At 66.8% G+C, this 57,671-nt stretch carries 47 protein-coding genes and 1 pseudogene (1 of these 48 running past the window's edge); 40 read left to right on the top strand and 8 right to left on the bottom strand.

The features are described from left to right. A protein-coding gene (gene qcrB, locus EAW56_RS05275; RefSeq protein ID WP_122085501.1) for a cytochrome bc1 complex cytochrome b subunit crosses the window boundary here: on the top strand, positions 1-615 show its 3' end. Its footprint begins 1,017 nt before the window's first position; 615 of the gene's 1,632 nt are visible here — the last part of the coding sequence; its start codon lies off the left edge, out of view; the stop codon is at positions 613-615. 74 nt (positions 616-689) lie between these two features. On the opposite strand, the gene EAW56_RS05270 is transcribed toward qcrB, so the two are convergent. Next, positions 690-1,763, bottom strand: coding sequence for a zinc-dependent alcohol dehydrogenase family protein (locus EAW56_RS05270; protein WP_122085499.1), 1,074 nt, complete (start codon positions 1,761-1,763; stop codon positions 690-692). Positions 1,764-2,321: 558 nt separating this feature from the next. On the opposite strand from EAW56_RS05270, the gene EAW56_RS05265 reads away from it, so the two are divergent. From EAW56_RS05265 to EAW56_RS05230, 8 genes are all read left to right on the top strand, one after another. Beyond that, positions 2,322-3,077 (top strand): C40 family peptidase, encoded by a 756-nt coding sequence (locus EAW56_RS05265; protein WP_095278110.1) that lies wholly within the window; start codon positions 2,322-2,324, stop codon positions 3,075-3,077. Between the two features lie 198 nt (positions 3,078-3,275). Next, the gene (locus tag EAW56_RS05260) at positions 3,276-4,322 is read left to right on the top strand and encodes a C40 family peptidase (protein WP_244213361.1); all 1,047 of its coding nucleotides are present in this window, start codon (positions 3,276-3,278) and stop codon (positions 4,320-4,322) included. Positions 4,323-4,341: 19 nt separating this feature from the next. Continuing rightward, positions 4,342-5,445, top strand: a complete 1,104-nt coding sequence (locus EAW56_RS05255) for a glycosyltransferase family 4 protein (RefSeq protein ID WP_095538107.1) — start codon at positions 4,342-4,344, stop codon at positions 5,443-5,445. A 15-nt stretch (positions 5,446-5,460) separates the two neighbouring features. After that, the gene (locus EAW56_RS05250) at positions 5,461-6,426 is read left to right on the top strand and encodes an ROK family protein (RefSeq protein ID WP_095538108.1); all 966 of its coding nucleotides are present in this window, start codon (positions 5,461-5,463) and stop codon (positions 6,424-6,426) included. 25 nt (positions 6,427-6,451) lie between these two features. Then, positions 6,452-7,201, top strand: a complete 750-nt coding sequence (locus tag EAW56_RS05245) for a lysophospholipid acyltransferase family protein (protein WP_095555152.1) — start codon at positions 6,452-6,454, stop codon at positions 7,199-7,201. 6 nt (positions 7,202-7,207) lie between these two features. Continuing rightward, on the top strand, positions 7,208-7,420 hold the full coding sequence (locus tag EAW56_RS05240) for a hypothetical protein (protein WP_095534894.1): 213 nt from the start codon (positions 7,208-7,210) through the stop codon (positions 7,418-7,420). Between the two features lie 42 nt (positions 7,421-7,462). Beyond that, entirely contained in the window at positions 7,463-7,999 is a 537-nt protein-coding gene (locus EAW56_RS05235) for a polyadenylate-specific 3'-exoribonuclease AS (RefSeq protein WP_095538110.1), read from the top strand. Between the two features lie 51 nt (positions 8,000-8,050). Beyond that, on the top strand, positions 8,051-9,439 hold the full coding sequence (locus EAW56_RS05230; protein WP_095547260.1) for a class II 3-deoxy-7-phosphoheptulonate synthase: 1,389 nt from the start codon (positions 8,051-8,053) through the stop codon (positions 9,437-9,439). A 62-nt stretch (positions 9,440-9,501) separates the two neighbouring features. Here the strand turns inward: EAW56_RS05230 and EAW56_RS05225 are convergent. Further along, positions 9,502-10,803, bottom strand: a pseudogene (locus tag EAW56_RS05225) (protein kinase domain-containing protein); the annotation flags it as partial. Positions 10,804-10,813: 10 nt separating this feature from the next. Between EAW56_RS05225 and EAW56_RS05220 the strand changes: the two are divergent. Next, positions 10,814-11,206, top strand: a complete 393-nt coding sequence (locus EAW56_RS05220) for an Rv2175c family DNA-binding protein (RefSeq protein WP_095538123.1) — start codon at positions 10,814-10,816, stop codon at positions 11,204-11,206. Here EAW56_RS05220 and EAW56_RS05215 read toward each other — a convergent pair. The 3 genes from EAW56_RS05215 to EAW56_RS05205 are packed head-to-tail and all read right to left on the bottom strand — an operon-like array spanning position 11,178 to position 14,391. After that, positions 11,178-12,665: an alpha-(1->6)-mannopyranosyltransferase A gene (locus tag EAW56_RS05215; protein WP_122085496.1), complete on the bottom strand. Its 1,488-nt coding sequence runs from the start codon at positions 12,663-12,665 to the stop codon at positions 11,178-11,180. The two genes, EAW56_RS05220 and EAW56_RS05215, sit on opposite strands and share 29 nt — an antisense overlap. Continuing rightward, positions 12,665-13,768: a polyprenyl synthetase family protein gene (locus EAW56_RS05210; RefSeq protein WP_122085494.1), complete on the bottom strand. Its 1,104-nt coding sequence runs from the start codon at positions 13,766-13,768 to the stop codon at positions 12,665-12,667. The genes EAW56_RS05215 and EAW56_RS05210 overlap by 1 nt, the downstream gene beginning before the upstream one ends. A gap of 56 nt (positions 13,769-13,824) precedes the next feature. Further along, complete coding sequence (locus EAW56_RS05205) at positions 13,825-14,391, bottom strand: GNAT family N-acetyltransferase (RefSeq protein ID WP_122085493.1); 567 nt, start codon at positions 14,389-14,391, stop codon at positions 13,825-13,827. Between the two features lie 138 nt (positions 14,392-14,529). Here EAW56_RS05205 and EAW56_RS05200 point away from each other — a divergent pair, with 138 nt between their 5' ends. From EAW56_RS05200 to EAW56_RS05095, 22 genes are all read left to right on the top strand, one after another. Continuing rightward, positions 14,530-14,973: an SAV_6107 family HEPN domain-containing protein gene (locus EAW56_RS05200; protein ID WP_122085491.1), complete on the top strand. Its 444-nt coding sequence runs from the start codon at positions 14,530-14,532 to the stop codon at positions 14,971-14,973. Positions 14,974-15,159: 186 nt separating this feature from the next. Beyond that, a complete protein-coding gene (locus EAW56_RS05195) occupies positions 15,160-15,552 on the top strand; it encodes a DUF3040 domain-containing protein (RefSeq protein ID WP_095534976.1) in 393 nt (130 codons plus the stop codon). A gap of 705 nt (positions 15,553-16,257) precedes the next feature. Then, positions 16,258-16,692: a division/cell wall cluster transcriptional repressor MraZ gene (gene mraZ / locus EAW56_RS05190; protein ID WP_122085489.1), complete on the top strand. Its 435-nt coding sequence runs from the start codon at positions 16,258-16,260 to the stop codon at positions 16,690-16,692. A gap of 211 nt (positions 16,693-16,903) precedes the next feature. Continuing rightward, complete coding sequence (gene rsmH, locus EAW56_RS05185) at positions 16,904-17,998, top strand: 16S rRNA (cytosine(1402)-N(4))-methyltransferase RsmH (protein WP_122085590.1); 1,095 nt, start codon at positions 16,904-16,906, stop codon at positions 17,996-17,998. 37 nt (positions 17,999-18,035) lie between these two features. Next, complete coding sequence (ftsL, locus tag EAW56_RS05180) at positions 18,036-18,851, top strand: cell division protein FtsL (protein WP_208636489.1); 816 nt, start codon at positions 18,036-18,038, stop codon at positions 18,849-18,851. A 292-nt stretch (positions 18,852-19,143) separates the two neighbouring features. After that, positions 19,144-21,057, top strand: a complete 1,914-nt coding sequence (locus EAW56_RS05175; RefSeq protein ID WP_369825032.1) for a peptidoglycan D,D-transpeptidase FtsI family protein — start codon at positions 19,144-19,146, stop codon at positions 21,055-21,057. A 92-nt stretch (positions 21,058-21,149) separates the two neighbouring features. Then, positions 21,150-22,679 (top strand): UDP-N-acetylmuramoyl-L-alanyl-D-glutamate--2,6-diaminopimelate ligase, encoded by a 1,530-nt coding sequence (locus EAW56_RS05170; protein WP_122085487.1) that lies wholly within the window; start codon positions 21,150-21,152, stop codon positions 22,677-22,679. Then, a complete protein-coding gene (locus EAW56_RS05165; RefSeq protein WP_122085485.1) occupies positions 22,676-24,229 on the top strand; it encodes a UDP-N-acetylmuramoyl-tripeptide--D-alanyl-D-alanine ligase in 1,554 nt (517 codons plus the stop codon). Before EAW56_RS05170 ends, EAW56_RS05165 begins: the two co-directional genes overlap by 4 nt. A gap of 98 nt (positions 24,230-24,327) precedes the next feature. Then, positions 24,328-25,434 carry a phospho-N-acetylmuramoyl-pentapeptide-transferase gene (gene mraY, locus EAW56_RS05160; protein ID WP_122085484.1) on the top strand — a complete coding sequence of 369 codons (1,107 nt, stop codon included), beginning with the start codon at positions 24,328-24,330 and terminating at the stop codon, positions 25,432-25,434. Then, positions 25,435-26,844, top strand: coding sequence for a UDP-N-acetylmuramoyl-L-alanine--D-glutamate ligase (gene murD / locus EAW56_RS05155; protein ID WP_122085482.1), 1,410 nt, complete (start codon positions 25,435-25,437; stop codon positions 26,842-26,844). A 56-nt stretch (positions 26,845-26,900) separates the two neighbouring features. After that, on the top strand, positions 26,901-28,475 hold the full coding sequence (locus EAW56_RS05150) for an FtsW/RodA/SpoVE family cell cycle protein (RefSeq protein ID WP_208636488.1): 1,575 nt from the start codon (positions 26,901-26,903) through the stop codon (positions 28,473-28,475). A gap of 38 nt (positions 28,476-28,513) precedes the next feature. After that, positions 28,514-29,632, top strand: a complete 1,119-nt coding sequence (locus EAW56_RS05145) for a UDP-N-acetylglucosamine--N-acetylmuramyl-(pentapeptide) pyrophosphoryl-undecaprenol N-acetylglucosamine transferase (protein WP_122085480.1) — start codon at positions 28,514-28,516, stop codon at positions 29,630-29,632. A 34-nt stretch (positions 29,633-29,666) separates the two neighbouring features. After that, positions 29,667-31,184, top strand: a complete 1,518-nt coding sequence (murC, locus tag EAW56_RS05140) for a UDP-N-acetylmuramate--L-alanine ligase (protein ID WP_122085478.1) — start codon at positions 29,667-29,669, stop codon at positions 31,182-31,184. Beyond that, entirely contained in the window at positions 31,185-32,198 is a 1,014-nt protein-coding gene (locus EAW56_RS05135; protein ID WP_122085476.1) for a cell division protein FtsQ/DivIB, read from the top strand. Positions 32,199-32,340: 142 nt separating this feature from the next. Continuing rightward, positions 32,341-33,630, top strand: coding sequence for a cell division protein FtsZ (gene ftsZ, locus EAW56_RS05130; protein WP_122085474.1), 1,290 nt, complete (start codon positions 32,341-32,343; stop codon positions 33,628-33,630). Positions 33,631-33,675: 45 nt separating this feature from the next. Further along, on the top strand, positions 33,676-34,404 hold the full coding sequence (gene pgeF / locus EAW56_RS05125; RefSeq protein WP_244213359.1) for a peptidoglycan editing factor PgeF: 729 nt from the start codon (positions 33,676-33,678) through the stop codon (positions 34,402-34,404). Beyond that, a complete protein-coding gene (locus EAW56_RS05120; protein ID WP_122085471.1) occupies positions 34,405-35,208 on the top strand; it encodes a YggS family pyridoxal phosphate-dependent enzyme in 804 nt (267 codons plus the stop codon). Positions 35,209-35,331: 123 nt separating this feature from the next. Beyond that, positions 35,332-35,874, top strand: coding sequence for a cell division protein SepF (gene sepF / locus EAW56_RS05115; RefSeq protein WP_095278046.1), 543 nt, complete (start codon positions 35,332-35,334; stop codon positions 35,872-35,874). 70 nt (positions 35,875-35,944) lie between these two features. Beyond that, positions 35,945-36,250, top strand: a complete 306-nt coding sequence (locus EAW56_RS05110) for a YggT family protein (RefSeq protein ID WP_095278043.1) — start codon at positions 35,945-35,947, stop codon at positions 36,248-36,250. 263 nt (positions 36,251-36,513) lie between these two features. After that, positions 36,514-37,596 (top strand): DivIVA domain-containing protein, encoded by a 1,083-nt coding sequence (locus tag EAW56_RS05105; protein ID WP_122085470.1) that lies wholly within the window; start codon positions 36,514-36,516, stop codon positions 37,594-37,596. Positions 37,597-37,938: 342 nt separating this feature from the next. Continuing rightward, on the top strand, positions 37,939-41,142 hold the full coding sequence (gene ileS, locus EAW56_RS05100; protein ID WP_122085587.1) for an isoleucine--tRNA ligase: 3,204 nt from the start codon (positions 37,939-37,941) through the stop codon (positions 41,140-41,142). Positions 41,143-41,219: 77 nt separating this feature from the next. Beyond that, entirely contained in the window at positions 41,220-42,626 is a 1,407-nt protein-coding gene (locus tag EAW56_RS05095) for a DNA polymerase IV (RefSeq protein ID WP_122085468.1), read from the top strand. On the opposite strand, the gene EAW56_RS05090 is transcribed toward EAW56_RS05095, so the two are convergent. After that, entirely contained in the window at positions 42,627-43,547 is a 921-nt protein-coding gene (locus EAW56_RS05090; protein WP_095278035.1) for an asparaginase, read from the bottom strand. Between the two features lie 113 nt (positions 43,548-43,660). Here EAW56_RS05090 and EAW56_RS05085 point away from each other — a divergent pair, with 113 nt between their 5' ends. Continuing rightward, the gene (locus tag EAW56_RS05085; protein ID WP_095278033.1) at positions 43,661-44,290 is read left to right on the top strand and encodes a WKL family lipoprotein; all 630 of its coding nucleotides are present in this window, start codon (positions 43,661-43,663) and stop codon (positions 44,288-44,290) included. Positions 44,291-44,294: 4 nt separating this feature from the next. Here the strand turns inward: EAW56_RS05085 and EAW56_RS05080 are convergent, their stop codons facing one another. Next, positions 44,295-46,001 (bottom strand): ABC-F family ATP-binding cassette domain-containing protein, encoded by a 1,707-nt coding sequence (locus EAW56_RS05080; protein WP_122085467.1) that lies wholly within the window; start codon positions 45,999-46,001, stop codon positions 44,295-44,297. A 31-nt stretch (positions 46,002-46,032) separates the two neighbouring features. Beyond that, the gene (locus tag EAW56_RS05075; protein ID WP_122085465.1) at positions 46,033-47,001 is read right to left on the bottom strand and encodes a DUF6263 family protein; all 969 of its coding nucleotides are present in this window, start codon (positions 46,999-47,001) and stop codon (positions 46,033-46,035) included. 188 nt (positions 47,002-47,189) lie between these two features. On the opposite strand from EAW56_RS05075, the gene lspA reads away from it, so the two are divergent. The 7 genes from lspA to dnaE all read left to right on the top strand — a co-directional run bounded on the left by lspA (position 47,190) and on the right by dnaE (position 57,212). Continuing rightward, complete coding sequence (lspA, locus tag EAW56_RS05070; RefSeq protein WP_095534868.1) at positions 47,190-47,735, top strand: signal peptidase II; 546 nt, start codon at positions 47,190-47,192, stop codon at positions 47,733-47,735. Then, the gene (locus EAW56_RS05065) at positions 47,725-48,654 is read left to right on the top strand and encodes an RluA family pseudouridine synthase (RefSeq protein ID WP_095534867.1); all 930 of its coding nucleotides are present in this window, start codon (positions 47,725-47,727) and stop codon (positions 48,652-48,654) included. The genes lspA and EAW56_RS05065 overlap by 11 nt, the downstream gene beginning before the upstream one ends. 1 nt (position 48,655) lies before the next feature. Continuing rightward, positions 48,656-49,255 (top strand): hypothetical protein, encoded by a 600-nt coding sequence (locus EAW56_RS05060; RefSeq protein ID WP_122085463.1) that lies wholly within the window; start codon positions 48,656-48,658, stop codon positions 49,253-49,255. A gap of 163 nt (positions 49,256-49,418) precedes the next feature. Then, entirely contained in the window at positions 49,419-51,260 is a 1,842-nt protein-coding gene (locus EAW56_RS05055) for an efflux RND transporter periplasmic adaptor subunit (protein WP_122085462.1), read from the top strand. Between the two features lie 285 nt (positions 51,261-51,545). Further along, entirely contained in the window at positions 51,546-52,259 is a 714-nt protein-coding gene (locus EAW56_RS05050; protein WP_095534973.1) for an ABC transporter ATP-binding protein, read from the top strand. A gap of 18 nt (positions 52,260-52,277) precedes the next feature. Continuing rightward, positions 52,278-53,567, top strand: a complete 1,290-nt coding sequence (locus EAW56_RS05045) for an ABC transporter permease (RefSeq protein ID WP_095536809.1) — start codon at positions 52,278-52,280, stop codon at positions 53,565-53,567. Positions 53,568-53,645: 78 nt separating this feature from the next. Further along, positions 53,646-57,212 (top strand): DNA polymerase III subunit alpha, encoded by a 3,567-nt coding sequence (gene dnaE / locus EAW56_RS05040; RefSeq protein WP_122085585.1) that lies wholly within the window; start codon positions 53,646-53,648, stop codon positions 57,210-57,212. Positions 57,213-57,671: the final 459 nt, after the last annotated feature.

Genomic DNA, 57,671 nt, shown 5'->3' with positions numbered 1-57,671 from the left:
ATCACCTACCCCTTCATCGAGAAGAAGATCACCGGCGACGACGCGCACCACAACCTGCTGCAGCGTCCGCGCGACGTTCCAGTGCGCACCTCCATCGGTGTCATGGCGCTCGTGTTCTTCCTGCTGCTGACCATCTCCGGTGGTAACGACCACGTGGCCCACTTCTTCCAGATCTCGCTGAACGCGATGACCTGGTTCGGCCGCATCGGTCTGATCATCCTGCCGCCGCTGGCTTACTTCATCACCTACCGCCTGTGCATCGGCCTGCAGCGCTCCGACCGAGAGGTCCTGGAGCACGGCATCGAGACCGGCGTGATCAAGAAGCTGCCGAACGGCGCGTTCGTGGAGATCCACCAGCCGCTCGGTCCGGTGGACGAGCACGGCCACCCGGTCCCGCTCGAGTACGCCGGTGCCCCGGTTCCGAAGCAGCTCAACCAGCTTGGCTTCGCTGACTCCGAGACGGTTGGTACTTTCAAGTCCTCCGAGCTTGGTGTCACCGAGCGCGTTCGCGACGCGGAGGCGCAGAAGCACCACGAGGAGATCGAGACGTTGCGCAAGCTCGAAGAGACGAAGCACCTCTCCGACCGCAACGCCACCGACGAGCCGAGCCACTAGGCTGCGCCACAGTAATTCGCGGTCGCTGGAAGGCCCCTTTCCCAGAATGGGAAAGGGGCCTTCGTCGTGCGCTGCTACGCGTTGTCGATGATGACCTTCATCGCCTGGTGCTCCTCGGCGTGCGCGAACGTCTCCCACGCCTGATCCAGCTCTGTAAACGTGAAGTGGTGGGTGGCCAGCGAGCTGATCGGCAGGTCCGAATTCTGGACCGCCTTGAGCAGCATGCCCGTCGTGTTGGTGTTCACGAGTCCGGTGGTGACGGTGAGGTTTTTAATCCACATCTTCTGCAGCTCAAAGTCGACCGGCTTTCCGTGCACACCGACGACGGCGATGTGGCCGCCCTCTTTGACGTTTTCAGCGCACGTTGCCCACGTTGCCGGTAGTCCGACCGCCTCGATGGCAGTGTCCACGCCGTAGCCACCCGTGATGGAGGCGACGTGGGCCGCGACGTCCTCCTTTGCCGGGTTCACCGTGTACGTCGCACCCATCTCCTTGGCCTTGGCCAAACGGTTGTCGTCCATATCCACCACTGTGATTGATGCGGGGGAGTAGAACTGCGACGTGAGCAGCACGCCCATCCCTACCGGTCCCGCGCCGACGATGAGGACGTCCTTGCCAGGCGCGACGGCACCATTTTGCACGCCGATCTCGTGGCCCGTGGGCAGCGCATCAGACAGGAAGACCGCCACCTCCTTGTCCAGTGTCTCCGGCAGGTGGTAGAGCGAGTTGTCCGCGAACGGGGTGCGCACGTACTCCGCGAGCGTGCCGTCAATCATGTAGCCCAGGATCCAGGACCCGCCGTTGCGGCAGTGGCTGTACAGCTGCTTCTGACAGTTCTCGCACGTGCCGCATCGCGACACACAAGAGATGAGGACCTTGTCGCCTGGCTTAAAGTTCTTCACGGAGTCGCCGACGGCCTCAACCGTGCCGATGCCTTCGTGACCAAGGATGCGCCCGTTCCATTCGCCTGTGCGCTCGCGCTCGGTGGACTCAATCTCCGGGTTCTTCCCGTGGAAGATGCCGAGGTCTGTGCCACAGATCGTCGTGGTGTCCACGCGAATGATGGCGTCAGTCGGTTCCAGGATCGTGGGGGTGGGGCGGTCTTCGATGCGTACGTCGTTCGCACCGTAATAAGTCAGCGCTTTCATCGGGCGGTCCTTCCAGTAGGGGGTATCGGTATAGACCCAATTTTACGGCGGGGAGCATGCTTGCCGACGCCCTTCTGCCCCCGTTACACCTGCCAAAAATGCCCCTGTGTCTAACGTCACAATATCTCATGGGGTGGTGCAGTGTACAGCTGTAGTCAATCAGTGGAATTTCCGCGATTGTCGGTTTAGTGCAGGTCAATGGGTGCAAATCGGGGTAAGGGCGGCGCGAATTGAGGGGAGTGGTGGCGTCGATAAGCGGGCAAAGCCTTTGCAAAGATTCAATAACGGATTAGTAACACTCTCAGTATTGGACAAACTTGTTGCCGTTTCGTAATCTGATCGAGACATTGCGACAACAGCCGTTGCTTGCAAGGTACGAAAACAGAACATATGAGCCGATTTCCGCGGACCGAGTGAGATGCACGAGCGATGTGGAACCGGGAAACCGCACTTTTCCTACAAGGGCGGATGGCGTGCGGAGGTACGTCAGGGCGCATTCTCAGGGCCCAGCCCGACAGGCAACCCGGTAGGCGAAGAGAAGATATGGAGAAACTTACAATGGCTAAGCACCGTCGCCAGAACAATTCCGCAGTGCGCACCGTCGCAGCTGCCACGGCCGTCGTCGCAGGCGCGACTCTGATGGTCCCGACCCAGGCTTCCGCCGCTGAGGTCCGCGTCCCGAACACCCCGGTTGCTGCGCAGATCCCGGGCATTGAGAACATTCCGGGTGTTGCAAACATCCCGGGCATCGAGGCTTGGGTCCCGTCCCTGGCAGGCAAGGCCGATGGCGGCCAGTACCGTCAGGCCCTGTCTCAGGTGAAGGCGCTGCCGGGGATTGCCAACGTCCCGGGCTTCAACCAGTTCATCGCCAACGTCGAAGCACAGGTCCTGCCGGAGACCCCGGCACCGGCCGTCGCTCAGCAGTACTCCGCTCCGGTGACCGCGCCGGCGCCGGTGGTGCAGGAGAAGACCCAGGGCGAGCGCATCGTCGACATCGCCCGCACCAAGATCGGTTCGCCGTACGTCTACGGTGCAGCAGGCCCGAACGCGTTCGACTGCTCCGGCTTCACCTCCTGGGTCTACGCCCAGGCTGGTAAGTCCATCCCGCGTACCTCGCAAGCGCAGGCCTCCGCAGGCACCCCGGTCTCTCTGGATAACATCCAGCCGGGCGACATTGTCGTGTACTACAGCGGCGCCTCCCACGTTGCTATCTACGCTGGCAACGGCATGATCATCGACGCCCTGAACGACGGTGTTCCGGTCGGCGAGCGCCCGCTGAGCATGATGCCGGTCCACTCCGTGGTCCGCTTCTAACTTGCGGATTCGCGCACTCGCTGCGCACCAACTTTCACACCCGTGTCAATCGTTGCTGATTGGCCGGGTGTGCTTTTATTGGACGGCTGATCTGGCTATAGTAGTTACAGTTTTGTAAAGGCTTGCGGTCAGTTGGATCACGGGCGGTATTGGTTTTCCGAGTGGCGTACTCGGCTTGAAAGCTCAAGGGGATTTGTCGTGGGCAAACACTCTCTCCACGCGCGCGGCGCGCGCCGTTCAGCACGTCGAGGCGCGATGGTCATCGCGGTCGGTGCGCTCTCTTCGGCGGCGGTCGGCACGCTGCAGGTGCCGGCTGGTGCGGACGACGTTGATGAGTTGATCGACAGGCTCGAGGACGTCTCGCACCAGGCCACGGCAAAATCGGAGGAGATCAAGTCCCTCGAGGATCAGGTCGCTGCGTCCGAACGCAAGATCGCGGAGGCGGACGAGAAGGCTGCCGCGGCGCGCACTGCCGCTGCGGAGGCCAACGGCGCAAAGACGAGCTACCAGCGCAACGTCAACGACATTGCGCAGTCGAAGTACCGCAACTCGGATTCCGAGGTGCTGCTCACCACGCTCGAGTCGGGCAGTCCGCAGGCGGCGATCGATCGGGCCGCGTACCTCAACTCGCTGTCCCGCAACGCGCAGACGACCATTGACGGCTTGAACACCGCCAACGAAGAGGCAGCGTCCCGCGCCCGGAGCGCGAACATTGCGAAGGCGGAAGCGGAGTACAACCGCAACCAACTCGCCGCGCAGCTGGACGCGCTCCACCGCGAGCGCGACGAGCTGGACGGCCAGATCCGTGACATCGAAGACCAGGTTGACAGTCTGAACGAGGAAGATCGCCAGCGCTGGATTGCCAAGGACGGACCGATCGACCTCGGTGCCAACGTGCCGGCCGCGGATTCTGGCGTGGTCGCCGCAGCGCTCGCGCAGATTGGCAAGCCCTACGGGTGGGGCGCGACCGGCCCGGACGCATTCGACTGCTCCGGCCTCATGGTGTGGGCCTACGGCCAGAACGGTAAGGGCATCCCGCGTACGTCGCAGGCCCAGCTGGCCGGCGGTACGCCCGTCTCTATGGACCAGCTGCAGCCGGGCGACATCATCGGCTACTACCCGGGCGTGACCCACGTGGCCATGTACATCGGCGATGGCATGGTGGTCCACGCGTCCGACTACGGCATCCCGGTCCAGGTGGTGCCGGTCAACTCCATGCCGGCCCAGGGCGCAGTGCGCTACTAACCGCGTACGCTGGCAGGCCATGGCCCCGACGCTGCTTGTCACCAACGATTTCCCGCCGACCCTCGGCGGGATTCAGTCGTATCTGCGGGATTTCGTCTCCCACCTCGTTGCGCTGAACGGGCCCGACTCGGTGGTGGTGTTTGCCTCCACGCAGGACGCGGCGGCTGCGCGCGAGTGGGACGCCGCGCAGCCCTACACCATCGTGCGGTGGCCGCACCGGGTCATGCTGCCCACCCCGCGCGTCCGGGCGGCAATGGCGCAGCTGATCCGCCGCCACGGCGCGACCACGGTGTGGTTCGGCGCGGCCGCCCCACTGGCCGTCCTTGGCGGCGCCGCCAAGCGGGCTGGTGCGCACCGCGTCGTGGCCACGACCCACGGGCACGAGGTCGGCTGGTCGATGCTCCCGGGCGCGCGCCAGGTCCTGCGCAACATCGGCCGCAACGCCGACGTGCTCACCTACATTTCCGGCTACACGCGCCGCCGCATCGCTCCCGCATTCGGCACACACCCCGAGTACGTGGCGCTGCCGTCTGGGGTAGACACGGACTTTTTCCGGCCGGCCGAGCCCGCCCACGCCGAGCCCGCGCCCCGCATCGTGTGCGCGTCCCGGCTCGTCCCCAGAAAAGGGCAGGACCAGCTCATCCGCGCGCTGCCCGCGATCCGCGCAGCCGTGCCTGGCACGCAGCTTGTGATCGTCGGGTCCGGTCCAGACGAGCGCCGACTCCGCACCCTCGCCCGCGGCACCGCAGGCGTCACTTTCACCGGCGCAGTCGACCGAGCAACGCTGCGCGACACCATCGCCTCAGCCGACGTCTTTGCCATGCCCGCGCGCACCCGCGGCGGCGGCCTCGACGTGGAGGGCCTTGGCATCGTCTACCTCGAGGCGCAAGCCTGCGGCGTCCCCGTCATCGCCGGCGACTCCGGCGGCGCGCCCGAAACCGTCACGCCGGCAACCGGCGTCGTCGTTGACGGCACGAGCGTGAGCATGCTTGCCGACGCCACCATCACACTCCTCAGCGATCCCGCCGCGTCCAAGCGAATGGGTGAGGCGGGGCGGGTGCGCGTCGAGAAGCACTTTGCCTGGGACGTGCTGACCCGCAGGTTGGCTGCACAGCTGAAGTAACTACGATGATGGGCTATGGCAACGGACGAAACGCTCACGCTCGGTTTTGACATCGGCGGAACGAACTTGCGCGCCGCCGTCGTGGATTCGGCGGGGCGGATTCTTGACTCGGCGCAGACGCAGACGCCGCAAACCGGCCCGGAAATGACGCAGGGGATCGTGCAGCTGGTCAACCAGTTGCGCGAGACGTACGACATCGGTGCTGTCGGCCTGGCGATCGCCGGCTTCCTCGACCCTGACTGCGAGATCGTGCGGTTCGCCCCGCACCTGCCGTGGCGCGACGACCACCCGCTGCGCCGCGAGCTCAGTGACGCCCTTGGCCTGCCGGTGCGCTTGGAGCACGACGCGAACTCGGCGGCCTGGGGCGAGTACCGCTTCGGCGCCGCGAAGTCGGCCGACACGTGGGTGCTGTTCGCCGTGGGCACGGGAATCGGCGCGACACTGATGCACCACGGGGAGATCTACCGCGGGTCCTTTGGCACCGCCCCGGAGTTCGGCCACATTACCGTCGTCCCGGACGGGCGGGTCTGCTCCTGCGGCAAGCAAGGGTGCCTCGAGCGCTACGCGTCGGGGACCTCGCTGGTGGACTGCGCGATAGAGAGCGCGGCGAAGGGCTCCTACAAGCGCTGTGGCCTGTACCGCAAGGTGGTGGACAAACGCGCGACTGGGCGCGACGTGATGGCCGCGGCGCGCGCCGGCGACGAGCTGGGGCAGGCCGCCGTGGACAGCTTCGCCACCTGGCTGGGGCGCGGACTGTCAATCGTCGCTGACGTGCTCGACCCCGCCCTCATCGTGTTGGGCGGCGGGGTGTCGGAGGACGCCGACCTGTTCATTGACACTGCTCGGGAAACGATGGCGAACACGATGGTCGGGTCCGGGTACCGCCCGGTAGCAGACATCCAGTGCGCGGAACTCGGCCCCCAGGCCGGTATGATCGGAGTGGCTGACCTCGCGCGCGAGATGCTGCGCGGCGAGCACTGAAAATCTTGATGAGGGAGCAAACGCAATGACAAACCGGTGGTATTCACTGTTTAAGGCCGTGCTCGGCCCGTTCCTCATTGTGTGGAATCGCCCGACGATCAACGGCGCGGACAACATCCCGGAGCGCGGCCCGGCGATCATGGTGTCCAACCACCAGGCCGTCATGGACTCGTTTTACCTGCCGCTGATGGTGCGCCGGCAGCTCACGTTCCCGGCGAAGAGCGAGTACTTCACCACGCCCGGCGTGAAAGGCGCGGTGCAGAAGTGGTTCTTCTCCTCGGTGGGGCAGGTCCCGCTGGACCGCCAGAGCGCGGATGCAGGCGATGCCCTGCTCAACGCCGCGACGCGAGTGCTGGACAGCGGCGAGCTCTTTGGTATTTACCCGGAGGGCACCCGCTCGCCGGACGGCCGGGTGTACAAGGGGCGCACGGGCGTTGCGCGCATCGCGATGGAAACGGGAGCGCCCGTCGTGCTGACCGGCATGGTGGGCACCCGCAACGCCAACCCGATCGGCACCAACTTCCCGCGCCCGGCGAAGGTGCACATTGAGATCAGTGAGCAGATCGACCCGCACGCGTGGGCCGCGGAGCACGGGTTCGACCCCGCGTCGCGCGAGGTAGCCCGTCCGTTCACGGACTACCTCATGCGCCGGCTCGCCGAGCTGACGGGCTACGACTACGTTGACGTCTACGCCAGCGAGGTCAAGGAATCCCTCGCCGCGACGGGGTCGTACCCGCCGGGGGCCGAGCCGGAAGCAACGTCGGAGGGAAAGTAGGTGAGCATGAAGAGCATGGACAAGGATCTCCTCACCCGCATCGTGCTGGTGGTTGTCACGGTGGCGCTCTACATTGTTGCGTCGCAAACCGGCTTTCACACGACAATTGCCGCACCGATCGCCGTCGTCATCGTCGCGGTTGTGATGTTCTGGCCGCGCAGTCGCGCTCGGCGTGAGGAGCGCCTGCCGATCCGCTTGGATGATCGCCCGAGCGAGTAGCAAATGTTTACACCCTGGAACTAGGAAGGCCTGTGTGCGCAGGTGAAGTACTTCTACGATACGGAGTTCATTGAGGACGGCTCGACGATCGAGCTGGTGTCCATCGGCATCGTCGCCGAGGACGGCCGCGAGTACTACGCGGTTTCTCGCGACTTCGACGCCACCCGCGCCAGCGACTGGGTCGTCCGCAATGTGCTGCGTAAGCTGCCACCGGAGAGTGACCCTCGCTGGAAGCCGCTGCGCACGATCCGCGACGAGGTCTTCGCCTTCCTCACCGCCGACTCCTCCACGCCGCACCTCTGGGCGTGGGTTGGCGGCTATGACCACGTGCTGTTCGCGCAGATGTGGGGCGACATGAGCGCGTACCCGCGCGAGCTGCCGCACTTCACCCACGAGCTGAAGCAGTATTGGGAGATGGCCGGCCGGCCGAAGCTTCCGCGGGTTCCGAAGGGGAGCCACGATGCGCTTGTCGACGCCCGTCATAACGTCAAGAAGTACCGCGCCTGCGCGGAAGTGCTGCCGCTGGATGCAAAAGGCCGGGTCACCGCGTTCCGTGACCCCTCTCTTGGGCACGCATAAAAGTCCGCAAATTCATTTTGTGCCCCTCACCGGTGTGCTAAGAATGAGAACGTGAGTTGGACTATTGACATCCCTAAAGACGTTTTGCCCGATCTTCCGCCGCTGCCGGGGGACCTGAACGAGCAATTTCAGGACGCGGTTTCGCGCGACGCGAAGCAGCAGCCGAGCTGGGACCCGGATCAGGCCCGCGCCGTGCGCAAGATCCTCGAGTCCGTTCCGCCTGTGGTCCTCGCGCCGGAGGTGCACCAGCTGAAGTCGCACCTCAAGAACGTCGCGCTGGGCAAGGCGTTTCTGCTGCAGGGCGGCGATTGCGCCGAGACCTTTGAGTCCAACACGGAGCCGCACATCCGGGCGAACGTGCGCACGCTGCTGCAGATGGCGGCGGTGCTGACGTACGGCGCGTCGATGCCGGTGGTCAAGCTCGGCCGCATCGCGGGGCAGTACGCCAAGCCGCGCTCGTCCGATCTGGACGCGAACGGTCTGCCGAACTACCGTGGCGACATTGTCAACGGCGTGGAGCCGGCCGAGGAGTCCCGCCGCCACGACCCGGCCCGCATGGTCCGCGCGTACGCAAACTCGTCCGCAGCGATGAACCTGGTGCGCGCCCTGGTTGCTTCGGGCACCGCTGACCTGCACAACATCAATGACTGGAACCGCGAGTTCGTGACCAACTCGCCGGCGGGTGCGCGCTACGAGGCGCTCGGCCGCGAGATCTCTCGCTCGCTCGCGTTCATGGACGCCTGCGGTGTCAACGACTACAACCTGCGCACCTCCGAGATTTTCGCGTCCCACGAGGCGCTGCTGGTTGATTACGAGCGCGCGATGTTGCGCCTGGCTGATGGCGAGGACGGCAAGCAGCACCTCTACGATCTGTCCGCGCACCAGCTGTGGATCGGCGAGCGCACCCGCGGGATGGATGACTTCCACGTCAACTTCGCGGCGCTCATTGATAACCCGATCGGCATCAAGCTCGGCCCGAAGGTGACCCCGGAGGAGGCTGTTGCCTACGCGGACAAGCTCGACCCGAACCGCGAGCCGGGCCGCCTGACCATGGTGATCCGCATGGGCCACGACAACGTCCGCACGGTCCTGCCCGGCATTGTCAAGGCGGTCGAGGCGTCCGGCCACAAGGTCGTCTGGCAGTCGGACCCGATGCACGGCAACACGTTCACCTCGTCCAACGGCTACAAGACGCGCCACTTTGACAAGATTATTGATGAGGTCCAGGGCTTCTTCGAGGTCCACCGCGAGCTGGGCACGCACCCGGGCGGCGTGCACATCGAGCTCACCGGGGAGAACGTCACCGAGTGCCTCGGCGGCGCGCAGGACATCAGCGACGTGGACTTGCCGGGCCGCTACGAGTCGGCATGCGACCCTCGCCTGAACACCGAGCAGGCCCTCGAGCTGGCCTTCCTCGTCGCGGAGATGTTGCGCTACTAAGCGCCATTCGCTTCTCGACGCCCCCGCGATCCCTCCCTTCCTCAGCCACCCAGCGCGGAACTGAGCAGGGGAGGGATTTCGCCGTAGAGGCCCGACCCGAACCACCAACCGCCGACGGCGACGGCTGCGGTGACTGCAATCGCGAACAGCACGTACACCACAACCCCCAGGCCTGATCGGTTGGACACGCGCCGCACCTTGGGGCGCGGTCCGCGCGCGGCTGGCGGTGCCGCCGGTGTTGGCCGCCGCTGCGTCGGTGGCGGCGCGACGGGAGCCTGCCGCGTTGGCGCGGGCACCGGTTGCGGGGCAGGTTGCGGGACTGGTTGCGGGACCGCAGCCGCGGCCCCAGCGCCCGGGGCATCCGGGAACAGGCGCCGCTCGGCCTGCGGAACGGCGCGCGTGGATCCTGCTCCGTTGGGGTGCTGCGGGCGCTGAGGGTGCGGAGGGCGCGGAGGGCGCGGCTGGGAGCCGAAGCGCGTGGGGTGCGCGGCGGCGCGGTTTGCGGCCGAGTTTTTTGGGGCCGGCACGGTGTAGGCGGGAAGGCGCAGGTCGCGCGCGACGTCGTCGAGCGCATCGAGGAACTCCCCGGCGTCGCGGAACCGCTCGGAGGGGGTCCGGGCTGTCGCGGTGGTGACGAGTTCGTCGAAGAGCATGGGCACTCCGTCGATAAGCTGCGACGGCGGCGGCACATCATCCTGCAAGCGTGCGTAGGCGTGGGCGAGCGGCGTGTCGCCGGTGAACGGGGTGCGGCCGGTGAGGAGCTCGAACAGGACGATGCCGGCGGAGTAGACGTCTGAGGCGGGCGTGATCGCGGAGCCGTTGACCTGCTCCGGCGAGAGGTAGGACACGGTGCCCACGATCTGGTCGGTAGATTGCGGCGACTCGGCGGCGGCGCGCACGAGCCCGAAGTCGGCGAGTTTGACCTGGTGGTCGGCGCTGATGAGCACGTTGTCGGGCTTGATGTCGCGGTGGACAAGGCCCTTGGCGTGCGCGACCCCGAGCCCGGTGAGCAGGCCGCGGAGCACGCTGGTGGCCGCGTGCGGCGGCATCGGGCCGCGCTCGGCGAGGAGCTCGCGAAGCGTGCCGCCGGTGATGAGCTCCATGATGAGGAAGATGGTGTCGCCCTGCGCGGAAAAGTCGTAGACGTTGACCAGGTTCGGGTGCGACAGCTGCGCCATGGCGCGGGCTTCGCGGCGGAACCTGTCGAGGAACACCGGGTCATGAACATACTGCTCGTGCATGACTTTTGCGGCGACCTCGCGCCCGAGTCGGGTATCCACGCAGCGGTACACGGTGGCCATGCCGCCACGCGCGATCGGCCTGTCGATCACGTATCGGTTGTCCAGGTAGTCTCCTACACGCATGCTGACCAGTATGGTGCACACCCGTCGCTCGGCGCTAAACTACGGTTCCGTGAATACTCTTGATGATCTTCTCGCTGGCGAAGAACTGCTCACCATGCCTGATGTTGCGGAGATGCTCGGCATCCCCGTGACCAAGGTGCACGACTACGTGAACGGCAAGAAGCTCGTGGTCTACCGCAAGGACGGCAAGAAGTACATCCCGGCCGTGCTGTTCAGCGACGGTGAGATGAGCAAGTTCATCACCGGCGCGATCACGGTGCTCTACGACGGCGGATTTACCGAGGAAGAGATCCTCGCATACCTGTTTACCCCGGACGATTCGCTCCCGGGCCGTCCGATCGACGCCCTGCACGGCCACGGCGCGCGCGAGGTAATCAGGCGCGCGCAGGCGATGGCGTTCTAGCGCCGACCTGCTTATCGACGCCACCGCGCGGCCACACCAACACGACCGACAGAAGCGCCGCGAACGGCGCGAGCACGAGGAACCACGGGTCGTAGAAGCGGTGGTTGCCGCTGCCCGTGAACGCGAGCGCGATGACGACGGAGCCGCCCACCGCGACCCGCTCGACCCACGCCGGGGCACGGAACGTGCCCACCAGTGAGATAAGCGACGCGTAATACCAGGGCAGCGTCACCGAGTTGGCGACAAAGGCGACGGCGTAGGCGGCGGTGGTGCCGGCGACGGCGGTGGAGCTGGCAAGCGCCCTGTCTTTGAGGCGGAAGAACCACCACACGACGACGAGCCCGGCGAGCATGAGGATCCCGCTGGCCGCGCGGGTGGCGGCGAGGGCGCTGTTGTAGTGGAAGTCCTCGTTGATCAGCTGCGCGATCGGCGTGATGAGCTCGGCGAGCAGCGTCGGCCCGGCCAGCGGGTTGACCACCTTGGAGTTTCCGGAGATCTCCTCGACCCAGCCCCACGACGATCCGGAAAGCACGGTGACGAGGTTGACCACCGCGGCCGTGACGGCGACGGTCCACGCACCGCTGCCGATGAACACGCCCACGCGGCGCGGCCAGCTGGCGTGCGCGCCGCCGTTGTCGCGCGCGAGCAGGATCCAGACGACGAAGGGGAGCGCGATCGCCGCGGTGGCCTTCAGGGACACGGCGAGCGCGATGAGCGCGATGCCTGCGGTGGACCAGGCAAAACGGCGGCACTGCGGCGCGATGCACGCGAGCAGACCGGCGGAGACGAGGCCGACCATGACGGATTCGTTGTGCATGCCGCCGACGAGGTGGAGCAGCATGACCGGGTTTGTGGCGCCGATCCAGAGGGCGAACTCCGGGTCGCCGCCGAGCTCGCGGGCGATCCGCGGTACCGCCCACACGATGAGGGCGAAGCCGGCGAGCGAGATGAGCTTGTACGCCACCACCCCGGCGGTGACGTCGTCGCCGACCACCGAGGTAATCGCCTTGCCCAGCCCGAGGTGTAACGGGCCGTACGGGGTGGTGGTGTTGCGCCAGTCGTGGCTGACCTCCCAGAGGTACGGCCCCGGGTTGACGGCTGCGCCCTCGGTGTAGGGGTCGTAGCCGTCGCGAAGCATTGCCCCCTGCATGAGGTAGGAGTAGACGTCGCGCGACAGCACCGGCCCGCTGAGCACGAGCGGTGCGGTCCAGGCGCAGGTGGCCAGTCGCGTCGCGCGTAGGCCGGGGCGGGCGCGGCCGAGCAGCAGCCAGGCCACGACAAGACCCAGGATGCCCACGGTGAGCAGGCCGTCCATGAGTCCGCGGCCGTGGCCGTAGGTCAGCGCGTCGAGGCCGAGTTCCCGCATCAGCCCGCTGCGGTTGCGCGTTGCGCCCGCGCCGTAGGAGCCAAGCGCGATGCACACGCTGGCGGCGACGCCAAGCCAGAGCGTGCGCTGCATCAGGCACGCCGTTCCGTGGACTTGATGGCCAGTTGCCGCAGGGTGTCGGCCACGGTGTCGTCGATGTTGGCGGTCTCCAGGTGCGCGAGCCCCGAGGTCGTGAGGGCGTCAATTCGCTTTTCGACGCCCTCCAGCGCCCCACTTTCCGCAATCAGCTCCGCCAGCCGGGCCAGCTCCTCAGGCGCGGTGGCGGTACCGATGCCGGCGCGTAGCTCGGTCGCGGCGGACGGGTCGGACTCGTCGAGCAGCTGGAGCGCGGTGGCGAAGAGGACGGTGCGCTTGCCCTCGCGGAGGTCGTCGCCGGCCGGCTTGCCGGTGACGGCGGAGTCCCCGAAGACGCCGAGGACGTCGTCGCGGAGCTGGTAGGCGATGCCGATGTCGTGGCCGTAGCCGCGGAAGGCTTCGATGGTATCCGCAGGCGCGCCCGCGATCGCTGCGCCGAGGTGCAGCGGGCGTTCGATGGTGTACGCGGCGGTCTTGAACCGGTTGACGCGATCCGCAAGTTCGATGGACTCGCTGCCCTGCGCCTCGAGCATGATGTCGAGCAGCTGGCCGCCGATGACCTCGGTGCGCATCCCTCGCCACGGCGCCGCGGCGCGCTCGAGGGCGGCGTCGCTCAGGCCGGAGTAGCGCCACATGTCCTCGGCCCACACCAGGGCGAGGTCTCCGATGAGAATGGCGGCGTGTTCGCCGAAGGTGGCGGCGTCGCCGCGCCTGCCGGCCGCGAGGTGTTCGGCCTCCACGGCGCGGTGGACGGTCGGGTTGCCACGCCGGGTGTCGGAGGCATCAATGATGTCGTCGTGGACGAGGGCACAGGCCTGGATGAACTCGAGCGCGCTGACGGCGCGCAGGACTGCCTCCGGGTCCTCGGCGGATGCCGAGCCGCCGCGCTCCAGCCCGCCGCCGCCAACGAAGCCGGCCCAACCGTAGAGCGGACGGATGCGCTTTCCGCCGCCCAGGACGAATCGCTCCAGGTGGGCTACCGCGTTGGTGACGGGCTCGCCGATGCGGGCGACCGGTTCGCGCTGCTGGTCAAAGAATTGGCGGAGTTGTGCTTCCACGGCCGCGGGGATCTGGTCTAGCGGGGTGCTCCTATCGGCCACGGTGTGGACTCCTTATATCTCATGAGTGTGGGGGCGTCGTGCTACCGCAAGATTACCTACCCGTCGGACGGCAGCGGCAGGGTGCGTCCCAAGATTGCGAACGGGCGCGGGTCCCCCGAGTAGTAGAAGCCGCGGGCAACGTCGGTGAACCCGAACCTGCGGTAGAGCCGGAAGGCGGCGTTGGCCTCCTGCTCGACCTCCGGGGTGGACAGCAGCGCGTGGGGCGCAGGTGTCGCCTGGAGGAGCGCGCGCAGGAGGTGCGCGCCGATGCCTTGCCCCTGGGCGCTGGGGGAGACGTGGACCTCCGCAACCTCGAAGTAGTTGCGCAGGATCGCGCGGTCGTGGTCGGTGGGCCCGCCGTTTTCTCGCATCGCGCGGACGAGCTGTCGGTCCCACCAGCGCTCGCGGCTGCCCAGGAATCCGTAGGCCACGCCGAGGACGTGCTCGCCGCTGACGGCGGCGAAGGCAACGAACCCGGGGGTGGTGACTTCGCCGCGCCAAACGCGGATCCGCTCGGGGCGGATCGAGCGCGGGTACTCCATCGCGTCGAGGTAAATGTCCACGAGCTGCGGTGCAAGGTACGCGAATTCAGCGTTGCTCAGGGGGCGAATGTCTACGGTCACGTCTCCATCGAACCATGCCGGTACTCGCGCCGTGGAAAAAGCCACAACTTCGAACGGTTGAGCGATTATCGACGCCACCGTGTTCGCCCCGCACCTTAAGGTCAACACCAACGACATCCCAATAGGAAGGACAGCCCGATGAACACCACTACTGCCAGCGTGATTTCCGCAACTACCCGCTCCGCGTCCTCCACCGCCAAGCGTGACCGCTTCCTTGCCGCCGCGGACGCCTTCTTGGCGCAGGCCCACGAGGAGCTTGAGGCGGGGGATGAGGCGCTCGCTCTTGAGCAGGCGTACCTGGCTGCGCTGCGTACTGCGGGAGCGGTGTGCGCCACCGCGCCGGAGATACGCCGGCGAAAGCGGCTGCCGAGTAGCGCGTGGGACAAGCTGGCGCTCACCGGTCCGGACGGCAAGCGGTGGGCGGCGACGTTTCGTGGTTACTCGGCGCTGCGTGGCCGCGTTGCCTCTGGCATCCAGCAGCGCCCAGCGATGGACAAGGTGACGGCCCTGCTGGACGAGGCGGAGCAGTTCTATCTGGCGTCCCTGCCGGAGTTTGGCGCGGAACCTCCACTGGTGGCCTAGTACGGCGGCATGGAGGCGGGGTGCGCTGTGGGCGAATGGCAAATCAGTACAGTTCGCTGAACCGATTCTCCGGCGGGAACAATCTGAGTAGGATGACCGTTGTACCCATAAGATGATTCGCCGCCGAGGCGATTCAACCACCGATTGAGTGCGGTCAACACGCCGTATAGCTGGGGAGTGAAGCCATTGTCTCTTTCTGAACAGGAACAGCGCGCCCTCCGAGAGATCGAGCAGTCGCTTCTCGCTGAGGACCCGCAGTTCGGGAGCTCGGTCGCGCAAGACGCTGACTACGCAGGCCGTCAGCCGTCCGGCAAGATCACCCTCCGTAGCGTCGCGCTGATGGTCTTGGGTCTTGTGCTCCTGCTCGGCGGTGTCGCGCTCGCAACCGTCAGTGTGTGGATGGTGCTCATCAGTATCGTGGGCTTCGGCGTGATGATGTTCGGTGGTGTCATGGCGTTGCGTACGCCCGCAACCCCGTCCCCGCACCTCCGTCCGCAGCAGGCGAACGCGGCGCCGCAGTCGCGCCGTGGCGCGTCGATGGAGGAGAGTTTCCGCCGCCGTTTCGAGGATCGGCAGTAGACCGCCGGTAGGTACTGCCCGGGGAAGTTGTTGCCCCGCAGATTGGCTCAGCGCATCCCGTTCTGGGGTGCGTTTTTTCATGCCCACACTCACTTCGGGTGCTCAGGCTCTTTCCGGCTCCGGGCGTCCATGAGTCAGGACGCGTCATCCGCTCTGACAACGCTATCGACACCCAGGTGACGAGATCACCGTGACGAAGTCGTAGGAAATCCTCGCATCTTCGTCATGGTGATCTCGTCAAACGGGCCAAGCGTCCCCGGCTACGCGCTGGGGGCCACCCACTTCGCCCCACCGGGACGCCCCACTTTCTCCCACTCCGCCACTTGTCCCCACTACAGACGCCATTCGCGGCGGCTGCGCGCACCCCGGCTCAGCGATTTTCCTGGGCTTTTGCACTTCGGGCGCGTGGAGGGACTGGAGGGGCGTGTGGTGATGGTGGGGTAGGGGCGTCGACAAGCGACCCATGTGGCGCCGAGTCCCAACGGGAAGGGGACCGCGCCCCACCGCTAAACGTGCCCGTTGTACAGGAGAAATGCGCGACGTGAAAAGAATTTTCCCGTGTGGTGTGGCGTCAGTGGGGGAAAGTGGGTTAAAGTGGGCCATGCGTGAAGGCGTGGCGTGCATCTTGACTACGTGTGCGGCACGAATTGGCGCAGAGAAAATTTCAGAGCCGATTCCGAAGGTGAAGGAGAGGTGGGTCGCCGGATGTTTCTGGGAACCTACACTCCCAAGCTGGACGACAAGGGGCGCCTGACGCTGCCTGCGAAGTTCCGAGAGGGGCTCGCGGACGGGTTGATGGTGACCAAGGGGCAGGATCATTCGCTCGCGGTGTATCCGCGGGAGGAGTTCACCGCCAGGGCCAGAAAGGCTGCGGCGGCGTCCCGGACGAACCCGAAGGCGCGCGCGTTCATTCGTAACCTGGCTGCCAGCGCGGATGAGCAGACGCTCGACGGTTCCGGTCGCATCACGTTGTCGTCGGCGCACCGGGAATACGCCTCCCTGACGAAGGAGTGCGTGGTCATCGGCTCGGTGGATTTTCTCGAGATTTGGGACGCTGAGTCTTGGGCTCAGTACCAAGAAGAGACTGAAGCTGCCTTCTCGGCGGCGGACGATGACGACATTCTCTCCGGTCTGCTGTAGGGCTGACTACCCGGCAGTGGGCGTGTGACTACTGACGGAGAGCGTGTACGGACTCTGTCCGGGGCGTGAAGCGTTCTGGTGTACTTCCCCGACATCAGAACTGCCGCCCCGGGCAGGGCTCTATGCGCTCCCCATTCGTGGGATTTGGGCGATACGAAAGCGACAAGCGAGACGGAGGGAGGATCCTCGGATGAATGACAACCTTTCGGCGATGGATTACTCCGTCGCGGCTAATCACGGGCATGTGCCGGTGATGCGCGATCGTATGGCCGAACTGCTGGCGCCGGGCGTCGAGAAGCTTGGTGCGAAGGCAGTGCTTATCGACGCCACACTCGGCGCCGGCGGACACACCGAACATTTCCTCCGCACGTTCCCTGATGCGCACGTGATCGGCGTGGACCGTGACCCGAACGCGCTGGCGCAGGCGTCGGAGCGGCTCGCCCCGTTCGGTGATCGCTTCGCCCCCGTGCAGGCGCGCTTCGACGACATGGGTGCGGCAATCGCTGGCGCTGTCGGCCCCGCCTTCGACCTCGTCCGTGAGGTCGGCGTGGCCGGTGCCCTCTTTGACCTGGGCGTGTCATCGATGCAGCTGGACCAGGAGGAGCGCGGGTTTGCGTACCGCGTGGACGCGCCGCTGGATATGCGGATGGACCCCTCGCACGGTATTACTGCCGCTGACGTGCTGAACACGTACAGCCACGGTGACCTGGCGCGGGTGCTCAAGACCTACGGGGACGAGCGCTTCGCGGGCAAGATCGCGTCCGCGGTGCTTAAGGAGCGTGAGCGGGAGCCGTTCACCACCAGCGCCCGACTGGTGGAGTTGCTGTACAACACGATTCCGGCGGCGACCCGCCGCACAGGTGGCCACCCGGCAAAGCGCACCTTCCAGGCACTTCGCGTCGAGGTCAACGGAGAGCTGGACGCGATCCGCGGCGTGATCCCCGTGGTCACGGACCTGCTCGCGCCTGGCGGACGCGTGGTGTTTATGAGCTACCAGTCCCACGAGGACAAGATCATCAAAGCTGCGTTCCGTGATTTGACCACTTCGAAAACCCCGCCCGGGCTGCCGATGGATTTGCCTGGCACCGCCGCGGAGTTCGCACCGATTACCCACGGTGCGGAGAAGGCTTCCAAAGAAGAAATCGAGCGTAACCCGCGCGCCGCTCCCGTTCGAGTGCGAGGAATAGAGAGACTGTGTGCGGACAACGCCGCACCTGTCTCCGCACCGAACGATTCAGCACCGCAGGAACCGTCACTGCAACGCCCCGCACACCAACTTCCCACCCAACAACTTCCCAACCAGTAGCTGACTCGACTGGACAAGGCCGAAAAGGAATCAGAACATGGGAGCACGAGACTTCACCGCAACAGGATCGACCGACACGCTTGAACGACCAAGCCGCGCCGGCGAATCCGTCGCGCGAGGACGAGCGGGATCGCGCGTGAAGCCGAGCGGGCGCTCCGCAGCGCGCACGACCACGAAGCGCCCCACCCGTACCGGGCACCCGGTCAAGCCGCACGTGCCGCACACCAAGTCGCGCGGCCGCCTCGGCTCGCAGCAGGTGGTCACAGTGCGCGGCCGCCGCGTCGCGGCGCCGGCCGACGCAGCGAAGCGCCGCTTCTCTGTCGTGTCTTCGGTGGGGCTGCCGCTGCTCATCGTCGGCGTCATCATCGCGATGGTGCTGTCCGGCCTGGCCACCAGTCAGTCCTTTGTCATTGAGAAGCTGCAGTCGCAGGAGCGCGATCTGAAGAGCTCGGTGGAAACCCTGAACCGCGACCTCGAGCAGCGTCGCTCCTCCGCGGAGCTGGCGCAAAACGCGGCGGATCAGGGCATGCTCGTCGCCTCAGAGCCGGGCATTGTCGACGTCGCGGCGGACGGCAAGGCCAACACCCGCCGCGAGTTCGACCCGGAGAAGAACGCGAAGGTCATCGACGTCAACAGCGAGAACGCACCCGCTGGCCGCGCTTCCAGTGACAAGAAGGCCACCGCAGAGATCAGCGACGCGCTCACCGCAACCCCGGGTGGCAGCCGTAACGTCGGCCAGCGCCCGTCGGCGGCACCGGCACAGCAGGGGCAGGCAGGACAGTCGGCGCCCCCGGCCCACGCGCAGATTGATAACGTCGCGCCGTACCAACCAAACGTCGCATCAAACTTCTAAGATGAGGTACCTGCACCGGCCAGCTCATCGGTAACAACGCCGGAGAGCCAGGAGGGCTCTGCAAACACAAGGAGGACACGTGGTGGAATCGGGGTCGCGACGGCCACGTGGCTCAGCTGCTCGACAGCCTCAGCGAAAGGGCCCCGGCAAGCGCCGGGGAGGGGGAAGCGTGAAGCTGCCGCGGAGCGCGATGGATCAGCGCAAGCTGACCAACGCCCGCGTCAGTTTCGTGGTGGCCGTATTCCTTATCGTCGCGGCCGTGCTGGTCGCTCGTCTCGCGTGGGTTCAGCTCATGTGGGGCCCGGAGCTGCGCGAGCAGGCGCAGACACAGCGCGCCCGCGTCTACGTCGACCCGGCCCGCCGCGGTGACGTCGTTGATCGCGAGGGCAACCAACTCGCTTACACCATGCAGGCGCGCTCCCTGACGGTGTCCCCGGTCGTGCTGCGCCAGGAGCTGGCGGAGTTGGAGACGTACAAGATGCGCCAGGACGACGTCTCCGAATCCGACATCGAGCAGCAGCTCGACGCTCGCGTCGAGGACCGCCTGCGCCAGATGGCGAACTCGATCCCGCTGGCCATTGAGCACCGCGTCGTGCTCCGCGAGCCGGAGGAGGGAGAGGACTCGCTCGACGTGCTGAGCGACCTGGACGGCCTCGAGCTGCCCAAGTCCAGCGGCGCGAAGCCCAGCGCAAAGGCGGGGAACCAGAATGCTGCCGAAAACGCGGGGCCGGATGCCCAAGAAAGTTCGGTCAAGCCGAAGGACATCCTGGACAAGCTGCACTCGGACTCCAACTACGAAGTGCTCGTCCGCAACGTCGACCCAGACGTTGCCGGCGCGCTGGCCCGCACGTTCCACGGCCTTGCCGCGGACAACCAGGACATCCGCCAATACCCGAACGGCGCGATCGGCGAGAACATTATTGGCAAGGTCTCCATGGACGGCCAGGGTCAGTTCGGCCTCGAGGCATCGAGCGATGCCGCGCTGACCGGCATCAATGGCCGCTCCACGGAGGATGTCGCCGCCGGCGGCACCGCGATCCCGGGCACGTTGCGAGACGTCGTCCCCGCCGTCGACGGCGCACGCGTCGAGCTCACCGTGGATCTGGACCTGCAGACCTACGTGCAGCAGACCCTCGAGCAGGCGAAGCGCAACTCCGAGGCAAAGGACGCGCAGGCGGTCGTGCTCGACGCCCACACCGGCGAGGTCCTGGCGATGGCCAACACCGACACGATCGACCCGAACGGCGACTTGAACAAGCAGCTCAAGGAGGGCCGCGACTTTGAAAACAACGCGGTCTCGCACCCGTTCGAGCCGGGCTCGGTGGCCAAGATCATCACCGCTGCTGCCTCGATCGAGGAGGGTACGACCAACCCGGAGGAGGTCCACCAGGTCCCGGGCTCCATCGACATGGCCGGGGTGACGGTCGCAGACGCTTGGCAGCACGACGTCATGCCGTACACCACCGCCGGCATCTTTGGTAAGTCCTCCAACGTGGGCACCCTGCAGCTCGCGCAGCGCCTCGGCGAGGAGCGCTATTGGGACTACCTGCAGCGCTTCGGCCTGGGCAAGACCACGGGCATCGAGCTGCCCAACGAGTCCGCCGGCATCGTCCCCGTCCTGGAGCAGTGGTCCGGCGGCACCTTTGCCAATCTCCCGATCGGCCAGGGAATGAGCTGGTCCGCGCTGCAAATGGCCAGCGTGTTCCAGACCCTGGCCAACGGCGGCGAGCGCGTCGAACCGCGCGTGATCAAGCAGATCACCGGCCCGGACGGCGAGCAGATCGAGCAGCCCGCACCAGCGACCAACCGCGTGGTCAGCGAAGAAACCGCGCGCACCGTCGTGGATATGTTCCGGGCCACCTTCCAGTCCGACCCGGCCGGTGTACAAAACGGTACCGCCCAGGGCAACGAGATCGAGGGCTACCAGCTCTCCGGCAAGACCGGCACTGCGCAGAAGGTCGACCCGGACACGGGCGCGTACTCACAGAGTCAGTACTGGATCACGTTCGCGGGCATCGCGCCTGCCGACGATCCGCGCTTCGTTGTTGCCATCATGCTTGATGAGCCGACGCGCGGCCCCCTCGAAGGCGGCGCCGGCGGCCAGTCCGCCGCGCCGGTGTTCAAGGACATCGCCGCCTGGCTGCTCAACCACGAGAACATCCCGCCGAGCCCGGAGGCGAAGCCGTATGTGCTGCAGCAGCAGTAAGGTGCGTGGTGCAGTGCCCAACGCCTAGTGCCCAGCGCCCAGTCACGACACAACTTAATAGCCAGCAGCAACCGCCAACACAAGGAGGCCACATGAACACCGAAGCACCCACGCTGCAGCACCTCGCGCAGATCGCCGGGGCGCGCGTGGTCAACCCGCCCGCCGACGACACGCAGATCGCCTCGATCAGCCTCGACTCCACCGCGATCGAGCCGGGCGGGCTGTTCGCGGCGCTGCCCGGCACCCGCGTCCACGGCGCGTCGTTCGCCGAGGGCTCGCAGGCGGGGGCAATGCTTACCGACGCCGCCGGCCTGGACATCATCGCCGCCACCGGAGACGAGCGGCCCGTGCTGGTCGTCGAGGACGTCCGCGCCGTGCTCGGCGAGGTGTCGGCAGAGGTCTACGGGTGGCCGTCGAAAAGCATGCTCCTGCTCGGCGTGACCGGGACCTCCGGCAAGACGACAACGACGTATTTGCTCGAGCGCGGGCTGACCGCTGCGGGGCACAAGGTGGGGCTGATCGGCACGACGGGCACGCGGATTGCGGGGCGCGACGTCCCGTCGAAGCTGACCACCCCGGAAGCGCCGGCGCTGCAGGCGCTGTTTGCGCGGATGCGGGACGAAGGTGTGACCCACGTGGTGATGGAGGTGTCCTCGCACGCGCTGATGCTCGGCCGAGTCGGCGGCACTGATTTCGACGTCGCCGGGTTTACCAACCTGAGCCAGGATCACCTCGACTTCCACCCGACGATGGAGGATTACTTCGAGGCGAAGGCGTTGTTCTTCGACCCGCAATCTCCGTTTGCAGCCAAGAAGAGCGTGGTGTGCGTGGATGACGAGTGGGGCGAGCGGATGGCCCAGCGCGCCGCGCACCCCGTCACCGTGGGGACCCACGGCCAGGAAGGCCTCGACGTGCAGGCCCACCAGGTCTCCGTGGAGGAGAGCGGCGCGCAACACATCGCGCTGACCCACGACGGACACGACTACGAGTTCCGGCTGCCCATGCCGGGCGCGTTCAACGTGGCCAACGCCGCGCTGGCGGTGGGGATGGCCACCACCTGCGGCGTGGCCGCCTGGCCGTTCATCCAGGGGCTCGCCAACGCCGCGGTGCCCGGCCGTATGGAACGCATCGACGCCGGCCAGGACTTTGTCGCGGTCGTGGACTACGCGCACAAGCCAGCCGCGATCGCCGCGGTGCTGCAGACACTGCGCAAGCAAGTTGACGGCCGCGTGGGCATTGTCGTTGGCGCGGGCGGCGACCGCGACTCGTCTAAGCGCGCGATTATGGGCGCGGAGGCCGCCCGCGGCGCGGATTTTGTCGTGGTGGCGGATGATAACCCGCGCACGGAAGACCCGGCCACGATTCGCGCGGCGGTGCGCAAGGGCGCGGAGGAGGCCGCCGGAGCAGACGCCGAGATCCGGGAGAACGACTCGCGCGCCGGTGCCATTGACGAGCTGGTCGCCTGGGCGCAGCCCGGCGACGCGATCGTGGTGGTTGGCAAGGGCCACGAGGTCGGCCAGATCGTGGGAACCACGACCCACCACTTTGATGACAGGGAAGAGATGCGCCGCGCGCTGGCCGAGCACGGCTACGCGGCGGGAGCCGAGAAGGAGCACGCATGATACCGCTGAGCCTGGCAACAATCGCTGAGATCACCGGCGGGACGCTGAGCCCGGAGGCCGACCCGGACGCGGTGGTCACCGGCAACGTGGAGTTCGACTCGCGCAAGCTAGTCCCCGGCGGCCTGTTCGTTGCGCTCCGGGGCGCGCGGGTGGACGGCCACGACTTCGCCGAGGCGGCGGTGCGCGACGGTGCGGTCGCCGCACTCACCGCGCGCGAGGTTGGCGTCCCCGCCATCATCGTGCCGAAGGTCCCGCCCCGCGAAGGTGACAACTCCGACTTGGCTGCCGGGGACCCGGACGGATCCACCGCGGGCGTCGTCCAGGGCATGAGCAAGCTCGCCGCCTACGTGGCGCGGGAGCTGAGCGCGACCCACAACCTGACCATCGCCGGGGTGACCGGTTCCGCCGGAAAGACGTCGACCAAGGACCTCATGGCCACGCTGCTCACGCGCGCTGGAGAGACGGTAGCGCCCCCGGGGTCGTTTAATAATGAGATCGGTCACCCCTATACCGTGCTGCGCTGCACCGAGGACACCGACTTCTTGGTCGCGGAGATGTCCGCACGCGGCATCGGGCACATTGCCCACCTGGCCAAGATCGCCCCGCCACAGATCGGCGTGGTGCTCAACGTCGGCTCTGCCCACATTGGCGAGTTCGGATCGCGCGAGAACATCGCCCTGGCCAAGGGCGAGCTCGTGGAGGCGCTGCCGTCGGCGGAAGAAGGCGGCGTGGCGGTTCTCAATGCGGACGACGACCTTGTCTCCGCCATGGCGTCGCGCACCAACGCGCGAGTCGTCACTTTTTCCACGCGCCCGCGCGGTGGCGACTTCTACGCCACCGACATCACCCTGGACGCCATCGCTCGCGCGTCCTTCGTCCTGCACTGCCCGGACGCGGAACCCCAGCGCGTCTCGCTCGGGGTCTTCGGTGCCCACCAGGTGTCCAACGCGCTGGCCGCCGCGGCGGTCGGCGTCCAGGCCGGGCTCGACGCGGCCCAGGTGGCCGAGGCACTCAGCGCCGCCCGCTCCGTGTCGGTCAACCGCATGGACGTGAACACGCGCGAGGACGGCGTCACCGTGATCAATGATGCCTACAACGCCAACCCAGAATCCATGCGCGCCGGCATCGCGGCGCTGGGCTACACCGCTGCCGCCCGCCCCGGGGTGCGCTCCGTCGCGGTGCTCGGCGAGATGGGGGAGCTGGGCAGCGACGCGGTCGCCGCCCACGCCGCCCTCGCCGAGGAACTCGGGCGCTACCACGTCACCCACCTCATCGCCGTCGGACATACCGCGCCGATGGAGGCGCTGCTGCTCGGGTCGCAACAACAAGGCATCCAGGCCCAACAGGTCGCGGATGCGCAGGAGGCCACCGCCGCCGTGCGACGGCTGCTGTCCGCCGCGCCGCCGGGCGAGTCGGGCTGGGAACACCGCGCCGATCGCGACGTGGTGCTGGTGAAGGCCTCCAACGCGGTCAAGCTGTGGAGGGTCGCCGAGGAACTTCTGGCGGGTCATCGCTTAAGGGACGACCAACGCAATTATCCTCGTAGCTGATCTGTCTTCGTCGCCGTAGGTGGCGGGTGGGCGTCGATAATCATGCGCCCAGCGCTCAACAACTCAACAGTAAAAATTTCTAGCAAGGTTGCACTTCAATGGTTCAAGTCTTAAGCGCAGGGATTATCAGCTTCCTCGTGGCCATTTTCCTGACGCCCGTGCTCATTCGGTATTTCCACCGGCGGGCCATGGGGCAGGAGATCCGCGAGGACGGCCCGCAGTCCCACGCGCGCAAGCGCGGCACGCCGACGATGGGCGGTATCGCGATCCTCGTCGCCATTACCGTCAGCTACATTCTCAGCTCGCTGATCGCGCTGTTTACCGGGCACGAGGCGTTCACCGCCAGCGGCCTCATTGTGCTTGGACTGACCCTGTCGCTCGGCCTCGTTGGGTTTGCGGACGACGGCATCAAGCTGTTCATGCACCGCAACCTGGGCCTGAACAAGACCGCGAAGCTGGTGGCGCAGCTGGCCATCGCGCTCGCCTTTGGCATTCTCATCTTGCAGTTCCCCGACAACGAGGGGCTGACCCCCGGCTCAACCGCGCTGAGCTTCGTGCGAGACATTGAAACGATCGACCTGGCGGTCGGCGGCGGCGTCCTCGGCACGCTTGTCTTCCTCGTGTTCATCTACATCCTGCTCGCGGCCTGGTCCAACGCGGTCAACCTCACCGACGGCCTCGACGGTCTCGCCTCGGGCACGACCGCACTGGTGATGTCCGCGTACGTGGCCATCACGTTCTGGCAGTTCCGCAACTCCTGCTCGCTGTCCGCAACCCCCGGCTGCTACGCGGTCCGCGACCCGCTCGACCTGGCCATCCTCGCCGCCGCCGGCTTTGGTGCCTGCATCGGCTTCCTGTGGTGGAACGCGGCGCCGGCCAAGATCTTCATGGGTGACACCGGATCGCTCGCGCTCGGCGGACTGGTCGCGGGGCTCTCCGTGGCCTCTCGCACGGAGCTGCTCATGATCGTGGTCGGCGCGCTGTTTGTCATGGAGGCAGGCTCCGTGGTCATCCAGGTCGCGTCGTACAAGACGACCGGCAAGCGCGTGTTCCGCATGGCGCCGTTCCACCACCACTTTGAAAACGGCGGTTGGGCCGAGACCACCGTGGTGGTTCGCTTCTGGATCATCTCCGCCATGGCCGTCGCGCTCGGCCTCGCGCTGTTCTACGGCGAGTGGCTCACGCAAAACGGGGTGAGCGCGTAAATGACCTCCCAGACGCAGGGGCACATGCTTATCGACGCCCCCGTGCTCGTCGCCGGAGCCGGCGTCTCCGGTCTCGGCGCGGCCCGCATGCTTTCCGCCCTCGGGGTGGAGTACACGGTCGCGGACGACAGCGCGTCGGGCCGCGACGCGGTCCGCGATGCCACCGGCGCTCCCGTCATCACGACCGCGGAGGCGGCCGAGCGCTTCGCCGACTTCGCCACCGTGGTGACATCCCCCGGCTGGCGCCCGGACACCCCGCTGCTCGTCCAGGCCGCACAGGCCGGCCTCGAGGTCATCGGGGACGTAGAACTGTGCTTCCGGCTCGACCGCGCGGGCGCGTTCGGCGCGCCTCGCGAGTGGCTGGTGGTCACCGGCACGAACGGCAAGACCACCACCACCGGCATGCTCGCCTCAATCATGGCGCAGTGCGGGAACGACACCGGCAAGCGCGCGCAGGCCTGCGGCAACATCGGCGTGGCCGTCGCAGACGCGCTGCTGGCCGAGGAACGCGTGGACGTGCTGGTGGCGGAGCTCTCCAGCTTCCAGCTGCACTGGTCCACCCAGCTCGTCCCCGATGCAGGCGTGCTGCTCAACCTCGCGGACGACCACCTGGATTGGCACGGCTCCTTTGCCAACTACGCGTCCGACAAGGCGAAAGTGCTGCGCGCGCCCAGTGCGGTCGCCGGCGCAGACGACCCAGAGGTGACCAAACTGGTGGCGGCAACCGGCCGAGACGACGTCATCGGCTTCACGCTGCGCGCCCCCGAGCCCGGCCAGGTCGGCGTGGAGGGTGGCCGGCTGGTCTCTCGCTGGAAGGGCGACGATCCCGTGGACCTCGCTTCCGCCACGCGCATCCAGCCCCCAGGGGCCGCGGGCGTGCTCGACGCCGCCGCCGCGGCGGCAGTGGCGCTCACCCAGGGTGCGACGCCCACCCACATCCAGGACGGGTTGGACGCGTACCGCGTGGCCGACCACCGCGGCGCCGTCGTCCACAGTGGTGGGGGCGTGGATTGGGTGGACAACTCCAAGGCTACCAACCCGCACGCGGCCCACTCCGCGCTCGCAGGCGCGGGCACCGTGGTGTGGGTCGCGGGCGGACAGCTCAAGGGCGCGAGCGTGGACGAGCTCATCCACGAGCACTCCGCGCAGTTCCGCGCCGTGGCGCTGATGGGGGCAGACCGCGAAATCCTCCGCGACGCGCTGAAGCGGCTCGCCCCGCAGGTGCCCGTCTTTGTCACGGAGAGCACCGACCCGGCCGAAGCGATGGACAACGTGGTCGAGTTCGCAGCTTCCGTAGCGCAGCCTGGGGATTCCGTGTTATTAGCCCCGGCTGCTGCAAGTTTGGATATGTATTCCGGAATGTCAGCGCGTGGCGACGAATTTCGCGCCGCAGCAATGAGACACTGCTAACACGAGTAACACGAACCACGCTGGTTGAGACGACGAAAGGCCACAGGACGCATTCGATGACGCTGAAACCAGACAATCACAGGAGGTCGGAGCGCCCGGCCGGGGCGACTCGCGGGCGCCGCCCCGCCGAGCGTTCCAGCGCCGCGGTCCGACAGGAGTCCCGGCTGGGCAACGCCTCGCGTCGCCTGGGCGAGTTCATGGACTCGCGCCCGCTGCTGGACTACACCATGATCCGCACTGTGGTGCTCGTCCTCGCCGGCCTCGGCGTCGTGATGGTGCTCAGCTCATCCATGGCCATGTCGGTGGCGAACAACCAGGCACCGTGGAGCATCGCACTGCGCCAGCTCCTCATGGTCATCGGCGGCCTGGTCGCGTTCTGGACCGCGTTGAAGATCCCGCCGTCCCGTTTGCACAAGCTCAGCGTCGTGCTCATGGGGGTGGCGGTTTTCCTGCTCATCGCGGTGCTTACGCCGCTGGGCACGGGTAAGGAATCGGTGGGCTCGCAGTCCTGGCTCGAGCTCGGGCCGCTGCGCTTGCAGCCCTCGGAGCTCGCCCGCATCGCCATTGCAATCTGGGGCGCGCAAGAGGTGGCCAACAAGGACGCCACGCGCCCGCTGCAGGCCGGAACCGGCACGCTGCGTTTCACCGTCGTCTCGGTCATCTGCCTGGCGCTCATCGCGGCGCAGGGAGACTTCGGTATGGCGGTCTCGTTCGCGCTCGTCGTCGCGTTCATCCTGCTCTTCGCGGGTATCTCGTGGCGCACGATCGGCATCTTCGCCGGCATCGGCGCGATCTTCCTCTTCAGCCAGTTCGCGGCGGGCGGCTTCCGTTCCAACCGCTTCCACGTCTACTTCGACGCGCTCCTCGGGCACTTCGAGGACACGCGCGGCATCGCGTTCCAGTCGCACCAGGGCTTTCTTTCGCTTGCCGACGGCGCCCTCTTCGGTGTCGGACTCGGCCAATCCCGCGCCAAATGGTTCTACCTCCCGGAGGCGCAAAATGACTTCATCTTCGCCGTCATCGGCGAGGAGCTCGGCCTGTGGGGCGGCGCGCTGGTGATCTGCCTGTTCGCCATGCTCGGCTACTTCGGCCTGCGGGCCGCGCGCCGCGCGCAGACGCAGGAGCAGCGGCTCATGGCTGCCTCGCTGGCGGCCGCTGTGGTCTCCCAGGCGTTCATTAACATCGGCTACGTCGTCGGCCTCCTGCCCGTGACCGGCATCCAGCTGCCGATGCTCTCCGCGGGTGGTACGTCCGCGGTGATCACGTTCGGCGCCATGGGCGTGCTCGCCTCGGTGGCGCGCCACGAGCCGGATGCGGTTTCCGCGATGCAGAACTACGGGCGTCCGCTCTTTGACCAACTGTTGTTGATTGGGGAGCCACGGCCCGTCGATACGCAAGGCACCCCGCGCCCGAAGACCGCATCGCGGAAGCGCGAAGGGTCGCGCTCGGGGCGGGTCGTTCGACCGAACCAGCGCGACGCGCGCTTCGGCACACCCGTCACGGCGCGCGGCGCGGCGGGGTCCGGTCGCCGCACCGACGACGAACGAGGTCGCCCGAGCAGGCGCCGCGAGCAGGCGCGCTACGATGAACCACGAAACAGCGCTCGCAGGGGCGAGCGCCGGGCCGGCTAACGCTGCCGGTCAGCGACGTGAAAGGCGGAAATACGGCAATGGCTGAAACGCACGACGGAGACGGTACCCAGCTCAACACCCAGCTCAATGTGGTGGTAGCCGGCGGCGGCACTGCGGGCCACATCGAGCCCGCCCTCGCGGTCGGCGAGGTCCTGCGCGACACCTATGGCGCGCGCGTCGTCGCTCTGGGCACGGAGAAGGGGTTGGAGACGACCATTGTGCCCGCGCGAGGATTCGAGCTCGAGCTCATTGACCCGGTGCCGATGCCCCGCAAGCAGCCGCTGAAGTGGGCGGGCATCCCGCTGAAGCTGCGCCGCGCAGTGCGTCAAACCGCGGACATCATGAAGGAGAGCGGCGCGGACGTGGTCTTCGGCACCGGCGGATACGTCGCCGGTCCCGCGTACCTGGCCGCGCGCCAGCTGCGTCTGCCGTTCTTTGTCCTGGAGACCAACGCGCTGGCCGGTATGGCGAACAAGCTCGGCGTGCGACTCGGCGGCATTGGGCTCAACGCCGTGCCGAACTCGGGCATGGCCGGCGACGTCGTCGGGATCCCCGTGCGCCCGGGCGTGGGAGACGACCCGGACGGGGCGAAGGCCGGGCGCGGATACAAGATGTGGGACCTGGACCCCAACACGAAGACGGTCCTGGTCACCGGTGGTTCCCAGGGCGCGGTGAACATTAACCGCGCGCTTGCCGGCGCGGTGGAGCGGATCACCGGCGCTGGGTTCCAGGTCCTGCACGCGTACGGCCGGAAGAACGACGCCCCCGCGACCATGGATGGCTACACGGCCGTGCCGTACATCGACGATATGGAGGCCGCGTACGCTGTCGCGGACCTCGTGGTCTGCCGTTCCGGCGCCATGACCGTGGCTGAAAACTCCGCCGCAGGACTGCCCGCGATCTACGTCCCGCTGCCGCACGGCAACGGCGAGCAGGGGCTCAACTCCGCGCACCTTGTTGCCACCGGGGCCGCAGTGCGTATCGACGACGCGTCGCTCACCCCCGACGTACTCGCCGAAGAAGTCCTGGGCATCCTGGGCAGCCCGGACCGTTACCAAGAGATGCGCAGCGCCCTCGAAACCTCGGGCGCTGGCAACGTGGCTGAAGAACTCGCGCGGCGCATCACCAAGGCCGCCGCCCGCAGCGCGCACCAATAGCCTCGCCGATCCACCCAATAAGAAGGAGACTCCAATGACGCCGACGACTACCCCGGGCGCTTCCGACCCGGCCGAGACCCCAATCGACCTCTCCCGCGTCCACCTCATCGGCATCGGCGGCGCCGGCATGTCCGGCGTGGCCCACATCCTGCTCGACCGCGGCTCCGTGGTCACCGGTTCGGACGTGAAGGAGTCGCGCCCGGTCCGCGCGCTGCGTCTGCAGGGCGCGGAGGTGGCCATCGGCCACGCGCGCGAAAACCTCGAGCTTTCCGCTGAGCTCCCGACCGTCGTGGTGACCAGCTTCGCCGCGATCCCCAAGGACAACCCGGAGTTGGTGCGCGCCGCAGAGGAGGGAATCCCGGTGATCCGCCGCTCCGACCTCCTTGGCGAGCTCATGGAGGGCTACACCCAGGTGCTCCTCGCCGGGACGCACGGCAAGACCTCCACCACGTCCATGGCGGTGGTGGCGCTGCAGGCGGCCGGGGTGGACCCCTCCTTCGCCATTGGCGGTCAGCTCAACCGCGCCGGCACGAACGCCCACCACGGAGCCGGCGACGTGTTCGTGGCCGAGGCGGACGAGTCGGACGCGTCGCTGCTTCGCTACAAGCCGAACGTCGCGGTGATTACCAACATCGAGCCCGACCACCTCGACTTCTTCAAAACCCACGAGGCGTACTTCCAGGTCTTCGACGACTTCGCCGACCGCGTCCAGCCCGGCGGCCACCTCGTGGTCTGCCTGGACGACCCGCACGCAGCCGAGTGCGGTGAGCGCGCCGCCGCCCGGGGCGTGAACGTGCTTGGCTACGGCACTGCGGAGGCCGTCGCGGCCCACCCCGACGTCCCCGCCGGCGCCGTGATCACCGAGGAAACGGTGGAAGGCTCCTACGTCACGACGACTGTGGAGCTGAACGTGCCCGAACACACCGCCACGGTGCGCTATCAGCTCAGTGTCCCGGGCCGCCACATGGTGCTCAACTCCGCGGCCGCGCTGCTCGCTGGCGTGCTTGCCGGCGCCGACCCGGAGAAGCTGGGGGAGGGGCTCACCGACTTTTCCGGCGTGCGCCGCCGCTTCGAGTTCCGCGGCCAGGTCGAGGGCGGCGACTTCGACGGCGTGCGCGTCTACGATGACTACGCCCACCACCCGACCGAGGTCAACGCGGTGCTCACCGCCGCGCGCGACAAGGTGACCACCGAGGGTAACGGCGCGCGCGTCATCGTCTGCTTCCAGCCGCACCTCTACTCCCGCACCGAAGCCTTCGCCGAGGACTTTGCCCAGGCCCTTTCGCTTGCCGACGCCTGCGTCGTCCTCGACATCTACGGAGCCCGAGAAACCCCCGTGGAGGGTGTAACCTCGCGGATCATCACCGACCGCATCGCAGACGGGACCGAGGTCCGCTTGGAGCCCGACTTCTCTGCGGCGCCGCGGACGGTGGCGTCCCTGACGAAGCCGGGCGACCTCGTGCTGACGATGGGTGCGGGCAGCGTGACGCTGCTCGCGCCGGAGATCCTCCGCGAGCTCTCGGGAAACGCGACGCCGGGCGCGGAGGCCTAAATGTCCACCGCGATCGGCAGTTCCGGCACCCCGGACCCGGAGGAGCCCCAAGACACTCAAGACGCCCAAGATCCGCAAGACTCGCAAGATTCAGACGACTCGCGCGAGGAGCCGCAGATCCCGGAGGTCGACGGCGACGTTGACCCCGCGGACGAGGGAGCCGTCGACCCCGCGGACGAGGGCGAGCTCGACCCGGAGGAGTGGGACGAGAGCGAGCCGGAGCCCGAGCCAGGCGAGTCATCCAGCCCCGTACGCGCGCGTGCCCAAGAGACGACCGCTGCGCCGCGCGCCGAAGCGGCAGCCGAGGAGCCGCCGACACCGGTCGACGACGCGGCGTTGCGCGCCAAGCGCATGCGGAGGCGTCGTCGCGCCGTTGGCTCCGTGGCCCTCGCCGTTGTGGTCATCGGCGTCGTGGGCGCGATCATGCCGTTTACCCCGATGATGCCGGTCCACGGGATCAACGTGGACGGCACCCAGAACCTCAGCGTCAGCGAGGTCCAGGACCTCACGGGGATCGAGCCGGAGACGCCGATGGGCCGGGTGGACGTGCAGGGTGCCGCGCAGCGCGTCGCCGGGAACCCGTGGGTGAGCTCCGTGACGGTCAAGCGCGACTGGCCGAGCGCCATCGATGTCGTGGTGGACGAGCACAAGCCGGTCGCGTTTGTCACTGAGGATGACGGCGCGCACTTGATCGATGTCGAAGGCAAGGACTTCATTATCGCCGAGCCCCCGGCGGGCGCGATGGAGCTGGTTGGGCCCGGAATCGGTGATGAGGAGGGGAAGCGGCACGCGGTGGAGATCGCGGCGTCGATAAGCGAAAAAGCCCGTGGCGAGGTCGAGTCTTTGGAGGCGCGCGGGCCGTACGAGTACGTGCTGCACGTGGCCGGCGGGCGGCAAGTGACGTGGGGTGCTGCGGAGGACAACATAAATAAGGCGCTCGCGCTTGAGACCGTGCTGCAACTGGAGGGCACGGAGTTCAATATCTCGAACCCGGAACTCGTCACGTCGCGGTAAAACCCCAGGTCAAAACTCTAAAGTAGAGGTTGAGGGTCGTGACACGCCGGGGGAGAAAACAAAAATCTCCGTTGCGTCATTCATGATGGAACGCGTTAGAAAGAAACCACTCCTCACTGTTTGAAAGGCGAGTCACCACACCATGACCTCTCCCGCGAACTACCTCGCCATGATCCGCGTTGTCGGTGTCGGCGGCGGTGGCGTCAACGCCGTCAACCGCATGATCGAAGAAGGCCTGAAGGGCGTCGAATTCGTCGCCATTAACACCGACTCGCAGGCGCTGCTGTTTACGGATGCCGATACGAAGCTGGACATCGGCCGCGAAGCCACCCGTGGCCTCGGCGCGGGTGCGAACCCGGAGGTTGGCCGTACTTCCGCGGAGGACCACAAGCAGGAGATCGAGGAGTCGCTGAAGGGCTCCGACATGGTGTTCGTGACCGCCGGCGAGGGCGGCGGCACCGGCACCGGTGCGGCCCCGGTCGTCGCCGGCATTGCCAAGAAGATGGGCGCCCTGACCATCGGCGTGGTCACCCGCCCGTTCACCTTTGAGGGCAAGCGCCGCACCCGCCAGGCACTCGAGGGCATCGAGGCGCTCAAGGAGGTCTGCGACACCGTCATCGTCATCCCGAACGACCGCCTGCTGCAGCTGGGCGAGGCGGAGCTGTCCATGATGGACGCGTTCCGCGCCGCCGATGAGGTGCTCTACAACGGTGTGCAGGGTATTACCAACCTGATCACCATCCCAGGCATGATCAACGTCGACTTCGCCGACGTGCGCTCTGTCATGGCCGACGCCGGCTCCGCGCTCATGGGCGTCGGCTCCGCGCGCGGCGACAACCGCGTGATGACCGCGACCGAGCAGGCCATCAACTCCCCGCTGCTCGAGGCCACCATGGAGGGCGCTAAGGGCGTGCTGATCTCCGTCGCCGGCGGCTCGGACCTCGGCCTGATGGAGGTGAACAACGCGGCTTCCATCGTCGAGGGCAAGGCCGACGAGGACGCGAACATTATCTTCGGCACGATCATCGACGACAACCTGGGCGACGAGGTCCGCGTGACCATCATCGCCACCGGCTTTGACGAGAAGGCCAACGTGCGTGCCGAGGCCACCCGCCAGGGCGAGCCGCAGATCCAGACCGCCCAGGCGCAGTCCGGCTCCAGCGCGGCACAGATCGACGGCGCCTCCTCGGCCACCCCGGCCCCGTCCCGCGGCTCGCTATTCGACGACCGCGCGGTGGAGACCAACCAGTCCGAGCCCAGCCAGCGTGGCTACGAGGACCGCCAGCCGCGCCACAGCTACGATTCGCAGCGAGGCGGCCTGTTCACCAGCTCCGACCGTAGCTACAGCGACCGCGGCGAGGTCCGTCGCGACGATCGCGACAACCGCGGCGACGACGATTTCGATCTCGACGTCCCCGATTTCCTGCGTTAACCACCAGCGCTCGCCCGGCCGCGTGAGCCGGGTAGCCTGGTTGGCATGGAAAACCTGACAACCCGCCCCGTCCGCATGGTGTTTACCTCCCGTGCCGGCGGGGCTTCTGCGTCCCCGTACGACAGCTTCAACCTCGCGCTCCACGTCGGGGACGACGAAGCGCAGGTGCATGCTAATCGACGCCGCCTCGCCACCATCCTCGACCTCCCCGAAGAGCACTTCGTGTGGATGGAACAGCTCCACACCAACTCCGTCACCGTGGTCGACGGCCCCCAGGCCGACCCCGTCGAAGCGACCGACGCTCTCGTCACCACCCAGACCGGACTTGCGTTGTGCGTGCTGGTCGCGGACTGCACTCCGGTGCTGCTTTCGGACCACGACGCCGGCGTCATCGCCGCCGTCCACGCGGGCCGGTTGGGCGCGCGCAATGGCATCGTGGCACGCACCGTGCAGCAGATGGTGGAGCTGGGGGCGAAGCCGGCCAATATCCAAGCGCTTTTGGGACCGGCCGCGGCGGGCGAGTCCTACGAGGTCCCCGCGGAGATGGCGGACGACGTGGAAGCACACCTGCCGGGCTCCCGCTGCGCCACGAGCAAGGGCACGGCGGGCCTGGACATCCGTGCCGGTATCGTGCGCCAACTGCTCTCGCTGGGCGTGACGCACATCGACGCCGACCCGCGCGACACCATTACGGACGAGTCCTTCTTCTCTCACCGCCGCGAGGGAACGACGGGGCGTCAGGCCGGCGTGATTTGGCTGACGGGGGCGAAATAAATGACTGAGCAACACGCCGGGCAACATGCCGAGCAACAGCACGGCGACCTCAGCGCGGCGCAGCTGCGCGAGAACCTCGAGACCGTGCGAGAGCGGATCCGCGCTGCGGAACGCGCAGCCAACCGCGAGCCGGGAAGCGTGGCGCTCCTGCCGGTGACCAAGTTCCACGGTGCTGGAACAGTCGAAGCGCTCGCCGCCGCCGGGGTCCGCCTGGTGGGGGAGAACCGTGAGCAGGAGGCGCGCGCGAAGGCGGAAACGCTCGCCACCGACGGCGTGGACTGTGGGATAGTCATGATCGGCCAAATCCAATCCAAGAAGGCTAACGCCGTGGCCCGATGGGCGTCCGAGGTCCACTCGGTGGACTCGGTCAAGCTCGCCCGGGGGCTGGACCGCGGGATGGCGCTCGCGATCGAGCGCGGCGACCGCCGGGACGGCGCCGGAGACGTGCTGCGCTGCTTGGTGCAGGTGTCTGCCGACGGCGACACCAGCCGCGGCGGCGTCGCGCTGGATGGCGCGTCATTCGGCGGCGTCGATGCGGAGGAGACGGTCTCGCACGTCGTTGGGGCCGTCGAGGACGCGGAACACCTCGTCTTTGACGGTTTCATGGTCGTGCCGCCGCTGGACGCCGAACCAGGCGAAGTGTTCGCGCTCGTCCGCCAGCTGACGGACGAGTGGTCGGCCAAGCTGGGGCGCACGCTGCGGATGTCAGCAGGGATGTCCGGCGACTTCGAGCTCGCTATTGCGCACGGCTCAGACGTGGTGCGTGTCGGAACAGCTGTGGTTGGTCCGCGGCCCGTAGGCTAAGCGCGAACCTTACAAATAACACGCCCGGTATTTGTCCGGTCTTCGTCCCGGTCTGGCCTCGATCTGAGCAGCATTGGGCAGTACAAGGGGCACTTCAAGCACCGCAATCAAGGAGCACGATCAATGTCTTTTTTTGACAGCGCGAAGGAATTCCTCGGCCTCGGCCCCTACGGCGAGGACGACGCCTACTATGACGACGCATACGACCGTGACGACCGTGATGACCGTGTTGGCACGGACATGCGCGACGATCGCGGTGACCGCCGGGCTCAGTCCGCCCACGCTGCGCATGAGGTCCGGGACGTCCGCGATGTTGAGCCATCGCGAGCGCACCGTTACTCCTCCGCAGCCGACCGCGATTACGCCGAGCCGCGCGTGCGTCGTGACGCCCAGGTCGTGATCCCGATGCTGCACTCGTACCAGGACGCGAAGCAGGTTGGCGAGCCCTTCCGCGATGGCAACATTGTGATCATGGACCTGACCAGCCTGAGCAAGGTCCAGGCGAAGGCGTTCATCGACTTCTCCTCCGGACTGTGCATGGCGCTGCGGGGCACGATGCACAACCTGACGTCGCGTCTTGACGTCGACCGTCGCGTCTTCGCCATCGTGCCCGATGGGGTCGACGTCGATGAGCAGGACTTGCAGCGTCGAGCGCACCTGGTCTAGCCAGGAAGACGTGACACGCGCGGGGTAGCGGTTGCACCCCGCGCGTTTTGCTATAGGTATGGTGGCGCACGTGGCAATTTTCGGAGCAATACTGTACGCCCTCGTTGGCCTCTATTCGTTCGTGGTGATCCTCCGCGTCATCATTGAAATGGTGGAAAGCTTTTCACGGCACTTTGACCCGCCCCACTGGTTCATGGTCGCTGGAGAGGCGATCTTTGTGGTGACGGATCCCCCGGTGAAGGCACTGCGGAGGATGATCCCGCCGTTACGGATGTCCAACGGCATCGGTTTTGACCTCAGCGTCATCGTGCTGTTTGTCGTCCTCGTCGTGGTGCAGATGGTAATTCGCGCCACCCTCATTACTCCGTTCGTCTGAGAGTGGAAACCTGCAGCTCAACCGGAGGTAGAGATTCTTGAATAAGTGCGAATTTCCCCCGCTTTTTGCGCTTCACTCGACACATACCGCGTCTTCACGTGTATAAATAGATTGACTCGACGTGGCGGAGCTCTCCGTATCGGCTAGAATCGTCGGGTAAAAGCGTTACAAATTATTAGAAACACGGATTGCTTTCCCGTAACGTGGGAGGAAATCCTGTGCCCGGGTAGCCGGGTACGTCACTGACTTCGAAGGGAACGCCCATGCCGCTGACTCCAGCAGACGTGCACAATGTCGCTTTCAGTAAGCCTCCGATTGGCAAGCGGGGCTACAACGAGGATGAGGTCGACCAGTTCCTGGACCTCGTTGAGGACACGCTCGCCCAACTGCAGGACGAGAACGATGATCTGCGCGCCCGCGTGGATGAGGTTGCCGCTGGCGGCGCCGCGACCGGCGGTGCTGCAGCCGCGTCCGCGTCGCAGTCCTCTGCAGTCGACGAGGCGGCTGTGCGCAAGCAGGTCGAGCAGGAGCTCCGTGCTGAGTACGAGAAGAAGCTGCGTGACGCGAAGACTGCCACGGACAAGGCAGAGGCCGAGGCCCGCACCGCGAAGAGCGAGGCGGAAAAGGCCCGCAAGCAGGCCGAGGCCGCAAAGCAGGACGCCGACAAGCGTGTTGCTGAGGCGAAGCGCTCCGCAGAGTCCGCAGCCAAGAGCACCACGCAGGGCTCCTCCATCGCCGCGCCTGCCGCAGCTGCGGCTGCCGGGGCATCCGCTGAGGCTGCCTCCGCCGACACCCACGTCCAGGCCGCCAAGGTCCTTGGCCTGGCACAGGAGATGGCGGACCGTCTGACCAGCGACGCGCAGGCTGAGGCCCGCTCCATGCTGGATGAGGCCCGCGGTGCCGCCGCGCGCCAGCTTGCGGACGCAGACACCAAGGCGAAGAAGCAGCTGGCCGATGCGGAGTCCCGCTCCCACACCCAGCTCGAGGACGCGAAGAAGCGCGCGGCCGAGACCACCACGACCGCGGAGACCCGCGCGAAGCAGCTCGTGGCGGACGCCGAGAAGAAGGCGCAGGAGACCACCAGCGACGCAAACTCCCGTGCCGAGGCGCAGATCCGTCAGGCCGAGGAGCAGGCGCACAAGCTGCAGGCCGATGCAGAGCGCAAGCACACGGAGATCATGAACACGGTCAAGCAGCAGCAGAACGCGCTGGAGAACCGTATTGCCGAGCTCCGCACCTTCGAGCGCGAGTACCGCACTCGCCTGAAGACCCTGCTGCAGTCCCAGCTTGAAGAGCTGGAGACCCGCGGCACCTCCGCACCGAGCGGCGACGCCGGCGCGAAGTAGCACAGCACGCGCTCTCAACGCCCCGCGCGCGGACCTGGGATGAGGTTCGTGGGCGGGGCGTTGGCGTCGATAAGCATGCTCCGCACCGCACGGGCCAGGAGTGCGTTATACTGGCGAGGCACTTCAACAGCGCACGTGCTGATCCGGCCATCACCGGGGAGCGTTTTCGGAAGAACCCCGCGGCTGCAGGGCTGCGGCAAGTAGAACCGGACGTGAACAAGGGGAGACGTCACTTCCTTCACCACAAATGAAGCGGGAGCTGGCTCTTTGGTTGGCTTCAAGCAGGGTGGTACCGCGCGACTTTCCGCGTCCCTGCACGAGAACCGCAACGTGCGTGGAGGAATGATGACCGAGGTAGGTGGCGTCTACCCCAAGGTAGACATGACTGGTGGCAGCAGCCGGTTCCCGGACATGGAACGGATCGTGCTGGACTACTGGAACAGCGACGGGACCTTTCAGGCCTCGCTGAAAAACCGTGAAGACGCCGAAGAGTACGTGTTCAATGACGGCCCGCCCTTTGCCAACGGCCTGCCGCACTACGGCCACCTGCTCACCGGCTACGTCAAGGACATCGTCCCGCGCTACCGCACGATGTCCGGCTACCACGTGCCGCGCGTGTTTGGCTGGGACTGCCACGGCCTGCCCGCCGAGCTGGAGGCGGAGAAGCAGCTGGGCATCAAGGACAAAGCGGAGATCGAGGACATGGGCCTCGAGCGCTTCAACGAGTACTGCGCAAAGTCCGTCATGCACTACGCGGACGAGTGGGAAAACTACGTCACGCGTCAGGCTCGTTGGGTCGACTTTGAAAACGGCTACAAGACGATGGACCCGGAGTTCATGGAGTCCGTCATGTGGGCGTTCAAGGAGCTCTACGACAAGGGCTTGATCTACCAGGGCTTCCGCGTCCTGCCGTACTCGTGGGCGGAGCACACGCCGCTGTCCAACCAGGAGACCCGCCTGGACGATTCCTACCGCGAGCGCCAGGACCCCACGGTGACGGTGACCATGCCGTTCACCGGTGGCCGTGAGGGCTTCGCCGCCGCAACCACGTGGGAGGAGCACCCAGAGCTTCACGACGCCGCCGCGATCGCCTGGACCACCACCCCGTGGACCCTCCCGTCCAACCTGGCCCTGGCGGTCCACCCGGAGGTGGAGTACTCGCTGGTCCGCGTTGCCGAGGACGGTGTCGAGGGCTTCGCCGGAGCGAAGCTGCTGCTGGCCACCGACCTCATGGGCGCCTACGCCAAGGAGCTGGGCACGGACCCGGAGGTCGTCGCCACCTTCACCGGCGCGCAGCTGGAGGGGCTGGAGTACGAGCCGGTCTTCGACTACTTCAAGGACACGAAGAACGCGTTCATGATCCTCCTGGCGGACTACGTCACCACCGAGGACGGTACCGGTGTGGTCCACCAGGCGCCCGCCTTTGGTGAAGACGATATGCTCACCACCGAAAAGTACGACATCGACTTGGTCATCCCGGTCGACGCCGACGGCAAGTTCACCAGCCTCGTCCCCGAGTACGAGGGCAAGCTGGTGTTTGACGCGAACCGCGACATCATCCGCGAGCTCAAGGCTGCGGGCCGCGTGGTGCGCGACCAGACCATCGTCCACTCCTACCCGCACTCCTGGCGCTCCGGCGAGCCGCTCATCTACATGGCGCTGCCGGCATGGTTTGTCAAGGTCACCGAGTTCCGCGACCGCATGGTTGAACTGAACCAGCAGATCGACTGGATCCCGTCGCACATCCGCGACGGCCAGTTTGGCAAGTGGCTGGAGGGCGCGCGCGACTGGAACATCTCGCGTACCCGCTACTGGGGCTCCCCGGTGCCGGCGTGGGTGTCGGACAACCCGGAGTACCCGCGCGTCGACGTGTACGGCTCCCTCGACGAGCTCGAGCGCGACTTCGGCCGACGCCCCGAATCGCTGCACCGCCCGCACATCGACGAGCTGGTGCGCCCCAACCCGGACGATCCGACGGGCAAGTCCATGATGCGCCGCGTGCCGGACGTGCTGGACTGCTGGTTCGAGTCCGGCTCGATGCCGTTCGCCCAGTACCACTACCCGTTTGAAAACGTGGAGGAGTTTGAAACCCGCCAGCCGGCCGACTTCATCGTGGAGTACTCCGGCCAGACTCGCGGCTGGTTCTACCTCCAGCACGTGATGTCCACCGCGCTGTTCGACCGCCCGGCGTTTAAGAAGGTTGTCGCCCACGGCATCGTGCTCGGCGACGACGGCCTGAAGATGTCCAAGTCCAAGGGCAACTACCCGGACGTCAACGAGGTCTTTGACCGCGACGGCTCTGACGCGATGCGCTGGTTCCTCATGTCCAGCGCCATCCTGCGCGGCGGCAACCTCATCGTCACCGAGCAAGGCATCCGCGACGGCGTGCGCCAGGCGCTCCTGCCAATCTGGAACGCGTACTCGTTCCTGCAGCTCTACAGCTCGCACGAGGCGACCTGGTCGCTGGACTCCACCGACGTGCTCGACCGCTACATCCTGGCCAAGACGCACGACGTGGTCGCGGCTGTCGACGCCGCGCTTGCAGACACCCGCATCGCCGACGCCTGCGACGAGGTGCGCCGTTTCGCCGACACCCTGACCAACTGGTACGTGCGCCGCTCCCGCGACCGGTTCTGGGAGGGCCAGGAGGCGCACCCGGAGGCCTTCAACACCCTGTACACGGTGCTGGAGATCCTCACCCGCGTCACCGCGCCGCTGCTGCCGTACATCTCCGAGGTCATCTGGCGTGGCCTGACCGGCGGGCGCTCCGTGCACCTCACGGACTACCCGCAGGCGGACACCATCCCGTCTGATGACGCACTCGTGGCCACGATGGACGCCACCCGTGCGGTGTGCTCCGCGGCTTCCTCGGTGCGCAAGTCCCGCAAGCTGCGCAACCGCCTGCCGCTGCCCAAGCTCACCGTGGCGCTGCCGAACGCGAATGACCTGGCCGACTTCGCCCCGGTCATCCGCGACGAGGTCAACGTCAAGTCCGTCGAGCTGACCGAGGACGTAGATTCGGCGGGTTCCTTTGAGGTCGTCGTGAACGCGAAGGTCGCTGGCCCGAAGCTGGGTAAGGACGTGCAGCGTGCCATCAAGAATGTGAAGGCGGGCAACTACGAGCGCCGCGGCGACGACGTGGTGGTCGACGGCGACATCGTGCTTACCCCGGAGCTCTACACGGAGCGACTCGTGGCCGAAAACCCGGAGAGCACCGCGCGCGTGGACGCGAACGACGGTGTCGCCGGCCTGGTCGTCCTGGACACCGAGGTCACTGAGGAACTGGAGGCCGAGGGCTGGGCCGCCGATGTCATCCGCGGTCTGCAGGACGCGCGTAAGCGCGAGGGCCTCGAGGTCTCTGACCGCATCGCCGTGGTGCTCTCCGTGCCGGCGAAGAAGGAGGGGTGGGCCAAGCGCCACGCCGAGCACATCGCCGGCGAGACCCTGGCTACCGATTTCTCCGTCACCACCGACGCGCTGTCCGGTGAGCAGACCGTGCACGAGGTGATCGACGGCGTGACGGCGCGGGTGCGCAAGAACGCGTAGCCCGCGCCTGCCCTCACCGCCATGGCCCCCAACCTGCCAGTTGGAACTTGTGAGCGATGATTGGCAGACTTGGGGGCATGACTCGCTGGGTGCTGCACATCGACATGGACGCCTTCTTCGCGTCCTGCGAGCAGCTCACCCGGCCCACCCTCAAAGGCCGCCCGGTCCTGGTCGCCGGGGTCACCGGGCGCGGCGTGGTCGCCGGCGCCAGCTACGAGGCGCGCAAGTTCGGCGCGCGCTCGGCCATGCCCACGCACCGTGCCGCCCGCCTCATTGGCCCGCAGGCGGTGCTGATCACGCCGCGTCGCCCGGTCTATAGCGCGGCGTCGCGACGCGTCTTTGACATCATCCGCCGCCGCGTGGACGTGATGGAGCAGCTCTCGATCGACGAGGCGTTCTTAGAGCCAGAGGAGCTTGTCGACGCCACGCCGGACCACGTCCGCGCTTGGGCCAACGACCTGCGCGACGCGATCAAGCAAGAGACCGGTTTGCCCAGCTCCATCGGGGCCGGCAGCGGGAAGCAGTACGCCAAGATCGGTTCCGGCTTGGCCAAACCGGACGGCGTTTTTGTCATCCCGCACGACGAGCAGTTGGACATCTTGCACCCGCTCCCGGTGAGCCAGCTGTGGGGCGTCGGCCCGGTCACGGAGGGGAAGCTCGCGGCGGCCGGCATCGAGACGATCGGAGACTTCGCCGCGTTGAGCGAGAAGGAAGTGGACATCTCACTCGGCGGCGTCGTGGCGAAGCAGCTGTGGACGTTGGCGCGCGGCATCGATGACCGACCGGTCGCGCAGCGGGCGAAATCTAAGCAGATCTCGTCGGAGCACACCTACCCGCAGGACCTCACCACGCAGGCGGAGGTGGACGCCGCGCTCGAGCGGGCGGCAGAGGGGTCGCACCGACGCCTGGTCCGCGCCGGCCGCGGGGCGCGCACCGTCACGGTGAAGCTTCGCATGGCGGATTTCCGCATCGAGTCGCGCTCAGCCACGCTCCCGTACGCCACCGATGACGCTGGCACCTTGCTCGCCACGGCGTTCAAGCTGGTGCGCTACCCGGACGAGGTCGGGCCGATACGGCTCGTCGGCGTCTCCTACTCGGGCCTCGAGCACTCGCTCCAGGACGTGCTCTTCCCGGAGCTAGACCAGGCGATTGTGAAGCCCGCCTCGGCGGAGACAGACTACGAGACCGGGGTGAGCGACCACGTGACTCAGGAGCAGATCGAGGTGGACACGCAGGCCGGGCACCAGCAGGGCATCTGGCAGGCCACGCAGGACGTATTCCACCCCGAGTACGGCCACGGCTGGGTGCAGGGCGCGGGCAAGGGGTGGGTGACTGTTCGCTTTGAAACCCGTTCGACGGGGCCGGGGCGCATCAAGAGCCTGCGCGAGACGGACGAACAGCTGCAGCCCGCGGACCCGCTCGACTCGCTGGACTGGGACGACTGGTTCGAGGAGGAGCGCGACGCCGAGGAACGCGACGGCTAGCTAGCGCGCGCCGAGCAACGGCGCCGGGTCGACGCCCGCGGCCAGCGCCGTCGCGAGCGCCATGCGTGCCTGGCCCGGGCGCAGGAAGCCCGCCGGCAGCGCGCCCTTCGCGCCGAGCGTGCTGCCGCCGCCGGCGCCGCCGTAGGCAAACGCCACCTCGCCGCGCGGTACGGAGGTGGAAATGACCACCGGGATCCCGGCGTCCAGGGCGCGGGCAAGGCCGGTGCCCATCTGCTCGGAGACGTTGCCCGCACCTAGTGCGGCGACGACGATGCCGTCCGGGCGGGAGGCGGCCACGGCGTCTACGAGCGCGTCGTCCGCGCCGGGCCACGCCGCGATGACGGGGATGTTGCACCCGTCCAGTTGGGCCAGGGGAGCGGCAGCGGGCCGGGGCAGCGGCCGGTCGGCGGCGAGCGCGAAGGCGCGCAGCTCGCCGGTGTGGGCCTTGTACAGGCCACGGGCCGGTAAGGTGTCGCCGCCGAAGTGGACGAGCACGCCCTGGCCGCGGCGCAGCGGGTCGGCGGCGGTGTCGATCGCGCGGCGCAGGTTCTCGGGCCCGTCGGGCGCGTCGGCGTCGGCGGGGCGCTGCGCGCCGGTGAGCACGACGGGGCGGGGGTCGTCGTGGACGAGGTCGAGCGCGAGCGCGGTATCGGCCATGGAGTCGGTGCCGTGGGTGATGACGATTCCGGTGACGGAGGCGTCGTCAAGCGCTTTGCGCACGAGCGACCTCAAGGTATCGACCTCGGCGAGGGTGACTGAGGAGGAATCCAGGCTCGCGGCGTCGTAGGTGCGCACTGGCTCGGTGGTGCCGCTGCGGGAGACGAGCTCCTCGCAGGTCAGGGTGGGGACGCGCGCGCCGGTGGCGTCGGTGGTGGAGGCGATGGTGCCGCCGGTGGAGATGACGAGGACGAAGTGTTCCATGAGTCCTAGCGTGCCAGATGATGTTGTTGGTGTGGTGATACCGGGGCGATACGCTGAGTGGAATAAAGTGCAAACGAGAACCTACGAAGCAAATGCTGCCGCAAGGAGAATCAGTGAACGCACACAAACTCATCGTCGCCGTTGCCGCACTCGGGCTGACTGCGGGCCTCGCCGCCTGCTCCGATGATGGCGAGTCCGGCGCGGACACCAGCGGGTCCGCCAGCAACGAACAGACCTCCGCCCAGCAGGCCGCCCCGGTGGCCGAGCTGCCGACCGCCGAGGAGCTCAACGCCGTGCTGACCCGCGCGACCGACTCCGCCCTGCCGATCGGCGAGCGCGTCAACACCGTCCAGGGCGGCGACACGGTGCCCGAGCTTTTCGACGTCATGGCGCAGTCCCAACAGCAGTCCGGGGCAAACTTCCAGGTCGTGGACCCCATCCTGCCGGGCTACGGGCCGAACACGGTCCTGGCTACCGTGAACTTCACCCAGCCGGAGCAGCAGTCCGCGCAGCAGGCGGAGGACGTGGAGTTCGTCTTCGAGGACGGGCAGTGGAAGCTGTCCCAGGAGTGGGCCTGCACCCTGGTGACGAATACGCTGCCGCCGGAGCAGGTGCCGCCAATGTGCACCGCCGGCGCCGCGCCGACCGTGCCCGGGGACCAGGCCCCCGCCGACGCGCCGGCCGCGGATGCCCCGGCTGAGCAGGCACCGGAGGGCGATTACCAGGAGGCCCCGGCCCTGTAGTCCGTTAGTCCACTTCGTCGCGCCAGACCTCGCCGGTCCACATCGTGGACAGGGTGAGGATCCTGGCGCGTTCGTCGTTTGTGCGGATCCGCTCGCGCCACTGGCGGCGCACCCACCGGTCGTGGCTGGTGATGATCACGGTGCCCGCAAAGTCCAGCAGGGCGTGCTCGAGCTCTTCCGCCAGGGCGAGCGAGAGGTGGTTGGTGGGCTCGTCCAACAGCAGCAGGTCCGGGGGAGTGGAAAGGATCACGCCGAGGGAAACCCTGCGGCGCTGGCCCAGCGAGAGGTCCTCCAGCTTCGTGGCGGCCTGCGCCTCGGTCATCAGCCCCATCTCCACGAGGTCCGGGGAGCCGCCACCGGTACGGATGGCAAACGCCTCGGCCGCGGTGACCGTCAGGTCGCGCCATGAGTCGTCCTGCTCAAGGCGGCCCACGCTGTACTCCTCCGGGATGAGGCACTCGCCGGAATACTCGGTGAGCGTGCCGTCCAGAATCTTCAGCAGCGTCGACTTGCCCGACCCGTTCGGCCCCTCTACCAGGAGTTGCTGGCCGGGCTGCAGCTTCAGGTCCAGCGGGGCGAGGCGATCCGGCACCGCGAGGCCCCGGGTCACCACGGCGGGCACGCCTATCGACGTTGCCGTGTGCTCCGGCACCCCGCGGAAGGACAGCCGCGCCGGCGGGGCCGGGATCGCTTCGCGCTGCAGCGCCTCCAGGCGAAGACGCGCGGAGCGGCGTCGGTTGCCCACCGTCTTCGCTGCCTTATCGGCGTAGAACTTCGCCGCCGCGCGCGTCTCGGTCTTGTTCTCGTGGGAGTGGAAGACGTTTTCTTCGTCCTGCTCGGCGGCCTTCTCCAAGCGGGCCCGTTCGTGCTCTTGGGCGGCGTAGTCGGTCTCCCAGCGTCGCCGGCGGTCCTCGCGCGCCTTCAGGTAGTCCGAAAACGCGCCGGAAAAGCGGGCGCCCTGGCGGGTCTCCTCGCCGAACCCGCCTTCCGCGCCGAGGCCGGGATCCAGGTCGACGATCCCGTCGCAGGCGCGGTCGAGGAAGTAGCGGTTGTGGGAGGCCACGAGCACGGGGCCCTTAAACGCCTCGAGCTCGCCGATGAGGAAGTCCACGGCCTCGTCGTCGAGGTGGTTTGTTGGCTCGTCGAGCACCATGGCCTCGACCGGGCGTAGCAGGAGGGCGGCGAGCGCGAAGCGGCGCCGCTGCCCGCCGCTCATCTCGCCGAGCGGGGTGGAAAGGGGCACGTTGGCCAGGCCAAGGCCGGCGAGCACGGTGGCGATGCGCGCATCCAATTCCCACACGCCGGACTGCTCGGCGCGCGCGAGCGCACGGTCGAAGTCGGCGGCGAGTGCGGCGGACGCGGCGTCGTCCTGCTCCGTGGCCATGGCCTCCCCGAGGCGGGTGATGTCGGCTTCGACGTCGCGGAGTTCGGCCACGGCGGCGTCGATAAGCTTGCTTGCAGGCTCGGTGAACGGCAGGGACGTTTCCTGGGCGATGAAGCCGGTGGTCGGCGGGGTGATGAGTTGGCCGGTATCGGCGGTGAGCTCGCCGGAGATGACGCCGAGCAGGGTGGATTTGCCGGCGCCGTTCTCGCCGATCAGGCCCGTGACGGAGCCGGAGGGGACGGCGAAGGAGATGTCGGTGAGCACTCGCTTGCCGCCGGGGTAGGTAAATGAGATGCCATCGAGGCCGATGTGCAGCGGTGCGACCATGGGAAACTCCTTGAAAACTCTGGGGTGAGCGCTACGCGTCGTCGGACCCGTAGGTCACGGCCTCCGTGACGTCCTGCACCACGCGGTAGGCGGCGTCCTCGCCCGAGTAGACCAGGCGGGTGGTGGACGCGACCTGCCCGGACGTGGGCAGCGGGTGCTTCAAGTCCAGCGTAATACTGCCCTGTGAGGTCGTGGACGTGCTCTCCACGTCAAGCGTCTGCCCGTCCAGGTCCCCGGCGACAGAGTTGTCAATCTGCAGCGACTGCTGGGTGGGGCGTTCCTCCACGTGGACGTCAAGGTCGACGGCATCGCCCTCGAGCCGGGTCACCGTATAGGTTGCGGTGCGCAGCATGTTCGAGGTCCCGGTGACGCGGTTGCGCACGGTCCACGAGCCGCCCACGCCGACCGGTTCGTCCGGCAGCACCACGTTCATCGACGCCATGGCCAGCAGCGACTGCTCCACCGCTTGGCGTCCCCGCTCCTGGGACTCGTTCGGCGCCATAAGCTTCAGCGTGGAGATGGCGCCGGTCGACTGCGCCCGCCAGCGCATGAGGAACCCCTCCGCGGACGCGACCTCCTGGCTCAGCGGCAGGTCGGAGTGCTTGCCTTTGCCCACGGTGAACTCTACCGCAGCGTCCGCCGGGGACTCGTCCTCGCCCGGCTCCGGGGCGCTGCCCGCCGTGACTGCGAGCGGGAGGGTGGTGGTGGAGACGTCGACGCTGCTCACGTTCGGCAGGCCGGGGTCCTCGTGCGCCTGGTCCGCGGGCAGCACGTCCTGGCTGATGCCGGAGGACACCGCGACGGTGGTGTCCCATGCGTCGGTCTCGTCGGTGTTCTCGCCGTCTTCGCCACCCAGCCGGTAGGAGAGCTGCTGCGGGGACTCGCCCGCGGCAACGACCTCCACGGCCGGGGTGTCCATGGCAAACGCCGGAATCCCCTTGAGCGGGTCCTCGTCCGCGGTGCCGCAAGCAGTCAGCGGGAGCAGCGTTGCGCTGAGCACCAGGCAGGCGGCGGCGAAACGGGGTCGGTGAGCTGGGCGAGCAGGACGCGCCGAGCGCGCTCGGGGAGGCAGAAACATCACACTTTGAAACTACCGCACCGCGACGACCCGGAAGCAACCACGGCTGCGTGCCCAGACCGGGCGACAGTGCGCCCGCGCGGAGCCGGACCCGCTACAGTTGACAGGCGATGCAACACAACAACAGTCACACCAATACGCAGGACCCGGCGTCCGCGCCTCGCGGCCCGCGCCGGGGGAGGTACCTGCCGCTCGTCGCCGCCGTCATGCTGGTCATCGCGGTGGCGGATCAGGCCATCAAACAGCTGATGGTCTCGTGGCTCGAGCCGGGGGATCAGGTCCCGCTGATTGGTGACTGGTTCCGGTTCTACCTGCTGTTCAACCCGGGCGCGGCCTTCTCCATGGGCCAGAACTCGACCTGGCTGTTCACCACGATCCAGCTCGCCTTCGTCGTCGGTGCGCTGCTCTACGCCCCGCGCTTGACCTCGCGTTTCGAGGCCATCGGTCTGGCCATGATCGCGGGCGGCGCCCTGGGCAACCTCATTGACCGCCTGTTCCGTGACCCCGGCTTCTGGTTCGGCCACGTCGTGGACTACATCTCCGTGGGCTCGTTCGCGGTCTTCAACCTCGCGGACGCCTGCATCACCGTCGGCACCGCCCTGTTCGCGTTGGCGGTGTTGACCTCCGACCACAAGGAGGCGCCGCATGCCGGGTGACTTCCGCAGCCTCCCCGTCCCCGAAGGCCTGGCCGGCATGCGCGTCGACGCCGCGTTGGCCAAACTCTTCGGCATCTCCCGCAGCGTCGCCGCCGAGATGATCGCGCAGGAGCAGGTGCTTATCGACGCCACACCGCCCCAAAAATCCGACCGCGTCATCCCAGGCGCCCTCATCGAGGCCACCCTCCCGGAACCCAAGCGAGCGCCGGAACCGGTGGCGGAGCACGTCGAGGGCCTGGAGATCCTCTACCACGACGCCGACGTCATCGCGGTGGACAAGCCAGTCGGCGTTGCCGCGCACCCGACCCTGGGGTGGGACGGCCCCACCGTCCTCGGCGGCTTGCAGGCCATGGGCTTCACGCTGCCGGACGCGGGTCCCCCGGAGCGCAAGGGCATCGTGCAGCGCCTGGATGTTGGCACCTCCGGGGTGATGGTGGTCGCCGCGAGCGTCCAGGGCTACTCGGTGCTCAAGCGTGCCTTCAAGGAACGTACGGTGGACAAGACCTACCACGCCGTCGTCCAGGGACTGCCGGACCCCATCGTGGGCACCGTCGACGCGCCCATTGGCCGGCACCCGTCGTCGGGCTGGAAGTTCGCCGTGACTGACGACGGCCGACCGAGCGTGACGCACTACTCCGTCATCGAGGCCTTCCGCCGTGCAAGTCTGCTCGAGGTGCACCTGGAGACGGGGCGCACCCACCAAATCCGCGTGCACATGTCTGCGCTGGGCCACCCGTGCGTGGGCGACCCCATGTACGGTTCCGACCCGAACCTGTCCAAGCGCCTCGGGCTGATCCGCCAATGGCTGCACGCCAAATCGCTCGGGTTCACGCACCCGCGCACCGGTGAGTACATGACGGTCGAGTCCTCGTACCCAGCCGACCTTCAACACGCGCTGGACGTGCTGAGGGCGGGCTAGCATGCGCCATCCGCTTGCCGCGGCAGCCGCCGTGTTCGGGGCGTGTGCGCTGCTCATCGTCGCGTTGTACGCCGTCGGGATGTCTCACGCGCCCGCCACGCCGACGCTGCAAGGCGACGCGCTCGGCCCCGATTCGGGAGAGTCAGCGGAGGAGTACTCGCAACGCGCCGCGGCGACGCTTGACTCCGCGCGGAGGAAGAGCGCGCCGGGCGACTCCCACCTCGCCCTGGTCGCGTTCGACGCGCCGCAGTCCTGCGACGCGGCGGCAGCTGCGTACCGAGACGTGCCGCGCGTCAACGCGATCGTGCCGGAGGGCCTGCCGCCGAAGGACACCCCGGAGCCAGTCGGGGAGACGAGCGCAGGAAGGGGCGAGGTGTGCGAGCGCGAGGCGCGCCGGGCCGTTCAGCGCGAGCGTCGCGCTGACCCAGTCGAGGCACAGGCTCCTGTGCGCCTCGCTGGCGCGGTGGTGACCGCGGACGTTGCAACGCTGTCGCGCCTCGCGGAATCGTCGCACGTGCGCTCAGTCGAGGTATTGCCCGCCGACGCGGTGTGGGGCGCAATCGCTGTGCGGAACCCGGGTGTGTACTCAGCTAGTTCGTAGGCAGAATTCAGCCTCGTCGTTCGCGCCCCAAGCGGGGCAATGCGCTGGCCCGAAGTGGTTCGGCGCCGTGTATAGTTCAACGAAGTTGCACGCCTAAGCGCCCGGACTCTTCAGTTGGATTTGACGAAGACGCCGTTGGCGCGCCCGTTTGTGAGGAGAAGTTTTGGTTTCCGAATCCGGAATTGCCACCCCGCACGCCACCACCAACCGCCGCCGGTCGCTGAAGCTGCGCTCCGTCGCGGTGATCACCACCGTGTCGCTGTTTGCTTCCGCCTGCGGCTTCGGTGGGGGATCCGACAGTAAGGACGCGGACGGCTTGCAGCCGGGCGACTACACCGTCGCGGCGGCGGAAGACGTCTCCGACAGCGTTGTAGTCAACGGCAGCATTGCTCCGGTTCGGGCAATGAACATCACCACGTCGGTGCAGTCCGAGGTGCAAAAGATCGCCGTGCAGCCCGGTGACCGCGTGCAAAAGGACCAGTTCTTGGTCTCTATGGACACCGAGCAGCTGGACCGGCAGCTTGCCGCGCAGGAGCGCCAGCAGGCGAACGCTCAGGCCGACGCCACCCAGGCGCTGCAGCAGGCAGAATCCCAGCTCAACGCCCACGACCAGTCCATTAACGACGGCACGAACCAGGCCATCCGCCAGGCACAGGCTCAGGTGGATCAGGCGCAGGCTGCATACAACGCGGCGCTCGCCGCAAACGGCGGTCGTTCCGCAACCCGAGTGGCCGACGTATTTTCCCAGATGGCGGGCAACCTCTCCTCGCACCTGCCGGGTAGCTCGAGCGGCGGCGCCCCGGAGGCTCCGGCACCCGCTGCACCGGCAGCACCCGCTGCGCCAGCTGCACCTGGCGCGGGCGCGGTGGCCGTACCGGGCGCTGCCGGCGCAGACGGCGCGGCAGGCGCCGGTGCGGTCTCCCCGGAGGACCTCGCCAGCATGGCCGGCGCCCAGGGCGCGGGTGCTGCAGGCGCGGCTGGGGCCGACGCCGCAGCGAGTGCGCCGATGAGCGTCGATGAAGCGTACGCAGCGCTGCAAGACGCCCAGGCAGCGCTCGCAGCCGCGCAGACCCAGGCGCAGCAGGAGCGCGAGCAGCTGCAGGGGCAAGTGGATAGTGCACGTCGACAGGCGGAAAGCGCCGGCATCTCTGAGAGCGACGGCACGCTGGAGTACCAGCTGCAGGAGGCGACGCTGTACTCGCCGCTCGCCGGCATCGTGACCGCGGTGGACGTGCAGGAAGGCGACATCCCGCAGGGCAAGCTGCTCAGCTTGGCAGATGATTCCAGCCTGATCATCAAGTCCGAAGTTCGCGAGGCCGACGTGCCGAACATCGCGCAAGGCAACCGCGTCGAGTTCACGTCGACCGCAACCGGCGACAAGAAATTCAAGGGGCGTGTAAAGCGCATCGCCCCGGCCGCTGACCCGAGCGCGTCGGGCAGCATGAGCAGCGGCATGGCAGGTGGCATGGCCAGAGGCGTGAACGCGGCCGGCGGAGCCAACGACCAGTCCAGCAGCGTGACCTTCCCCGTGGAGATCGAGGTCACCGGCGACAAGAAGGGACTCCTGCTCGGCGGTACAGTGCGCGCGGAGATCATCACCGAAGAGTCCCCGGACGCCCTCAACGTGCCTGTCGACGCCGTGTACGGCGACGATAATGACAAGAAGGTCCTGGTGCTCGCCACCGATGGCGACGACGCGAAGTCCGGCAAGGTGGAGGAGCGCAGCGTGAAGACGGGCGCCACCAACGACGTGGACATTGCCATCACCGGGGGCGACCTCAAGCCGGGCGACATCGTCATCAACTGGCCGGACGAGTACTCCGACAAGATCGGCGAGACCGTGGACATCTCCGATCCGAAGTTCGACCCGCAGCAGGTACGCGATGCCAAAGACGGCGCCAAGGACAGCGCGAATGACAGTGCGAATGACAAGGACGGGACAAAGTCCTCTGAAGCGCCGAAGTCTGAGCAGAAGGACGCCGCCGAGGGCGGCGAGGAAAAGTAGGGGAGCGCGCCGTTGAAGAAGTTCTCCCGAAAAGGAAAACACGCCCGCAGAGACGACGACAACGCACTCGACACTGCGCAAGCAGCGCCCGGCCAACCGGCCGGGGCCGGAGAGGACGACGACCCGTTTTTCTTCGGCGCGGAGGAGGCCACCGGCGAACAGCCGGCCGTCTCCACCACGAAGGAGCCGCCGAAAGCGCAGCCCAGGGAACAGCGGGGCGGGAGCTCGGTGATCGTTGGTGGGGAACGTGGGGGCGTCGATAAGCGTCCTGCTCCTGCGAACCCGATGGCAAACTCGGGCCTACTCATTGACATGCGCGGGGTGGTGAAGACGTACAACGAGGGTGAGCCGAGCGAGCTGACCGTGCTGCACGGCATTGACTTTCACGCAAAACCGAGCGAGTTCGTGTCCATCGTTGGCCCATCCGGCTGCGGTAAGTCGACGCTGATGAACCTGATTGGCATGCTGGATCGGCCGTCCAAGGGTGCGTACGCGTTCAACGGCGAGCCGGTCTACGCCAAGGAGGACAAGGAGCTCGCGTCGTACCGCAGCAAGAACATCGGCTTCATCTTCCAAAACTTCAACCTCATCGGCCGCATCGACGCGCTGCAAAACGTGGCCATGCCCATGATGTATGCGGGCGTGGAACGGAAGGAGCGCGAGGAGCGCGCCGCGGAGCTGCTGGAGATGATGGGGATGGGTGACCGCATTCACCACAACCCGAACGAGCTGTCCGGTGGCCAGAAGCAGCGCGTGGCTATTGCACGCAGCCTGGCCAACGACCCGGACCTCCTGCTTGCCGACGAGCCAACCGGCGCACTCGATTCAAAGACCGGCCGCATGGTGATGGACCTGTTCCACAAGCTGCACAAGGACCTGGGCAAGTCAGTGGTGTTTATTACGCACAACCCGGAGCTCGCGGAAGAAACAGAGCGCGTCGTGGAAATGATGGATGGGCGCGTTGCCAACGTGCGCACGCCCGCCGGGCTGGGAATGTAAGGAAGGAGACGACACACCGTGAATATCCAAGAATCGCTCCGGCTGGCCGTCTCCAGCCTGAACAAGAACAAACTGCGCTCGCTGCTGACGCTGCTGGGCATCATCATCGGCATCATGGCCGTGGTGATCATCATGACCCTCGGACGCGGCCTAGAGAACCAGGTCATGTCCGGCCTGCAGGGCGTGGGCACGACGACGCACCCGGTCGTGGTGCACGAGCGCCCCGACGAAGAGGAACAGTCCGACGACCCGTTTGCGGCCATGTCGCAGGCGCAGCCGACGGACGAGCGAGACTCGCTGACGCTGCAGGACCTGCAGGATATGCGCGACGCGTTCGGCGACCGCATCACCGGCATCGACGTCGACCTCTCCGGCATGGGCGAGATTGAAAACGGCGACAAGGACCCAGTGAGCACTACGATCAACCCGGCGCTCATGGATTCCATTGACATGCGCGGCGGCGAGGTCGAGTTCGGCCGCGGCATCTCCGACAAGGACATGCAGGGCCAGCGCCCGGTGGCCGTGGTGAGCCCAGAGCTTGTCGACGCCATGTTTGACGGTGACCCCGCCTCCGCCTTGGGCGAACGCATCGATCTGGTGCAAGAAGGCCAACCGGCCGTCTTCACCATCATCGGCGTGCTCGGCGACAAGACGGATGGCGCCGCCGGCGGCGGCGGAGCGTTCGGCGGGATGCAGTCCTACGCCGAGGCGTACATTCCCGTCACCGCGGCCGACCGAATCGGGCTGAACGGGGATTGGTTCACGTCCATCTCGGTGCGCAGCTCCGGCGAGGAGGAGGCGGCCACGTTCCAGAAGGATCTGCAGGACTACCTGGACCGCCAGTACCGCGGTAATGAAACCTACCAGGCCGAGGTCATCGACCTGTCCTCGTCGCTGCAGGAATTGACCAGCGTGTTCCGCATCATGTCCTCCGTGCTTTCCGCAATCGGCGGCATCTCCCTGCTGGTCGGCGGCATCGGCGTGATGAACATCATGCTGATTACGGTCACGGAGCGCACCCGCGAGATCGGCGTGCGCAAGGCGCTCGGCGCGACCCACGGCGACATCCGCACGCAGTTCATCGTCGAGGCGATGCTGGTCTGCCTGGTCGGCGGCGTCATCGGCGTTATCCTCGGCGGGGCAATCGGCATGATCGCCACCGCGGCGTTCGACGCATTCGTGTGGCCCCCGGTCGGTGCAGTGTTGCTTTCGCTGTTGTTCTCACTTGCTACCGGCGTGTTCTTCGGCGCCTACCCGGCGTCGAAGGCGGCAAAGATGCAGCCTATTGAGGCGCTCCGTTACGAGTAAGCGCCGCCGTAGCGGCGAATCACACCCCCGTAATCACGGGGGTTTTGCCGTTTCTTGAGTAGGGTTAAGATGACCCGCATGGCCAAAAACTCCTCCTTCGTCCACCTCCACAACCACACCGAGTTTTCCATGCTGGACGGCATGGCCAAGGTGGACCTGCTGGCCGATGAAGTGGTGCGCCAGGGCATGCCTGCTGTGGGTATGACGGACCACGGCAACATGTTCGGCTCTAATGCCTTCTACCGGCGCATGGTCGACGCTGGCGTGAAGCCGATCATCGGCATCGAGGCCTACATGGCCCCGGCGTCTCGCTTTAACAAGAAGCGCCAGCTGTGGGGCACCCCGGACCAGAAGCGCGACGACGTCTCCGCGTCCGGTGCCTACCTCCACCAGACCATGTTGGCGGAAAACGCCACGGGACTGCACAACCTGTTCAAGCTGTCGTCCCTCGCCTCCTACGAAGGACAGCTGGGCAAGTGGCCCCGCATGGACGCAGAGCTCATCGCCGAACACGCGGACGGCATTATCGCCACCACTGGCTGTCCGTCCGGCGACGTGCAGACGCGCCTGCGCTTGGGCCAATACGACGAGGCCCTGGAGGCTGCCGCGATGTGGCAGGACATCTACGGGCGGGACAACTTCTTCCTTGAGCTTATGGACCACGGGCTCCACATCGAGCGCCGTGTCCGCGACGACCTGCTGCGCATCGGCAAAGCACTGGACCTGCCCCCGCTGGTGACCAACGACTGCCACTACGTGCTGGAATCCCAGGCACCCGCGCACGAAGCGATGCTGTGCGTGCAGACCGGTAAGACGATGATGGACCCGGATCGCTTCAAGTTCGACGGCACGGGCTACTACATCAAGTCCGCAGAGCAGATGCGCGAGATTTGGGACTCCACCGTGCCGGACGGCTGCGACAACACGTTGTGGATTGCCGAGCGCGTCGGCGATTACGGCGAGCTCTGGGAGGACCACCCGCACGATCGCATGCCAATCGCGGACGTGCCGGAGGGCGAGACGCCGACGAGCTGGCTGCGCAAGGAGGTTCAGCGCGGGCTCGAGGCGCGTTTCGACGGCAGCGAGGTCCCAGAGGAGTACATCAAGCGCGCTGAATACGAGATCGACGTCATCGACATGAAGGGCTACCCGTCCTACTTCCTCATCGTCGCGGAGCTGATTAAGCACGCGCGTGAGGTGGGCATCCGCGTCGGACCGGGCCGTGGCTCGGCAGCTGGTGCGCTTGTGGCCTACGCGCTGACCATCACCAACATCGACCCGATGGAACACGGCCTGCTCTTCGAGCGATTCCTCAACCCGGAGCGCCCGTCCGCACCCGATATTGATATTGACTTTGACGACCGCCGCCGCGGCGAGATGATCACCTACGCCGCCGAACGCTGGGGTGAGGACAAGATCGCCCAGGTGATCACGTTCGGCACCGTGAAGACGAAGCAGGCGATCAAGGACTCGGCGAAGGTGAACTTCGGCCAGCCCGGCTTCCAGATGGCAGACCGCATCAACGCGGCCCTGCCCCCCGCGATCATGGCGAAAGACATCCCGCTCGTCGGCATCACGGATCCGGAGCACGCCCGCTACACCGAGGCAGCCGAGGTGCGCTCACTGATCGAGACGGACCCGGATGTGGCCAAAATCTACGAGACGGCTCGCGGCCTCGAGGGCGTCGTGCGCCAGGCCGGCGTGCACGCCTGCGCGGTGATCATGGCGTCCGTGCCGCTCATGGACCACATCCCGATGTGGAAGCGCCCGGCGGACGGCGCGATCATCACCGGCTGGGATTACCCGGCCTGCGAGGCCATCGGCCTGCTGAAGATGGACTTCCTGGGCCTGCGCAACCTTACGGTGCTTGGCGACGCCCTGGAGAACGTAAAGAAGAACCGCGGCGAAACGCTCGACCTGGAAACGCTGGATACAGACGACACAGCCGTGTACGAGCTGCTCTCCCGCGGCGAGACCCTCGGCGTGTTCCAGCTGGACTCCGGCGGCATGCAGGAGCTGCTCAAACGCATGAAGCCGACCGGCTTTAAGGACATCGTGGCGTCGTTGGCGCTCTACCGCCCGGGTCCGATGGGTGTGAACGCGCACTGGGACTACGCGGACCGTAAGAACGGGCGTAAGCCTATCACCCCGATCCACCCGGAGCTGGACGAGCCGCTGCGCGAAATTCTCGACGAGACCTATGGCCTCATCGTGTACCAGGAGCAGATCATGCGTATCTCTCAAAAGGTGGCAAATTACACGGCCGGCGAGGCAGACGGCTTCCGTAAAGCGATGGGTAAGAAGAAACCCGAGGTGCTCGCCCAGCAGTACGACAAGTTCTGGGGCGGCATGCAGGAGAACGGGTACTCCAAGGCAGCGATGGACGCGCTGTGGGGCACGATCGAGCCGTTCGCGTCCTACGCGTTTAACAAGTCGCACGCCGCTGGCTACGCGCTGGTGTCGTACTGGACGGCCTACATGAAGGCGAATTACACCGCTGAGTACATGGCGGCGCTGCTGACGTCGGTTGGCGACAAGAAAGACAAGTCCGCGATCTACCTGTCGGACTGCCGTCACCTTGGCATTTCGGTGTTGCAGCCGGATATTAATGAGTCGGAAGAGAACTTCATGGCTGTCGGCGAGGACATCCGCTACGGCCTCGCCGCGGTGCGCAACGTCGGCGCCGAGGTGGTGGAGTCGATCAAGGAAACCCGCCGCACGAAGGGCCACTTCACGAGCTTCTCCGACTACTTGGACAAGATCGATCTGTTGGCCTGCAACAAGCGAATCACCGAATCGCTAATCAAATCCGGCGCGTTCGACTCGCTCGGGCACCCTCGCAAGGGGCTCATGCTCGTGCAGGAGGACATGGTCGACTCCGTGCTGACCACGAAGAAGGCAGCGGACAAGGGCCAGTTCGACCTATTCGCCGGCTTCGGCGGAGACGACGGGCAGGAGAGTGGCTCGGCCGTGTTCACCATGGACATTCCGGACGACGAGTGGGACAAGAAGCACAAGCTCGCGCTGGAACGCGAGATGCTTGGCCTGTACGTCTCTGGCCACCCGCTGGACGGGTTCGAGGAGGCGATTGCTGCGCAGACCGACACCGAGTTGACCACGGTCTTGTCGGGCGAGCTGCGCCACGGTACGGAGGTCACGCTCGGCGGCCTCATCTCTAGCGTGGACCGCCGCTTCTCCAAGAAGGACGGTTCCCCGTGGGCGATCGTGACCATTGAGGATCATCACGGCGCCCAGGTCGACGTTCTCCTGTTCAACAAGGTGTACTCCCTCGTTGCGCCCCAAATCGTCGAGGACAACATCATCCTTGTCAAGGCCCGCGTGACCATTCGCGACGAGCGCATGAGCCTCTTCGGCGACGACGTCAAGGTCCCCGAGCTTGGGCCCGGCCACGGCGCCGGCCTGCCGCTGCGTCTGACGCTGCGCACGGACCAGTGCACGGTGGAGAATATCGCGCGACTCAAAGACGTGCTGCTGAACAACCCTGGCGATTCCGACGTGTTTCTCAACCTAGTGAACGGGGACCACAGCCAGATGATGGTCCTGGGCGATCACCTGCGCGTGGAGCGCTCAGCAAACCTCATGGGGGACCTCAAGGCTACGATGGGAATGGGAATTTTGGGGTAGCTGTGCTCCGCCGGCCGGGACCGGTTGGTCCGGTGTAGATGGAGCTAGCTCCGTTTGGCGGTGGCGGGGTGGTGAATTGCCGGGTCGGGCGACGTTGTCGGTTGCAGATGGAGCTAGCGCTGTTTGGTGGTGGCAGGGTGGTGAATTGCCTGGTCGCGCGACGTTGTCGGCTGTAGATGGAGCTAGCGCTGTTTGGTGGTGGCGGGGTGGTGAATTGCCTGGTCGCGCGGCGCAGTTGGTTGTAGATGGAGCTAGCTCCATTTGGTGGTGGCGGGGTGGTAAATCGCCTGGTCGCGCGGAGCAGCCAGCTGCAAATGGAGCTAGCTCCGTTTTGTTATGTCCATAGAGTTTTTGGACAAGGAGTCCAATGACTTTTTGGACACGGAATCTATGGAGTTCTTGGACAGTTTCTAGCGGGTCATTCTGGTGGCCTGCGCTTCGGTCGGGGTTTGGACAGTT

This window comes from Corynebacterium gottingense (assembly GCF_003693265.1).
Classification (GTDB): domain Bacteria; phylum Actinomycetota; class Actinomycetes; order Mycobacteriales; family Mycobacteriaceae; genus Corynebacterium; species Corynebacterium gottingense.
The sequence above is the reverse complement of the archived record's forward strand: the minus strand, read 5'-3'. Positions and strand labels throughout refer to the sequence as shown.

Bases quoted from the DNA above. Each gene is read 5' to 3' on its own strand.
- dnaE (WP_122085585.1), top strand. From the start codon at position 53,646: ATGGCCAAAAACTCCTCCTTCGTCCACCTCCACAACCACACCGAGTTT.
- EAW56_RS05090 (WP_095278035.1), bottom strand. From the start codon at position 43,547: ATGGAACACTTCGTCCTCGTCATCTCCACCGGCGGCACCATCGCCTCC.
- lspA (WP_095534868.1), top strand. From the start codon at position 47,190: ATGCAACACAACAACAGTCACACCAATACGCAGGACCCGGCGTCCGCG.
- EAW56_RS05060 (WP_122085463.1), top strand. From the start codon at position 48,656: ATGCGCCATCCGCTTGCCGCGGCAGCCGCCGTGTTCGGGGCGTGTGCG.
- rsmH (WP_122085590.1), top strand. From the start codon at position 16,904: ATGGATTACTCCGTCGCGGCTAATCACGGGCATGTGCCGGTGATGCGC.
- EAW56_RS05165 (WP_122085485.1), top strand. From the start codon at position 22,676: ATGATACCGCTGAGCCTGGCAACAATCGCTGAGATCACCGGCGGGACG.
- EAW56_RS05170 (WP_122085487.1), top strand. From the start codon at position 21,150: ATGAACACCGAAGCACCCACGCTGCAGCACCTCGCGCAGATCGCCGGG.
- sepF (WP_095278046.1), top strand. From the start codon at position 35,332: ATGTCTTTTTTTGACAGCGCGAAGGAATTCCTCGGCCTCGGCCCCTAC.
- EAW56_RS05200 (WP_122085491.1), top strand. From the start codon at position 14,530: ATGAACACCACTACTGCCAGCGTGATTTCCGCAACTACCCGCTCCGCG.
- EAW56_RS05175 (WP_369825032.1), top strand. From the start codon at position 19,144: ATGTGGGGCCCGGAGCTGCGCGAGCAGGCGCAGACACAGCGCGCCCGC.
- murC (WP_122085478.1), top strand. From the start codon at position 29,667: ATGACGCCGACGACTACCCCGGGCGCTTCCGACCCGGCCGAGACCCCA.
- EAW56_RS05255 (WP_095538107.1), top strand. From the start codon at position 4,342: ATGGCCCCGACGCTGCTTGTCACCAACGATTTCCCGCCGACCCTCGGC.
- EAW56_RS05240 (WP_095534894.1), top strand. From the start codon at position 7,208: ATGAAGAGCATGGACAAGGATCTCCTCACCCGCATCGTGCTGGTGGTT.
- EAW56_RS05080 (WP_122085467.1), bottom strand. From the start codon at position 46,001: ATGGTCGCACCGCTGCACATCGGCCTCGATGGCATCTCATTTACCTAC.
- ftsZ (WP_122085474.1), top strand. From the start codon at position 32,341: ATGACCTCTCCCGCGAACTACCTCGCCATGATCCGCGTTGTCGGTGTC.
- EAW56_RS05065 (WP_095534867.1), top strand. From the start codon at position 47,725: ATGCCGGGTGACTTCCGCAGCCTCCCCGTCCCCGAAGGCCTGGCCGGC.
- EAW56_RS05265 (WP_095278110.1), top strand. From the start codon at position 2,322: ATGGCTAAGCACCGTCGCCAGAACAATTCCGCAGTGCGCACCGTCGCA.
- EAW56_RS05145 (WP_122085480.1), top strand. From the start codon at position 28,514: ATGGCTGAAACGCACGACGGAGACGGTACCCAGCTCAACACCCAGCTC.
- ftsL (WP_208636489.1), top strand. From the start codon at position 18,036: ATGGGAGCACGAGACTTCACCGCAACAGGATCGACCGACACGCTTGAA.
- EAW56_RS05095 (WP_122085468.1), top strand. From the start codon at position 41,220: ATGACTCGCTGGGTGCTGCACATCGACATGGACGCCTTCTTCGCGTCC.
- EAW56_RS05120 (WP_122085471.1), top strand. From the start codon at position 34,405: ATGACTGAGCAACACGCCGGGCAACATGCCGAGCAACAGCACGGCGAC.
- EAW56_RS05270 (WP_122085499.1), bottom strand. From the start codon at position 1,763: ATGAAAGCGCTGACTTATTACGGTGCGAACGACGTACGCATCGAAGAC.
- EAW56_RS05245 (WP_095555152.1), top strand. From the start codon at position 6,452: ATGACAAACCGGTGGTATTCACTGTTTAAGGCCGTGCTCGGCCCGTTC.
- EAW56_RS05215 (WP_122085496.1), bottom strand. From the start codon at position 12,665: ATGCAGCGCACGCTCTGGCTTGGCGTCGCCGCCAGCGTGTGCATCGCG.
- EAW56_RS05135 (WP_122085476.1), top strand. From the start codon at position 31,185: ATGTCCACCGCGATCGGCAGTTCCGGCACCCCGGACCCGGAGGAGCCC.
- pgeF (WP_244213359.1), top strand. From the start codon at position 33,676: ATGGAAAACCTGACAACCCGCCCCGTCCGCATGGTGTTTACCTCCCGT.
- murD (WP_122085482.1), top strand. From the start codon at position 25,435: ATGACCTCCCAGACGCAGGGGCACATGCTTATCGACGCCCCCGTGCTC.
- mraY (WP_122085484.1), top strand. From the start codon at position 24,328: ATGGTTCAAGTCTTAAGCGCAGGGATTATCAGCTTCCTCGTGGCCATT.
- EAW56_RS05220 (WP_095538123.1), top strand. From the start codon at position 10,814: ATGGTGCACACCCGTCGCTCGGCGCTAAACTACGGTTCCGTGAATACT.
- EAW56_RS05105 (WP_122085470.1), top strand. From the start codon at position 36,514: ATGCCGCTGACTCCAGCAGACGTGCACAATGTCGCTTTCAGTAAGCCT.
- EAW56_RS05050 (WP_095534973.1), top strand. From the start codon at position 51,546: ATGGCAAACTCGGGCCTACTCATTGACATGCGCGGGGTGGTGAAGACG.
- EAW56_RS05150 (WP_208636488.1), top strand. From the start codon at position 26,901: ATGACGCTGAAACCAGACAATCACAGGAGGTCGGAGCGCCCGGCCGGG.
- mraZ (WP_122085489.1), top strand. From the start codon at position 16,258: ATGTTTCTGGGAACCTACACTCCCAAGCTGGACGACAAGGGGCGCCTG.
- ileS (WP_122085587.1), top strand. From the start codon at position 37,939: ATGATGACCGAGGTAGGTGGCGTCTACCCCAAGGTAGACATGACTGGT.
- EAW56_RS05250 (WP_095538108.1), top strand. From the start codon at position 5,461: ATGGCAACGGACGAAACGCTCACGCTCGGTTTTGACATCGGCGGAACG.